50 protein-coding genes, 4 tRNA genes and 1 other RNA gene (2 of these 55 running past the window's edge) are annotated in these 57,347 nt (G+C 75.8%); 34 read left to right on the top strand and 21 right to left on the bottom strand.

The genetic code is table 11. From position 1 onward, the window contains the following. From BM158_RS10935 to BM158_RS10910, 6 genes are all read left to right on the top strand, one after another. Positions 1 to 259 carry the 3' portion of a DUF1972 domain-containing protein gene (locus BM158_RS10935; RefSeq protein WP_207506392.1) on the top strand. 944 nt of this gene lie to the left of the window's left edge, so 259 of the gene's 1,203 nt are visible here — the last part of the coding sequence; the start codon falls outside the window, past its left edge; its stop codon occupies positions 257 to 259. Next, positions 256 to 1,041: a CDP-alcohol phosphatidyltransferase family protein gene (locus BM158_RS10930; protein WP_091557866.1), complete on the top strand. Its 786-nt coding sequence runs from the start codon at positions 256 to 258 to the stop codon at positions 1,039 to 1,041. Before BM158_RS10935 ends, BM158_RS10930 begins: the two co-directional genes overlap by 4 nt. Next, positions 1,038 to 1,679, top strand: coding sequence for a DUF4352 domain-containing protein (locus tag BM158_RS10925; protein WP_091557863.1), 642 nt, complete (start codon positions 1,038 to 1,040; stop codon positions 1,677 to 1,679). Before BM158_RS10930 ends, BM158_RS10925 begins: the two co-directional genes overlap by 4 nt. A gap of 221 nt (positions 1,680 to 1,900) precedes the next feature. Continuing rightward, on the top strand, positions 1,901 to 7,621 hold the full coding sequence (locus BM158_RS10920; protein ID WP_091557860.1) for a PKD domain-containing protein: 5,721 nt from the start codon (positions 1,901 to 1,903) through the stop codon (positions 7,619 to 7,621). Between the two features lie 226 nt (positions 7,622 to 7,847). Next, complete coding sequence (locus tag BM158_RS10915; protein WP_091557858.1) at positions 7,848 to 11,117, top strand: PKD domain-containing protein; 3,270 nt, start codon at positions 7,848 to 7,850, stop codon at positions 11,115 to 11,117. A 61-nt stretch (positions 11,118 to 11,178) separates the two neighbouring features. Further along, positions 11,179 to 12,426: an MATE family efflux transporter gene (locus BM158_RS10910; protein WP_229827691.1), complete on the top strand. Its 1,248-nt coding sequence runs from the start codon at positions 11,179 to 11,181 to the stop codon at positions 12,424 to 12,426. Positions 12,427 to 12,430: 4 nt separating this feature from the next. On the opposite strand, the gene BM158_RS10905 is transcribed toward BM158_RS10910, so the two are convergent. Genes BM158_RS10905 through BM158_RS10895 form a run of 3 tightly spaced genes read right to left on the bottom strand, consistent with a single transcriptional unit; the run spans position 12,431 to position 16,255 of the window. Continuing rightward, complete coding sequence (locus tag BM158_RS10905; RefSeq protein ID WP_091558819.1) at positions 12,431 to 13,573, bottom strand: glycosyltransferase; 1,143 nt, start codon at positions 13,571 to 13,573, stop codon at positions 12,431 to 12,433. Beyond that, positions 13,566 to 14,810, bottom strand: a complete 1,245-nt coding sequence (locus BM158_RS10900; RefSeq protein ID WP_091557856.1) for a hypothetical protein — start codon at positions 14,808 to 14,810, stop codon at positions 13,566 to 13,568. The genes BM158_RS10905 and BM158_RS10900 overlap by 8 nt, the downstream gene beginning before the upstream one ends. Continuing rightward, positions 14,807 to 16,255, bottom strand: a complete 1,449-nt coding sequence (locus BM158_RS10895; RefSeq protein ID WP_165628890.1) for a YveK family protein — start codon at positions 16,253 to 16,255, stop codon at positions 14,807 to 14,809. Before BM158_RS10895 ends, BM158_RS10900 begins: the two co-directional genes overlap by 4 nt. 310 nt (positions 16,256 to 16,565) lie before the next feature. Here BM158_RS10895 and BM158_RS10890 point away from each other — a divergent pair, with 310 nt between their 5' ends. From BM158_RS10890 to BM158_RS10875, 4 genes are all read left to right on the top strand, one after another. Then, entirely contained in the window at positions 16,566 to 17,027 is a 462-nt protein-coding gene (locus BM158_RS10890) for an FAD synthase family protein (protein ID WP_091557847.1), read from the top strand. Positions 17,028 to 17,114: 87 nt separating this feature from the next. Beyond that, positions 17,115 to 17,858 carry a hypothetical protein gene (locus tag BM158_RS22695; protein WP_091557838.1) on the top strand — a complete coding sequence of 248 codons (744 nt, stop codon included), beginning with the start codon at positions 17,115 to 17,117 and terminating at the stop codon, positions 17,856 to 17,858. Between the two features lie 14 nt (positions 17,859 to 17,872). Then, complete coding sequence (locus BM158_RS10880) at positions 17,873 to 19,192, top strand: UDP-glucose dehydrogenase family protein (RefSeq protein WP_091557834.1); 1,320 nt, start codon at positions 17,873 to 17,875, stop codon at positions 19,190 to 19,192. A gap of 84 nt (positions 19,193 to 19,276) precedes the next feature. Next, positions 19,277 to 19,972, top strand: a complete 696-nt coding sequence (locus BM158_RS10875; protein WP_091557830.1) for a hypothetical protein — start codon at positions 19,277 to 19,279, stop codon at positions 19,970 to 19,972. Here BM158_RS10875 and BM158_RS10870 read toward each other — a convergent pair. Both BM158_RS10870 and BM158_RS10865 read right to left on the bottom strand, forming a co-directional pair. Beyond that, on the bottom strand, positions 19,969 to 20,997 hold the full coding sequence (locus BM158_RS10870) for a PHP domain-containing protein (protein WP_091557826.1): 1,029 nt from the start codon (positions 20,995 to 20,997) through the stop codon (positions 19,969 to 19,971). The genes BM158_RS10875 and BM158_RS10870 overlap by 4 nt on opposite strands. After that, entirely contained in the window at positions 20,994 to 21,584 is a 591-nt protein-coding gene (locus tag BM158_RS10865; RefSeq protein ID WP_191328687.1) for a DoxX family protein, read from the bottom strand. Before BM158_RS10865 ends, BM158_RS10870 begins: the two co-directional genes overlap by 4 nt. Positions 21,585 to 21,732: 148 nt before the next feature. Here BM158_RS10865 and BM158_RS10860 point away from each other — a divergent pair, with 148 nt between their 5' ends. After that, positions 21,733 to 22,362 (top strand): hypothetical protein, encoded by a 630-nt coding sequence (locus tag BM158_RS10860; RefSeq protein WP_131802020.1) that lies wholly within the window; start codon positions 21,733 to 21,735, stop codon positions 22,360 to 22,362. Here the strand turns inward: BM158_RS10860 and BM158_RS10855 are convergent. After that, positions 22,344 to 23,789: a bifunctional phosphatase PAP2/diacylglycerol kinase family protein gene (locus BM158_RS10855; protein ID WP_207506389.1), complete on the bottom strand. Its 1,446-nt coding sequence runs from the start codon at positions 23,787 to 23,789 to the stop codon at positions 22,344 to 22,346. The two genes, BM158_RS10860 and BM158_RS10855, sit on opposite strands and share 19 nt — an antisense overlap. A gap of 129 nt (positions 23,790 to 23,918) precedes the next feature. Between BM158_RS10855 and BM158_RS10850 the strand changes: the two genes are divergently transcribed. Beyond that, positions 23,919 to 24,974: a hypothetical protein gene (locus tag BM158_RS10850; protein ID WP_131802019.1), complete on the top strand. Its 1,056-nt coding sequence runs from the start codon at positions 23,919 to 23,921 to the stop codon at positions 24,972 to 24,974. Here BM158_RS10850 and BM158_RS10845 read toward each other — a convergent pair. Continuing rightward, positions 24,971 to 25,501 (bottom strand): CGNR zinc finger domain-containing protein, encoded by a 531-nt coding sequence (locus tag BM158_RS10845; protein WP_091557817.1) that lies wholly within the window; start codon positions 25,499 to 25,501, stop codon positions 24,971 to 24,973. The genes BM158_RS10850 and BM158_RS10845 overlap by 4 nt on opposite strands. Positions 25,502 to 25,642: 141 nt before the next feature. Here BM158_RS10845 and BM158_RS10840 point away from each other — a divergent pair, with 141 nt between their 5' ends. From BM158_RS10840 to BM158_RS10825, 4 genes are all read left to right on the top strand, one after another. Then, positions 25,643 to 26,836 carry an MFS transporter gene (locus BM158_RS10840; RefSeq protein WP_091557813.1) on the top strand — a complete coding sequence of 398 codons (1,194 nt, stop codon included), beginning with the start codon at positions 25,643 to 25,645 and terminating at the stop codon, positions 26,834 to 26,836. Between the two features lie 74 nt (positions 26,837 to 26,910). Next, positions 26,911 to 27,000 (top strand) — tRNA-Ser (locus BM158_RS10835). A 21-nt stretch (positions 27,001 to 27,021) separates the two neighbouring features. Beyond that, positions 27,022 to 27,094, top strand: a tRNA-Arg gene (locus BM158_RS10830). A gap of 156 nt (positions 27,095 to 27,250) precedes the next feature. Continuing rightward, on the top strand, positions 27,251 to 28,390 hold the full coding sequence (locus BM158_RS10825; protein ID WP_457920187.1) for an ABC transporter ATP-binding protein: 1,140 nt from the start codon (positions 27,251 to 27,253) through the stop codon (positions 28,388 to 28,390). On the opposite strand, the gene BM158_RS10820 is transcribed toward BM158_RS10825, so the two are convergent. From BM158_RS10820 to BM158_RS10795, 6 genes are all read right to left on the bottom strand, one after another. Next, complete coding sequence (locus tag BM158_RS10820) at positions 28,380 to 29,534, bottom strand: ROK family protein (RefSeq protein ID WP_091557807.1); 1,155 nt, start codon at positions 29,532 to 29,534, stop codon at positions 28,380 to 28,382. The genes BM158_RS10825 and BM158_RS10820 overlap by 11 nt on opposite strands. A gap of 22 nt (positions 29,535 to 29,556) precedes the next feature. Further along, complete coding sequence (locus BM158_RS10815) at positions 29,557 to 31,023, bottom strand: NAD-dependent succinate-semialdehyde dehydrogenase (RefSeq protein WP_229827694.1); 1,467 nt, start codon at positions 31,021 to 31,023, stop codon at positions 29,557 to 29,559. A 165-nt stretch (positions 31,024 to 31,188) separates the two neighbouring features. After that, a complete protein-coding gene (locus tag BM158_RS10810) occupies positions 31,189 to 32,580 on the bottom strand; it encodes an amino acid permease (protein ID WP_229827695.1) in 1,392 nt (463 codons plus the stop codon). A gap of 14 nt (positions 32,581 to 32,594) precedes the next feature. Beyond that, complete coding sequence (locus tag BM158_RS10805) at positions 32,595 to 33,875, bottom strand: alpha-hydroxy-acid oxidizing protein (RefSeq protein ID WP_091557801.1); 1,281 nt, start codon at positions 33,873 to 33,875, stop codon at positions 32,595 to 32,597. A 9-nt stretch (positions 33,876 to 33,884) separates the two neighbouring features. After that, a complete protein-coding gene (locus tag BM158_RS10800) occupies positions 33,885 to 34,541 on the bottom strand; it encodes a LuxR C-terminal-related transcriptional regulator (protein WP_091557798.1) in 657 nt (218 codons plus the stop codon). 3 nt (positions 34,542 to 34,544) lie between these two features. After that, complete coding sequence (locus tag BM158_RS10795; RefSeq protein ID WP_091557796.1) at positions 34,545 to 36,494, bottom strand: sensor histidine kinase; 1,950 nt, start codon at positions 36,492 to 36,494, stop codon at positions 34,545 to 34,547. A gap of 110 nt (positions 36,495 to 36,604) precedes the next feature. On the opposite strand from BM158_RS10795, the gene BM158_RS10790 reads away from it, so the two are divergent. From BM158_RS10790 to BM158_RS10780, 3 genes are all read left to right on the top strand, one after another. After that, positions 36,605 to 36,928, top strand: a complete 324-nt coding sequence (locus BM158_RS10790; RefSeq protein WP_091557792.1) for a hypothetical protein — start codon at positions 36,605 to 36,607, stop codon at positions 36,926 to 36,928. 197 nt (positions 36,929 to 37,125) lie between these two features. Then, entirely contained in the window at positions 37,126 to 38,220 is a 1,095-nt protein-coding gene (locus BM158_RS10785) for a hypothetical protein (protein WP_131802018.1), read from the top strand. 3 nt (positions 38,221 to 38,223) lie between these two features. Beyond that, the gene (locus BM158_RS10780) at positions 38,224 to 38,772 is read left to right on the top strand and encodes a MarR family winged helix-turn-helix transcriptional regulator (protein ID WP_229827696.1); all 549 of its coding nucleotides are present in this window, start codon (positions 38,224 to 38,226) and stop codon (positions 38,770 to 38,772) included. A 1-nt stretch (position 38,773) separates the two neighbouring features. Here the strand turns inward: BM158_RS10780 and BM158_RS10775 are convergent, their stop codons facing one another. The 3 genes from BM158_RS10775 to BM158_RS10765 form a co-directional block, all read right to left on the bottom strand. Beyond that, the gene (locus BM158_RS10775; RefSeq protein WP_091557787.1) at positions 38,774 to 39,010 is read right to left on the bottom strand and encodes a DUF2630 family protein; all 237 of its coding nucleotides are present in this window, start codon (positions 39,008 to 39,010) and stop codon (positions 38,774 to 38,776) included. Positions 39,011 to 39,132: 122 nt separating this feature from the next. Next, on the bottom strand, positions 39,133 to 40,041 hold the full coding sequence (locus BM158_RS10770) for a prephenate dehydrogenase/arogenate dehydrogenase family protein (RefSeq protein ID WP_229827697.1): 909 nt from the start codon (positions 40,039 to 40,041) through the stop codon (positions 39,133 to 39,135). Further along, positions 40,038 to 40,622 (bottom strand): hotdog fold thioesterase, encoded by a 585-nt coding sequence (locus tag BM158_RS10765; protein ID WP_242657465.1) that lies wholly within the window; start codon positions 40,620 to 40,622, stop codon positions 40,038 to 40,040. The genes BM158_RS10770 and BM158_RS10765 overlap by 4 nt, the downstream gene beginning before the upstream one ends. Between BM158_RS10765 and BM158_RS10760 the strand changes: the two genes are divergently transcribed. From BM158_RS10760 to BM158_RS10740, 5 genes are all read left to right on the top strand, one after another. Further along, positions 40,621 to 41,283: an O-methyltransferase gene (locus BM158_RS10760; protein ID WP_091557781.1), complete on the top strand. Its 663-nt coding sequence runs from the start codon at positions 40,621 to 40,623 to the stop codon at positions 41,281 to 41,283. The two genes, BM158_RS10765 and BM158_RS10760, sit on opposite strands and share 2 nt — an antisense overlap. Further along, positions 41,283 to 41,744, top strand: coding sequence for a tRNA adenosine deaminase-associated protein (locus tag BM158_RS10755; protein WP_091557776.1), 462 nt, complete (start codon positions 41,283 to 41,285; stop codon positions 41,742 to 41,744). Before BM158_RS10760 ends, BM158_RS10755 begins: the two co-directional genes overlap by 1 nt. Next, positions 41,741 to 42,376, top strand: a complete 636-nt coding sequence (locus BM158_RS10750) for an HAD-IA family hydrolase (protein WP_091557772.1) — start codon at positions 41,741 to 41,743, stop codon at positions 42,374 to 42,376. The genes BM158_RS10755 and BM158_RS10750 overlap by 4 nt, the downstream gene beginning before the upstream one ends. Beyond that, positions 42,373 to 42,831 (top strand): nucleoside deaminase, encoded by a 459-nt coding sequence (locus BM158_RS10745; RefSeq protein WP_091557769.1) that lies wholly within the window; start codon positions 42,373 to 42,375, stop codon positions 42,829 to 42,831. Before BM158_RS10750 ends, BM158_RS10745 begins: the two co-directional genes overlap by 4 nt. Before the next feature lie 10 nt (positions 42,832 to 42,841). Further along, positions 42,842 to 42,931 (top strand) — tRNA-Ser (locus tag BM158_RS10740). A 48-nt stretch (positions 42,932 to 42,979) separates the two neighbouring features. Here BM158_RS10740 and BM158_RS22040 read toward each other — a convergent pair. Continuing rightward, entirely contained in the window at positions 42,980 to 44,545 is a 1,566-nt protein-coding gene (locus tag BM158_RS22040; RefSeq protein ID WP_207506381.1) for a serine/threonine-protein kinase, read from the bottom strand. 10 nt (positions 44,546 to 44,555) lie between these two features. Then, positions 44,556 to 44,957, bottom strand: coding sequence for a hypothetical protein (locus BM158_RS10730; RefSeq protein ID WP_091557766.1), 402 nt, complete (start codon positions 44,955 to 44,957; stop codon positions 44,556 to 44,558). Positions 44,958 to 45,060: 103 nt separating this feature from the next. Between BM158_RS10730 and BM158_RS10725 the strand changes: the two genes are divergently transcribed. The 4 genes from BM158_RS10725 to BM158_RS10710 all read left to right on the top strand — a co-directional run bounded on the left by BM158_RS10725 (position 45,061) and on the right by BM158_RS10710 (position 48,589). After that, positions 45,061 to 45,145, top strand: a tRNA-Ser gene (locus BM158_RS10725). 50 nt (positions 45,146 to 45,195) lie between these two features. Further along, positions 45,196 to 45,291, top strand: an RNA gene (gene ffs, locus BM158_RS10720) — signal recognition particle sRNA small type. Positions 45,292 to 45,389: 98 nt separating this feature from the next. Continuing rightward, a complete protein-coding gene (locus BM158_RS10715) occupies positions 45,390 to 46,058 on the top strand; it encodes a YceI family protein (RefSeq protein WP_091557763.1) in 669 nt (222 codons plus the stop codon). A 38-nt stretch (positions 46,059 to 46,096) separates the two neighbouring features. Continuing rightward, positions 46,097 to 48,589: a DNA polymerase III subunit gamma and tau gene (locus tag BM158_RS10710; RefSeq protein WP_091557759.1), complete on the top strand. Its 2,493-nt coding sequence runs from the start codon at positions 46,097 to 46,099 to the stop codon at positions 48,587 to 48,589. 18 nt (positions 48,590 to 48,607) lie between these two features. Here BM158_RS10710 and BM158_RS10705 read toward each other — a convergent pair whose 3' ends face one another. Further along, positions 48,608 to 50,107, bottom strand: coding sequence for an MFS transporter (locus BM158_RS10705; protein WP_091557756.1), 1,500 nt, complete (start codon positions 50,105 to 50,107; stop codon positions 48,608 to 48,610). Positions 50,108 to 50,203: 96 nt separating this feature from the next. Between BM158_RS10705 and BM158_RS10700 the strand changes: the two genes are divergently transcribed. Then, positions 50,204 to 50,875: a TetR/AcrR family transcriptional regulator gene (locus tag BM158_RS10700; protein WP_091557753.1), complete on the top strand. Its 672-nt coding sequence runs from the start codon at positions 50,204 to 50,206 to the stop codon at positions 50,873 to 50,875. A gap of 98 nt (positions 50,876 to 50,973) precedes the next feature. On the opposite strand, the gene BM158_RS10695 is transcribed toward BM158_RS10700, so the two are convergent. Continuing rightward, on the bottom strand, positions 50,974 to 51,804 hold the full coding sequence (locus BM158_RS10695; protein WP_207506379.1) for an N-acetylmuramoyl-L-alanine amidase: 831 nt from the start codon (positions 51,802 to 51,804) through the stop codon (positions 50,974 to 50,976). Between the two features lie 50 nt (positions 51,805 to 51,854). Between BM158_RS10695 and BM158_RS10690 the strand changes: the two genes are divergently transcribed. After that, a complete protein-coding gene (locus BM158_RS10690) occupies positions 51,855 to 52,187 on the top strand; it encodes a YbaB/EbfC family nucleoid-associated protein (RefSeq protein WP_091557749.1) in 333 nt (110 codons plus the stop codon). After that, positions 52,187 to 52,780, top strand: a complete 594-nt coding sequence (gene recR, locus BM158_RS10685) for a recombination mediator RecR (RefSeq protein WP_091557746.1) — start codon at positions 52,187 to 52,189, stop codon at positions 52,778 to 52,780. Before BM158_RS10690 ends, recR begins: the two co-directional genes overlap by 1 nt. On the opposite strand, the gene BM158_RS10680 is transcribed toward recR, so the two are convergent. Further along, positions 52,777 to 53,685, bottom strand: a complete 909-nt coding sequence (locus BM158_RS10680) for an aldo/keto reductase (protein WP_091557744.1) — start codon at positions 53,683 to 53,685, stop codon at positions 52,777 to 52,779. The genes recR and BM158_RS10680 overlap by 4 nt on opposite strands. A 185-nt stretch (positions 53,686 to 53,870) precedes the next feature. On the opposite strand from BM158_RS10680, the gene BM158_RS10675 reads away from it, so the two are divergent. From BM158_RS10675 to BM158_RS10665, 3 genes are all read left to right on the top strand, one after another. After that, a complete protein-coding gene (locus BM158_RS10675; RefSeq protein ID WP_091557741.1) occupies positions 53,871 to 55,502 on the top strand; it encodes an ABC transporter substrate-binding protein in 1,632 nt (543 codons plus the stop codon). 109 nt (positions 55,503 to 55,611) lie between these two features. After that, positions 55,612 to 56,706, top strand: a complete 1,095-nt coding sequence (locus BM158_RS10670) for an ABC transporter permease (protein WP_091557738.1) — start codon at positions 55,612 to 55,614, stop codon at positions 56,704 to 56,706. An 83-nt stretch (positions 56,707 to 56,789) separates the two neighbouring features. After that, positions 56,790 to 57,347, top strand: partial view of an ABC transporter permease gene (locus BM158_RS10665; RefSeq protein WP_229827698.1) — the 5' portion only. Its footprint extends 366 nt past the window's final position; only the first 558 of its 924 coding nucleotides appear in the window; it begins with the start codon at positions 56,790 to 56,792; its stop codon lies beyond the right edge, outside the window.

The raw sequence follows: 57,347 nt of genomic DNA, 5'->3' as shown, positions 1-57,347 counted from the left end.
CATCCCGGCGCTGCTGGCCCGCGCCGAGGACGACCCGGCGAACGCCCGCAAGCGCGGTGCGCAGGCCCGCGAGCGCGCCGCCGCGTACGACTGGGACGACGTCGCCGCCCGCTACGCCGACCTCGCCCGCCGGCTCGCCGCCCGGGAGTTCCCGCGCCGCCGTCCCGCCGGCCGCCGGGCCACCCGCCCGGAGACCACCGCGCCGGTCCCCGAGCCGGCCCGCGGCGGCAGCGGCACGCGTCTGCGGCCGGTCGCGTGACCGCCGTGCTGACCCCTGCCCGCCGCCCCGAACCCGGGGAGACCGTCGGCGCCACCGTGCGCCGGCTGGCCGGTGCGCAGAAGGGCGCGAAGGGCGCCCCCGCCTACTCGCGCTTCGTCAACCGGCCCATCGGCCGGGTGCTGGCCGCGCTGGCCTTCCACCGCGGGCTGACCCCGGACGCGGTCACCGGGCTCAGCGCGGTGTGCACGTTCACCGGCCTGGGCGTCGTCGCCCTCGCCCCGCACACCTGGCTGACCGGCGTGCTGGTCACCGCGCTGCTGGTGCTCGGGTACGCGCTCGACTCCGCCGACGGCCAGCTGGCCCGGCTGCGCGGCGGCGGGTCGCCGGCGGGGGAGTGGCTGGACCACGCCGTCGACTCCGCGAAGGTCGTGGCCGTCCACCTGTGCGTGCTGGTCGGCCTCTACCGCACCGGTGAGCTTGCGCCCGGCTGGCTGCTGGTCCCGCTCGGCTTCGCCGTCGTCGCGGTCACCCACTTCTCGCTGACCCTGCTCAACGAGGCCCTCCGCGCCCAGCACGGCGCCCGCACCCGGGCGGCCCGCGCCGTCCCCGGGGAGCGGCCCAGCGTGCTGCGCTCCCTGCTCGTCGCGCCGACCGACTACGGCGTGCTGTGCCTGGTGTTCGTGCTGCTCGGCGCGACGCCCGTGTTCCTCGCCGCCTACGGCCTCCTCGCCGTCGGCACCACCGGTTACCTCCTGCTCGCGCTCCCGCGCTGGCGGAACGAGATGGCGGCCCTGGGTCGCCAGGACGGGACGACGTCATGAGCTCGCCCACCACCTCCCGGCGGCCCTCCCGCCGGCTGCTGGCCCTGGTCGGGGCGGGGGTGGTCGTCGTCCTGGCGGCCGTGGCCCTGTTCCTCACCACCCGGGACGGCGGACGGGACGACGCCGCCGCGACCTCGACGGCCACCGTCCCCGGTGACCCCGTGAGCTCCGAGCCGGCGCCGACCAACCCGCCCACCCCGGAACCCTCCGGCCCCACCGCCGACGCGACCGACCTGCCGCCGACCCTCTCCGCGGTCGGCCTCACCGACCCGGCTGCCGTCGGCGACGGCGTCACCGGCCGGCTGGTCTCGATCGAGGCCGTGCAGGGCAGCGGGGAGGGCATCGGCAACATCGACGGCCCGTCCCTGCTGGTGACCGTCGAGCTGACCAACGGCACCGACGCACCGGTCTCCTTCGACGCGGTCGCGGCCGAGGCCTACACCGGCGCGGACCTGACGCCGGCGACGCTGCTCGACGACCCGCAGGCCAACCCGCTGCGCGGGACCGTCGACCCGGGTGACTCGGTCACGGGGAGTTACGTCTTCTACGTCCCCGAGTCCGACCGCGGCGACGTGACGATCCAGGTCGGCTACCAGGCCGGTGCGCCGTACCTCGTGTGGAGGGGCGCGGTGTCGTGACCCGCCGGGTCTGAGACACGCCTGGTCGACCTGCACGAACCCGGTACCACCGGTACCCGGGGTCACGCAGCGCGACCGGGCGGGCGCGCAACCGCTCCGACACGAGCGAATTCACCCGAACGGGCGCGGATTCCCTCTGGTGCCGGATTCAAACACCACGCAGAGTGAACAACCGATGCCGGGCGCCTGGGGGCATGCCGGCCAGCGAGATCGAGAGACCCATGCGCACGACTGCACTCCCCGGCGCGTTCCGCGTCGCCGCTGCCGGCCTGCTGGCCGCGGCCCTGTCGATCGGCGTCCTGGCCGGGGCACCGACCCCGGCGCGCGCCGACACGGCACCGGTCGCCGACGCCGCCGGCTACACCCCGCCGCAGACCGTCACCGCCGACGCCCTGCCCACGACCCAGGTCAACGGTGTCGTGTGGGACCAGGTGGTGGTCGGCAACACCGTCTACGTCGCCGGCCGGTTCAGCACCGCGCGCCCGGCCGGGGCGGCCGCCGGCACCAACGAGGTGTCGCGGAACAACCTGCTGGCCTACAACCTGCAGACCGGCGTCCTGGTCCCGTCCTTCAACCCGAACCTGAACGCACAGGCCTACAGCCTGGCGGCCAGCCCCGACGGCAGGACCCTGTACGTCGGCGGTGAGTTCACCCGCGTCGGCTCGACCACCCGCAACCGCATCGCGGCCTTCGACACCGCGACCGGTGCGCTGACCTCCTTCGCGCCCAGCGTCTCCGGCGTCGTGAAGGCCATCGGTGCCACCAGCTCGGCCGTGTACTTCGGCGGCACGGTCAGCGCGGTCGGCGGCGTGAGCCGCTCCCGCCTGGCCGCGGTCACCCCGGCCGGCGCGCTGCTGCCCTGGGCCCCGGTGCCCGGCGTCGGCCCGACCAACGGCAACCGGCTGCCCGACAACCCGACCCGCAACGCGCAGACCTCCAACGAGGTGAAGTCGCTGGTCATCACCAACGGCGGCAGCCAGGTCGTCGTGTCGGGCCACTTCTACACGCTCAACGGCCAGGCGGCCTCCGGCGTCGGCGCCCTCGACGCGGCCACCGGTGCGACCAACCCGTTCGAGATGGGCACCCTGATCACCAACCAGGGCATCAACTCCGCGATCTACAGCCTGTCCACCGACGGCACCACCGTCTACGGCACCGGCTACGACTACTACGGACCCGGCAACCTCGAGGGCTCCTTCGCGGCCACCGCGGCCGGCGGCACCCTGCAGTGGATCAACGGCTGCCTCGGCGACACCTACGCCAGCGTCCCGTTCAACGGCGCGCTGTACATGGCCGGCCACCCGCACAACTGCGACTTCATCGGCGGCTTCCCGGAGCAGGACCCGCGGGTCAGCAAGTACGCGACCGCCGTCTCCCTGACCCCGCAGGGCACCAACCGCTACAACTCGTGGGGCGGCCGCCCGGCCCCCCAGGAGCTGCACTGGTTCCCCGACGTGAACGTCGGCTCGATCACCGGCGCCTACCAGGCCGGCTGGGACGTCACCGCGGCCGGCGACTACCTGCTCTACGGCGGTGAGTTCACCCGGGCCAGCGGCACCGGCCAGCAGGGCCTGGTGCGCTACGCCATGCCGTCGGTCGCCCCGAAGAAGGTCGGCCCGGTCTCCGACGCCGGCATCACCCCGACCGCCCTCTCGGTCGCCGCGGGCTCGGTCCGCGTCACCTGGACCTCGGCCTACGACAACGACAACGCCAACCTGACCTACCGCGTCTTCCGGTCGGACAAGCCGAGCACCCCCGTCTTCGAGACGACGGCGTCCTCGGTCTGGTGGAGCCGGCCCACGCTGGGCTTCGTCGACCGCAACGTCACCGCGGGCACCAGCTACACCTACCGCGTCACCGTGGTCGACCCCGACGGCAACAGCGTCACCCGGGGCAGCGCCACCGTGCGGGCCTCGTCGGCGACCCTGCCGGCCTACTCGCAGCGCGTGCTCGCCGACGGCGCCACCGGCTACTGGCCGCTGGAGTCGGTCACCGGCACCACCAGCTACGACTACGTGGGCCTGAACGACGTCGTCACCGCCGGTGGCCTCACCCAGTCCGACGGCTCGCCGACCGCCACCACCTCGCTGACCGCGGACGGCACCTCCGGTGCACGCGGCACCGTGGGCGGGTCCGGCGCGGCCCAGCAGGCGCCGAACACCTTCAGCCTCGAGCTGTGGTTCAGCACCACCTCGCCGACCGGCCGGCTGGCCGGGTTCGGTGACTCGGCGACCGGCCAGAACAGCAACTACGACCGCCAGCTCTTCCTCGACGGCAGCGGTCGCCTGGTGTTCGGCGTCTACCCGGGCCGGGTCGAGACGCTGCGCACCAACCAGGCCGTCAACGACGGCCAGTGGCACCACGTCGTCGCCGAGCTGTCCCCCGAGGGCCAGACCCTCTACGTGGACGGCGTCAAGGTGGGCACCGACCGGCGGGTGACCACCGGTCAGGACTACCGGGGCTGGTGGCAGCTGGGGTGGAACAACCTCGGTGGATGGGCCGACGTCTGGGAGTACCGGGGCCAGCTGGCGCAGGCAGCGGTCTACCCGACGGCCCTGACCACCGCCCAGGTGCGTGACCACTACACGGCCACCGGCCGCACGCTGACCACGGCGCCGGCCCCGGCCGACGCCTACGGCGCGGCGGTCGTCGCCGACGAGCCCAGCCTGTTCTGGCGGCTCGGCGAGTCCGGCGGGCAGGACGGCGCCGCCGACCTCTCCGGCAACGGCAACAACGGCTCCTACCGCGGCGACGTGGTCCGCGGCCAGGCCGGCGTCCCGCTGGTCGGGGTCACCGGCAACACCGCCGCCGACCTCGACAACCGCTTCGGCTACGTCGTGGCCGCCAACAGGTCGGAGAACCCGTCCACCTTCTCGGTCGAGTCGTGGTTCAGCACCACCTCCACCCAGGGCGGCCGGATCGTCGGGTTCGGCAGCACCCAGGACCAGTGGAGCAACAACTACGACCGGTTCGTCTACATGTTCAGCGACGGCCGCCTGCGCTTCGGCGTCTGGGGCCCCGGTGAGCAGGTCATCGACACCCCGCGCGCCTACAACGACGGCGACTGGCACCAGGTCGTGGCCACATTCGGCGCGAGCGGCATGGCGCTCTACGTCGACGGCCAGCTCGTCGGCTCCGGCCCGGGCAGCAACGTCGACGCCTACGACGGCTACTGGCGCGTGGGTGCCGACAACATCTGGGGCGGCGCCGGGACCGCGTCCCTCGACGGCCTCGTCGACGAGTTCTCCGTCTTCGACAAGGTGCTGACCCCGCAGCAGGTCGCTGCCCACTGGGCCGCCGCGGGCCAGTCCTCGCCGATCCCGACGAAGCCGGCCGACGCCTACGGCGCCGCCGTCTTCGACTCGAACCCGACGCTGTTCTGGCGGATGGACGACGCCGCCGGCTCGAGCGCGGCCGCCGCCGGTGCGCCGGCCGGGGGCCGGGGCACCTACACCGGCAACCAGACCCTCGCGGTCGCCGGCCCGCCGCTGACCGGCACCTCGGCCAACACCGCGGTGTCCTTCGACGGCGTGGACGACGGGCTGTACTCCCGCACGCAGGTGAACAACCCGCTCACCTTCACCACCGAGCTGTGGTTCCAGACGACCACGACCCGGGGCGGGAAGCTCATCGGCTTCGGCACCAACCAGTCCGGGGGCAGCGGCGGCTACGACCGCCACGTCTACCTCGAGCCGTCGGGTCAGCTGACCTTCGGCGCGTGGACCGGCCAGGCGAACACCGTCACCAGCCCCGCCGCCTACAACGACGGCAAGTGGCACCAGGTGACCGCCACCATGGGCGCCGACGGCATGAAGCTCTACGTCGACGGCAACCTGGTCGGCACCAACCCCAACACCGGTGCGCAGGACTACGCCGGCTACTGGCGGGTGGGTGGCGACAACAGCTGGTCCGGTGACCCCTACGTCAAGGCGACCATCGACGAGGTCGCGGTCTACGACCGGGTCCTCCCGGCCACCGAGGTGGCTGCGCACTTCTCCGCCTCCGGCCTCGGCCCCGACGCCACCCCGGTGGCCCGGTACACCGCGACCGTGGACGGGATGGACGTCACCTTCGACGCCGCCACCTCCTCCGACGTCGAGGGCCCGATCGCCAGCTACACGTGGGACTTCGGCGACGGCAGCAGCTCGACGGGCACGCCGGTCACGCACCGGTACGAGACCGCCGGCGACCACGAGGTCACGCTGACCGTGTCCGACTCGAAGGGCCAGACCTCGACGTCGACCCAGACCGTCACCACGGTGGCCCCGCCGCCGAACCGCGCCCCCACGGCCGCCTTCACGGCGACCACGGACGGGCTCGGGGTGGCGGTGGACGCCTCCGGCTCCACCGACGGCGACGGCACCATCGCGTCCTGGACGTGGGAGTTCGGCGACGGCACGCAGCAGTCGGGCAGGACCGCCACGCACACCTACGCCTCCGACGGCAGCTACGCCGTCCGGCTGACGGTGACCGACGACGACGGCGCCACGGCGTCGTCGACGCAGACGGTGGTCGTGGCGGCGCCGAACCAGGCGCCCACCGCGGTGATCACGAAGGCGACGGCCGACCTGGTCGTCACCCTCGACGGCCGGGGCTCGACGGACGCCGACGGCACCGTCGCCGGCTACGCCTGGGACTTCGGTGACGGCTCCACCGGCACGGGTGCGCAGACGCAGCACACCTACGCCGCCGGCGGCACCTACACGGTGCGGCTGACCGTCACCGACGACGACGGCGCGACCGGCACCACGACCACCGAGGTCGTCGTGGCACCGGCCCCGCCGGCCAACGTCGCGCCCACCGCGGGCCTCGCGGCCACGACGAGCGACCGCACGGTCAGCGTGGACGGCTCGAGCTCCACCGACCCCGACGGCCGGGTCGTCACCTGGTCGTGGGCCTTCGGCGACGGGGCCACCGCCACCGGGTCGACGGCGACGCACGCCTACGCCACGGCGGGCACCTACACGGTGACCCTGACGGTGACCGACGACCAGGGTGCGACGGCGACGGCCACCCGCGACGTCGTCGCCACCGACCCGCCGAACCGGGCACCGTCGGCCGGCATCGCCGTCTCGGGCAGCGCCCTGACGGTGGCCGTCGACGGCCGGTCGTCCTCCGACCCCGACGGCACCGTCGCCTCCTGGGCGTGGACCTTCGGCGACGGCGGCACGGCGACCGGGGCCCAGGCGTCGCACACCTACGCGACACCGGGCACCTACACCGTGACGCTGACGGTGACCGACGACCGCGGGGCCACCGGTTCCACCACCCGCGAGGTCACCGTGGCCCCGGCCTCGCCGACCGTGCGGGCGTCGGACGCCTTCGGCCGGACGGTCAACGGGGGCCTGGGCACCGCCGACCTCGGCGGCACCTGGGTGGCCACCTACGGAGCTGCGCGCCTGTCGGTCACGCCGGGCACCGCGCAGCTGGCGATGACCAGCCCGACGAACCAGACCGGTGCCTACCTGCAGGGCGTCTCGGCCACCTCGGTGGACGTGCGGACCTCGGTCTCCCTGTCCGGCGCCGTCACCGGCGGCGGGACGACGGTCTACGTCGCCGGCCGCCGGGTGGGCCTGAACCAGGAGTACCGCCTGCGGCTGCGCTACCAGGCCAACGGCGCCGTCGGCCTGGCGGTCACCCGCCTGGCGGGCTCGGCCACGGAGACCGTGCTGGGCAGCGAGGTCACCCTGCCCGGCCGCTACACCGCCGGCCAGGTCCTCCAGGTGTCCCTCCGGGTCACCGGCACGGGCACGACCACGATCAGCGGTTCGGTCTGGGCCGACGGCGACGCCGCCCCGACCTCCCCGATGATCAGCCGGACCGACACCACCGCCTCGCTGCAGGCGGCCGGCTCGGTGGGCCTCACGGCCTACCTGTCCGGGTCGGCGACCAGCGGCACCGTGGCCCGCTTCGGTGCCCTGACGGTCACCGACGTGCCGTGACCTGAGCACGACAGCAGGACGGAGGGGCCGCACCGCCACCGGCGGTGCGGCCCGTCCGGCCGTCCGGCCCCGTCACGGCGGGTGACCGGTCGGCGGATCCACCCGCGACGGTGTCACCCGGTCGGGACCCTTCACCCCGATGGGCAGTACCGAGAGTGACCGTCGCGGCGCACGCTCGTCCTGGGCCGCACCCGGCCCGGCACTCCTCGTGAACGGTTGGACCCCGATGCGCACAGCCTCCCGCCCCGGCCGCACGGCCCGGGTCCTGGTCGCCGCCCTGGCCGGCCTGCTCGCCGCCACCGTGGCCGGCACCCCGGCGCAGGCCGAGGGCACCACCCCGACCGGGTCCACCGCCCCGGCCACCACCGTCTCCGCCGACGCCCTGCCCACCGTGCAGGTGGACGGCGTCGTGTGGTCGCAGGTGGTCGTCGGGGACACCGTCTACGTGGCCGGCCGCTTCGCCAACGCACGTCCGGCGGGCGCGGCCGCGGGCACCGCCCTCGTGCCCCGGGGCAACCTGCTCGCCTACGACATCCGCACCGGCGTGCTGCTGCCCGGCTGGGCGCCGACCCTCAACGCCCAGGCGCTGACCATCACCGCCTCGCCCGACGGTTCCCGCATCTACGTCGGCGGCGACTTCACCTCCGTCAACGGCGAGACCCGCCGCCGCATCGCCGCGCTCGACCCGGCCACCGGCGCGCTGGTCCCCGGGTTCGCCCCGGCCGTGACCGCCTCGGTGCGGGCCATCGCGGTCTCCGCGGACACCGTCTACGTCGGCGGCGACTTCAACGCCGTCGGCAGCGCCGAGCGCCTGCGGCTGGCCGCGTTCTCCACCGCCGGCCAGCTGCTGCCCTGGGCGCCGTCGACCGGCGTGGGCCGCAACCGCGACGGCAGCACCGCCGCCAGCGCCGCCGTCAGCTCGCTGGCGCTGACCGCCGGCCAGGTCGTGGTCGGCGGCCGGTTCGGCTCGATCAACGGCACCGCCACCAGCGGCGTGGGCGCGGTCGACGCCGCCACCGGCGCCGTCCGGCCCTTCGCGATCGGGCAGCGCATCACCAACCAGGGCGACGACAGCGGCGTCACCAGCCTGACCACCGACGGCACCACCGTGTGGCTCTCGGCCTACGACTTCTCCGGTCCCGGCAACGCCGAGGGCGTCATCGCCGTGCAGGCCAACGGCGGCGCGCTGGTCTGGGACGCCGACTGCCGGGGCGACACGTACTCCACCTTCCCGATGGGCGGCGCGGTCTACCTGGCCAGCCACGCCCACGTGTGCAGCAACATCGGTGGCTTCCCCGAGGTCACCCCGCGGGTCAGCCGCTTCGGCACCGCCCTGTCGCAGGCGGTCGCGGGCACCGTCGGCACCGGCACCTGGGGGAACAGCAACTTCCGCGGCGCCCCGGCGCCCGCGGTCATGGACTGGTACCCGCAGCTGACCCCCGGCACGGTCACCGGCCAGGGCCAGGCCGGCTGGAGCGTCACCGGCACCTCGCAGTACGTCGTCTACGGCGGTGAGTTCCCGCGGGTGAACGGCACCGGCCAGCAGGGTCTGGTCCGGTTCGCCGTCCGGTCGCTGGCCCCGAACAAGGTCGGCCCGGCCGCCGACAGCCTGGCCGCGCCCACCGTCACCGCCACGGGAGCCGGCACGATGTCGGTCGCGCTGACCACCACGTCCGACCGCGACGACCGGTTCCTCACCTACGAGCTCTACCGCGACGGCGGCGCCACCCCGGTCGCCAGCCAGTCGGTGGACTCGCTGTTCTTCAAGCCGCAGACGGTCACCCTGGTCGACCGCCGGCAGGCGCCGTCCTCCACCCACTCCTACGTGGTGCGCGCCGTCGACGCGACCGGCAACGCGGTGACCAGCCCCGCCACCTCGGGGACGGTCAGCGCCGAGCCGCTGCCCTCGCCCTACACCGAGCGCGTGGTCGCCGACGGCGCCACCTCGGCCTGGCCGCTGGGCACCGTCACCGGCGGCACCAGCCCCGACGCGACCGGCCGCGCGCCGCTGACCGTGCCCTCGGCGGTCCGGTCGCAGACCACCGGTGCCGTCGCCGACGACGCCAGCGGCTCCTTCCGGCTGGACGGCACCTCGTCCTCGCGGATGGTCGCCGGGGCCTCCGCCGGCGCCAAGGCCGCGCCCTCGACGTTCTCCCTCGAGCTGTGGTTCTCCACCACCTCCACCACCGGTGGCCGGCTGGCCGGCTTCGGCAACTCCTCGAGCGGGTCGAACCTGACCTACGACCGGCAGGTCTACCTCGACGGCTCGGGCCGGCTGTACTTCGGCGTGACGTCGGGGTCCCGCCGCACCGTGTCCAGCGCGGCCGGCCTGAACGACGGCGCCTGGCACCACGTGGTGGCCACCCTCGGCTCCGGCGGGATGGTGCTGTGGGTCGACGGCACCCAGGTCGCGGCCAACGCCGCGATCACCACGGCCGGCAGCTACAACGGGTACTGGCAGGTCGGCGGCGGGCCGCTCACCTTCTGGCCCGGCGCGGGCCGGACCGACCTGGTCGGCTCCGTGGACGCCGTCGCGGTCTACCCGACCGCGCTGACCGGTGACCAGGTCGCCGCGCACCGCCGCGCCGCGCTGCCCAACCAGGCGCCCACCGCCGCGTTCACCGCGACCACCACGGACCTCTCCGCCGCCCTCGACGCCGGTGCCTCCGCCGACGCCGACGGCCGGGTCGTCTCGTGGAGCTGGGACCTCGGCGACGGCAGCACCGTCACCGGCGCGCAGGTCAGCCACGCCTACGCCGCCCCCGGCACCTACCGGGTCGCGCTGACCGTCACCGACGACCGGGGCGCCGTCGGCACCACGTCGCGGGACGTCACGGTCACCCGGCCAGCGGTGTGGGTCCTCGCCGCCGACGCCTTCGCCCGCACCACCACCGGTGGCCTGGGGACGGCGGACACCGGCGGCGCCTGGACGGCGGCCAACGGCACCTCCCGGCTGTCGGTGGACGGCGGCTCCGCGGTCTTCGGCCTCACCGCGCCGGGCAACCTGACCGCGGCCTACCTGGGTGAGGTCTCGGCGCCCTCGGCCGACCTCTCCACCACGGTCACGCTGACCTCCGCGCCCACCGGCGGTGGCACCTCGGTGTACGTCACCCCGCGCCGGGTGGGGGCGAACCTGGAGTACCGGGTGCGCCTGCGTTTCCTCACCGACGGAACCGTGCGCGCCGCGGTGACCCGTCTGTCGGGGACGGCCAGCGAGGCCCTCGTGGGCAGCGAGGTCGTCGTGGCGACCGGCTACGTGCCCGGCCAGGCCCTCGCCCTGGACGTCTCCTCCGCCGGGTCGGGCACCACCACGGTGACCGGGACGGTCTGGGCGGCGGGGACCACCCGGCCCGACGTCCCGTCGCTGAGCCGCACCGACGACACCGCGGCCCTGCAGGCCCCGGGCGGGGTGGGTCTCGCGGCCTACCTGACCGGGTCCTCCACCGCCGGGACCGTCGTCCGGTTCGGCCCGCTCACGGTCACCGCCGGCGCGTGACCTGCGACCACCCGGGCGCGCCGGTGCCCCCCGCGGGCACCGGCGTGCTGGGGTGGGTGGCGTGAGCACGTCCGCGCCCCCGACCGCAGCGCCCCGGGCCCGCAGGGGGCGCGGCCGGCTGGTCGGCGCGCTGGTCGGCCAGGGCACCCTGGCGCTGGCCGGGCTGGTCCTCCAGGTCGCCGCGGCGCGCGAGCTCGGCGCGGCGGGGCTGGCCGCCTTCTCCGTCGTCTACGGGGCGATCGTGCTGGCCACCGCGGTCACCAGCGGCCTGGTCGGCGACTCGCTCACCGTGCTGGACCGGCACGACCCCGGCGTCCGGGCCGCACTGCACCGGCTGGCGCTCGGCACCGCCGCCGGGACCGCCCTGGCCGGCGGCCTGCTCGCCGTCCTCACCGGCTGGGGGTCGGCGTGGGACGGCGTCTGGGTCGGTGTCGCGACGCTGTCCTTCGTGCTGGAGGACCTGCTGCGCCGGCTGCTGCAGGCCACCGGCCGGTACTGGCGGCTGCCCGCCGTCGACCTGTCCGGCGCGGTGGCCGCGCTCGCGGTGCTCGTCGCGCTGCGGGCCGGCCGGCCGCTGGAGGTCACCGACCTGTTCCTCGCGCTCGCCGTCGGCCAGCTCGTCTCCTGCGCGGTCGCCCTCGTGCTGGTGCCCCGCGGGGAGCGGCCCACCGGCCCGTGGCGCGGCGCCGCCGTCGGCACCGTGCTGTCCTTCGGGGCGTGGCGCGCGGCCGGGCAGACCGTCCGCCCGGCCACCCTGACCCTGCTCCGCCTGGTGGTCATCGGTGCCGCCGGCGCGGCCGCCTACGGCCCGGTCGAGGCCGCCCGGGTGCTCACCTCGCCCACCCTGGTGCTGGTCGCCGGCCTGGGCTCGTTCCTGCTGCCGTGGTTCGCCGGCGCCCGGCACCGGCCGGCCGCCGAGCTGCTCCGCCGGGCCGACCGGGCGGCACTGGCCGCCGCGGCCGGCATCGCGGTCGTGGTGCTGGCCACCGTCGCGCTGCTCCCGTGGCTGGGCCCGCTGCTGTCGGCCGGCGACTACGCCGTGCCCGCCGCCGCGGTCGCCGGCTGGGGCGCCTACGCGGTGACCGGCGCACTGCTGCTGCCCTACGCCGGCCTGGCGTCGGTGCACGGTGCGCAGCGGGCGGTGCTGGGCTGGCGGGCGGTCGAGATGGCGGCGCTGGTCGGCGTCCTGCTGCTCGTCGTGCTCCGCCCAGGGGCGGCCGACTGGGCGCCCGCGGTGCTGGCCGCCGGCCCGGTGGCCGCGGCGGCCGCCGTCCGGTGGCTGGTGCTGGTGCCGCGCAGCCGGGCCTGAGGGCTCAGCGGGCGAGCTCGTCGACCTGCTCGACGAGGGCCCGCCGGTAGCGCTCGACGCCGAAGCGCTCCACCGCCCGGTCCCGGGCCGCCGCGGCCAGCGCCGCGGCGGCGGTGCGGTCGTCGAGCAGCTGCTGCACCGCGTCGGCCAGGGCGACCGGGTCGCCGGGGGGCACCGACCGGCCGGTCTCGCCGTCCAGCACGATCTCCTTCAGGCCCTGCACGGCGCTGGCGACGACCGGGCGCTGGGCGAGCTGGCCCTCCACCGCGACGTTGCCGAACGGCTCGGCGCGCGAGGGCACCAGCACGACGTCGGCCCGGGCCAGCACCGGCCAGGTGGGGTTCGTGTAGCCGGCCAGCTCCACGTGCCCGGCGAGGTCGGGCCGGGACGCCCGCTCGCGCAGCTCGTCCTCGAACCACTCGTAGCCGGGGAACACGCTGCCGTGCAGCTCCAGCCGCACGTCCACCCCGCGCTCCCGGAGGAGCGCGGCGGCCTCGACGGCGACGTCGCTGCCCTTGCGCGGGGACAGCCGGCCGACCAGCACCAGGGTCGCGGGCCCGTCGGAGCCGGTGGCGGGCTCGGGGTCGGTGGGCGGGCCGGCGATGCCGTTGTGCACCACGCGGGTGCGCGCGGTGAGGCCGCGGACGGCGTCCAGCAGGGTGTCCCGGGCCGCGTTGCTGTTGACCACCACCCGCCGGGCGAGCAGCAGCGGGGCGTTGAGCACGAAGCGCTGCCACCGGGGCAGGTCGGACTCCGCCTCGTGCACGTGCACCAGGGCGGGGACCCGCAGCGCCGCGGCCAGGGCCAGCCAGCTGGGCACCGTCACGGTGTTGACGTAGACGACGTCCGGCCGCACGGTGCGCAGCAGCCGCCGCGCGGGGCCCAGCCAGCGCGCGGTGTCGCGCACCAGGGTCAGCGCGCCGCGGGGCCGCAGCAGCGACTTGCGCAGCACGGGGACCGGCAGCCAGGCGACCTCGGCCCCGGCCCCGCGCAGCGGCGCGGTGAGCGGGCCGTCGGCGGGCAGCGTCACGGTGACCTGCCAGCCCGCGGCGACCAGGCCGTGGATGCTCTCCACGAGCTGGAGGTCCGAGCCGTACACGTCGGAGGAGGGGTGGGCGACGAGCACCCGGCGAGGTCGATCAGCCACGGAGGTGCACCGGTCCACGGTCGAGGGCGCCGGGCGCGAGGGTGCGGCCCAGCTGCGGGGGAGGGGAGTCGGCGGTGCCGCGCTCCCCGGCGAGGGAGACGGTCAGCAGCACGAGCAGCGCCGGGGTGGCGTCGAACAACCCGCTCTCGAGCACGCTGCGCAGCACGACGAAGAACAGCAGCCCGGCGGCGACCGGCCACAGGGCGGCAGGGATCCGGCGCAGCCCGCGGGCCGCGCCGACGACCCAGCCCAGCGCGACCAGGCCGCCGACGACGCCCGCCTGCACGAACACCGAGACCCAGCTGCTGTCGAGCAGCTGCTCGTTCCACCACTGGCCGGCGACCGGGATGAGCTTCACCGAGAGGCCGGCGCCGAAGGCCCACTGCCAGGCCGACGACGCGAAGCCCAGGGCCGCGCCCCAGGCGACGAACCGGGAGTCCAGGGTGCTGTTGCCCGAGGCGTCGGTGCGGTCGGCGAAGGAGCTGACCGCGCTCGTGGAGGCGATGACCAGGGCACCCAGGGTGACCGCGACGCCCAGCCCGACGACCAGGCCGACCTGGGGCCGCCTCAGCCGGACGGCGGCGACGGCGAGGGCGAGCAGCAGCACCGCGAGCGAGGTGCGCGAGCCGGTCAGCCACAGCACGGCCAGCGCGCCCAGCGCGACGACCGCCTGCCGGGGGGTGCCGCGGCCGAGCATGGTGGGCCAGGCCGCGCCGAGGACGACGACGCCGGCGAGCAGCGCGATCTCGTTCGGGTTCAGCGGCGGGACGCCGCCGAAGAGCCGTCCCCCGGCCAGCACGGACGGGGCACCGCTCACCGCGGCGACCCCGCCCACGATGCCGCAGGCCCAGATGACCGCCGACAGCATCGTGGCCGGCCCGAGGGCGCGGACCAGCAGCCGCACGGTCACCGCCAGGATCGCGACCCGGACCGCGACCACGGCCGAGGGCACGAGCGTGCCGTGGCCGAGGGCGCCGAGCACGGAGGCGACCAGGACGACGGCGAGGACCCACATGCTGCCGGTGCCGACCCGGCGACCGGCGGTGGAGCGGTGGTCCAGCCGGAAGGCCAGCGCGAGCGCGACCAGGCTGACCAGCGCCTTGGCCGCCACCACCGGGTCCACGCCGCCGGAGAACACGTCCCCGCGGCGCCACGCCACGCTGCCGACCACCACGAGGAGGACGGGCAGCAGCGCAGCCGCCCGGGGCCGGGCGAGCAGCGCGGGGGTCGCGGTCACCAGTTCTGCGAGGGCGGGATGCGGACGGTGACGCGGTTGCTGCTCCTCCGCGACAGCGCCGGCACCCGGCGCGAGGACCCGGCCACCCGGTTGCTGCGGATCGGCGTGGGCTCGGTCCGGCCCGACGGACGGGCAGGCCGGGCCTCGGCCACCGGCTCGTCCTCACCGGTCGTGGCGGCGGGAGCCGGGGCGGGTGAGGTGAGCCGGGCCCAGCCCGCGCCCTCGGTGCCCTGGCGCCGGGCGATCGCCGGCCGGGCCGGGGCCGTCGGGGTCGCGGCCGGTGCGGCGGCGGGCGCCTCGACGGCGCGGCGGCGGGCACGGCGGGCCGGCGCGGCGAAGACGACGCCGACGGTGACGGCCTCGACGCCGTCCAGCAACTGGCCGAGCTCGAACACGTCGACCCGGTCCGCCGAGCCGGGAGGGCACACGACGACGACGCCGTCGCTGCCGGCGACCTCGGCGCGCCAGGTGCTCAGGGCCGCGTCCGAGGGGACGGTGGTGAACACGACGTCGGGTCGCCGCGCCGCCGGGGTGGGGTCGGCCGTCGCCTCGGTGTCCTTCCCGACGGGTTCCGCCGTCGCGGTGGGCTCGGTCGAGGGCGCCGGCTTGTCGGCGCCCTCGACGGCCAGGCCCCGGCGGGTCAGCACGTCGGTCAGGTCGGTGGTCAGCTCGGCCACGGCCGCGGCACCGCGGTCGGTGGGGGCGGCGATGAGGACCCGGACGGGGCCGTCCTGCGCGCGGCGCTCGATGCGGCGGGCCAGCACCTGGGCGGCGCGGTCGGTCGGCTCGCGCCGGCCGCGGGTGGACAGCACGTCCGGCACGGTGGCCCCCCAGGCGGCGCGGACGTCGTCCGGCGTCCACACCCGGGTGTCCCAGCGGTCGCGGACGACGGCCGCGGCGACGCCGAGACCGAGCCCGCACACCAGGCCCAGGGCCAGCAGCAGGGGGATCTGCGGGCTGGTCGGCGCGGACGGCACCGTCGCCGGGTTCGTGACGGTGAGGGTGACCGGGCTGCTGCCCGAGCCGGTGGTCTCCAGCCGCTCCACGGCCGAGCTGAACTCCTCGGCCACGGCGTCGGCGACGTCGGCGGCCTGCTGCGGGTCCCGCAGGGTGACGGCGATGTTGATCTGCGAGGTGTCGACCGGGTTCTCGGCGCCGACGGCGGCGCGCAGCTGCGCCAGGGACATGTCCAGGCCCAGGGTGTCGCGGACCGGGTCGAGCACCTCGGCGCTGCTGGCGATGTCGGGGTAGCTCTTCACCCGCTGCTGCAGGAACTGGGGGCTGGTGCTCTCGGTGGTGCTGGAGACGAAGACCTGCGTCTGCGCCGTCCACGTCCTCGGGGTCAGCAACGCAGCGGCCAGGGCGACCAGCAGGCAGGCCAGCAGGCACGCCGCCAACCAGCGCCAGCGCCGTCCCACCACCGCGGCGTACTCGCGCAGCTCCACCCTCGGTCCTCCGTGACGATCGACTCCCCGTGACCCATCGGCCACGTCCGGTTCTGGAAACTACGGCGGGAAGCCGTCCGTGGACCCCCTGGAGCAGGAGTCGGCCACCCGTTCGGGGGAGAGGACTCCCCGCGCCCGCGTCGATGGTGCCAGACTCCGGCTCACTCTCGGTGGTCGTCTCGTGACGGCGCCCGTCTTCTGAGCAGGCAACTCTTCCGGGTGACCTCTCGAGCGCCACCGCCGAGCACTACGCAGAGTGGTCGTCGTCGCCTACGCTGTCCACGCTCCACCTGAAGCCCTGGAGGATCCCTTGCCCGTCATCGGGTACGCGCCCGGCGCCTACGACCTGTTCCACATCGGCCACCTCAACGTGCTGCGCCACGCGGCCGAGCACTGCGACCACCTCATCGCCGGGGTCGTCGCCGACGAGGTGCTGGAGCAGACCAAGGGCCGGCTGCCGGTGATCCCGCTCGCCGAGCGCATGGAGATCGTCGGGGCCCTGCGCTTCGTGGACCAGGTGCACGCCGAGGTCGTCCCGGACAAGGTCGAGACCTGGCGGCAGGTCGGCGGCTTCGACGTCATCTTCAAGGGCGACGACTGGCGCGGCACCGAGAAGGGCGACCGGCTCGAGGCCGACTTCGCCGCGGTCGGCGTCCGGGTGCACTACTTCCCCTACACGATGCACACCTCGAGCACGATCCTGCGGCGGGCGCTGGACGCCATCGACGCCCCGGAGCCGATCGGCCGGGTCGCCCGCGCGCTGACCTCCTGAGGCGGGTGGGACGGACCGGTCACCCACACGGGTGCACGCACGGTGAGCCTGCGTGCACAGCGGGTCCCTGACCGGTAGGCAGACCGGGTGACCGGGAGCCTGCTGCACACCTCGCGGCCCCCGGCGTCCCCGGGGCGCTGGCGGGTGCCGGTGCCCCCGTGGGCCCGGGTGGCGGCGGTGCTGCTGGTCGGCGCCGAGCTGCTCGGCTACGGGCTGCGCGTGCTCGGCGCCCCGCGCACCATCAGCCACCCGCTGTCGATGGAGCTGCCCTTCTCCCTGCCCCGGCTGCTCATCGCCGCGGTGTTCGTGCTGGCCGCGGTCGCCGCGGCCGCCGGCGCCGTCCGGCTGCCCCGGCGCCGGTCGTGGTGGACCGCGGTGGCGCTGTTGTGCACCCTCGCCGCGCTGGTCAAGGCCGGGAGCACGGTGCACAAGGCGGTGCTCGAGGCCGTCGACGGCTACGCCCACCCGGTCCGCACGCTGGTCGGCTCGGCGGTGGTGGGCGGCGTCGTGCTGGCCGGCCTGTTCTGGCTGAGCCGGGAGGAGCGGCGCGACCGGCGCCGGGTGCTGCGCTGGCTGGCCGCCTACGGGTTCGCCGCCGGCGGGCTGACCATCCCCTCGGCGATGGCCGAGGCCGTCTGGGGCCACGGCAGCGCGCTGACCGCCACCTTCGTCCTGGTGGAGGAGAGCGCCGAGGCGCTCGCCGCGCTGGGTGTGCTGGTCGCCGTCCTGGTCGGCTGCGCACCGCGCCTGGTCTTCCCGGCCGGGCGTGACCTGCGCCGCGCGGACGACGTCGGGAGCCCCGCTCCTGCACCACGACCCCCGGCGGCCTGACAGGATCGAGCACCATGAGGATCTCGGTGATCGGCTGCGGCTACCTGGGCGCGGTGCACGCGGCCTCCATGGCGCAGCTGGGCCACGACGTCGTGGGGATCGAGGTCGACGTCCCCAAGGCCGAGCTGCTGGCCTCGGGGAAGGCGCCGTTCCACGAGCCGGGGTTCGACGAGCTGCTGAGCTCCTCGCTGGCCTCGGGCCGGCTGCGGTTCTCCTCGGCGATGGCCGACGCGGCCGGGTCGCAGGTGCACTTCGTCTGCGTGGGGACGCCGCAGAAGCGCGGGGAGTACGCCGCGGACCTGCGCTACGTGGAGTCCGCGACCGAGTCGCTGCTGGAGGTGCTGGCCCCCGGTGAGCTGGTGGTGGGCAAGTCCACCGTCCCGGTGGGGACGGCGGCGCGGCTGGCCGACCTGGTGACCGGCAAGGTGCCCGGGGCGCTGCTGGCGTGGAACCCGGAGTTCCTGCGCGAGGGCTTCGCCGTGCAGGACACCCTGCACCCGGACCGGCTGGTCTACGGCCTGCCCGCGGGCGCCGACGGCGAGACCGCCCGGGCGCTGCTGGACGAGGTGTACGCCGCGATCGTCGCCGACGGCACGCCGCAGGTGGTCACCGACTACGCGACCGCGGAGATGGTGAAGACCGCGGCGAACTCGTTCCTGGCCACCAAGATCTCGTTCATCAACGCGATGGCCGAGCTGTGCGAGGCCACCGGCGCCGACGTCAAGCAGCTGGCCGACGCGATCGGCTACGACGACCGGATCGGCCGGAAGTTCCTCAACGCCGGCCTCGGCTTCGGCGGGGGCTGCCTGCCCAAGGACATCCGCGCGTTCATGGCCCGGGCCGGCGAGCTGGGCGCCGACCAGGCGCTGACGTTCCTGCGCGAGGTCGACAACATCAACATGCGCCGCCGGATCCGGATGGTGGAGCTGGCCCGCGAGGTCTGCGACGGGTCGCTGCTGGGCAAGCGGATCGCGGTGCTGGGGGCGGCGTTCAAGCCCGACTCCGACGACATCCGCGACTCCCCGGCGCTCAACGTCGCCGCCCAGCTGCAGCTGCAGGGCGCCACCGTGCGGGTCACCGACCCCGCGGCCGGCGACAACATCCGCCGGTCCTGGCCGCAGCTGGACGTCGTGGACACCGCCGAGGAGGCCGCCGCCCGCGCCGACGCCGTCCTGGTGCTCACCGAGTGGAAGCAGTTCCGCGAGCTCGACCCGGTCGCGTTCGGGCAGGTCGTGGCCCGCAAGGCCGTGCTCGACGGTCGGCAGGCACTCGACCGCGACACCTGGGTGGCGGCCGGCTGGTCCTACCGCGCGCTGGGCCGCCGGGCCGGCTGACCCGGCTCACCCGGCTCACCCGGCCGGGGCAACCCGGCGTCCCGGACCCTCCCGCCGGGTCGCCCGCGTGCCGACCACCGGGAGGTGGCCACCACCGAGGACGTCCGCCCGCAGCTGACCGGCCGCGAGGCACCGCTGCCGGACCTGGTCCGCGCCGCCCTCGCGCTGCCGCTGCGCCGCGGGACGGCCACCACGGTGGTGCTCGCCGCCCTGGTCGTGCTCGCCGAGACCGTCGGCCTGGCCACCCGGCTCGCCTGCCGGGCCGCCGCCTGCGCACCGTGGACCGCCCGGTTCGACCTCGACGCCCTGGGCTCGGTGCCCCGCCTGCTCGTCACCTCGGTGCTCGCCGTCGCCGCGGTCTGCTGCTGGTGGGCGGTGCTGCGGGCCGGCCGGCACGGCGCCGGCATCTGGTGGGCCACCCTCGCGCTGGGGGCCGCCGTGCTGGCCGCGGCCAAGGCGACCTCGCTGCACTCGGTGCTGGAGGCCCGGCTGCCCGACGCGCAGCTGCTCTTCCTCGGCGTCAGCCTGCTCGGGCTGACCGTGGCCGTGGTCAGCGGCCGCTGGGTCCGCCGCGGCACCCGGGTCGCCGTGGTCACCTGGCTGGCGCTCTACGCGCTCGCCTCCGTCGGCCTCGCCGCGGTGTCGGTCGTGCTCGCGGGCACCGGCACGCTGGCCGGTGACCTGGCCAGCTACGTCGAGGAGACCGCCGAGGGCCTGTCCGCCGTCGGCCTGCTCGCCGCCGTCGCCGCGCAGGCCCGCGAGGTCTCCCGCCGCACCTAGCGCGCCAGCAGCTCCTCGGCCGTGCGGGTGTTGACGACCCGGTCGGCGGTGATGCCGGCCGCGGCGGCCCGCTCGCAGCCGGCGCCCTGCCAGTCCAGCTGACCCGGTGCATGCGCGTCGGTGTCGATGGAGAACTCGCAGCCCAGCTCCGCGGCCAGCGCCAACAGCCGGGACGGCGGGTCCAGCCGCTCGGGCCGGGAGTTGATCTCCACCGCGGTGCCGTGCTCGACGCAGGCGGCGAACACCGCCTCGGCGTCGAAGGTGCTCTCCGGCCGTGGCTTCTGCTGCTTGCCGCCGCGCTGCGTCCGCTCGACCAGCAGCCGGCCGGTGCAGTGCCCGAGGACGTCGGTGTGCGGGTTGGCCACCGCCTCGAGCATCCGCGGCGTCATCTGGGACGCCGGGGCGCGCAGGTCGGAGTGCACGCTGGCCACCACGACGTCGACCCGGGCCAGCAGCTCGTCGGTCTGGTCCAGCGACCCGTCGGCGTTGATGTCGCACTCGATGCCGGTGAGGATCCGGAACGGGGCCAGCTCCTCGTTCAGCTGCGCCACGACGTCCAGCTGCCGCTCCAGCCGCTCCGCGGACAGGCCGTTGGCCACCGTCAGGCGGGGGGAGTGGTCGGTCAGCGCCAGGTACTCGTGCCCGATGCCCATCGCGGCCAGCGCCATCTCCCGGATCGGGCTGCCGCCGTCGGACCACTCCGAGTGCGTGTGCAGGTCACCGCGCAGCGCCCGGCGCAGCTCCCCGGCCGCGCCCTCCAGCTCCACCGGCGGGTGCTGCGCCTTGAGGTCGGCCAGGTACTCGGGCTCCTCGCCGGCGTGGGCCTGCAGCACCACCGCCGCGGTCTTGGTCCCGATCCCCTTGAGGTCGGTCAGCGTCCGGGTCCGGATCCGCCGGTCCAGCTCGGCGTCGGACAGGCCGTCGACCACGCCGGCCGCGGTGCGGAAGGCCGACACCCGGTACGTGGGCTCGCGGGCGCGCTCCAGGAGGAAGGCGATCCTCCGGAGCGCGTCCGCCGGCGTCACGAGAGCCCGATCTCCTTGCCGACCTTCTTGGCCTGCTTCTTGAGCTTGCGCTGGGTGCGGCCCCGGCTGGCCTTCTTCTGCGCCTTCTCGGCCTTCTTCTGGGCCTTCTCGAACTTGGCCTCGGCCTTGGCGATCGCGGTGTCCGACGCGCGGCGCACCCGCCACCCGGCCGACGGCTTGCCCTCGGTGTCCACGGCGGCGATGAGCAGCCCACCCAGCAGACCGGCGTTCTTCAGGAAGTGCGCCTGGTTGCTGAACTTCTTCTCGTCGTCGCTGTCCTCCCAGAACCGGTGACCGGCCAGCGTCGTCGGCACGATCGAGCCGGCCAGCGCCAGCGCGGACAGGCGGGGGAACTTGCCGAGCGCGAACAGGATGCCGGCGCCGACCTTGACCCCGGCGTCGATCTTCACCCACTGCTCGACGTCGCGGGGCACCTCGACGGGCAGCTGCTCGTCGGCGGTCTTGGCGATCTGCTCCACGATCGGCTTGGCTCCCGGCACCCTGGTCTGGGGGTTGCGCAGGGTGTCGATGCCTCCGTACACGAACGAGGAGGCGAGCAACGGGCGGGCGATCCGGCGGACCAGCATGGGGACCTCTTCCTTCGACGGCGTCGGTGCGGTGCCTGCCCGGTCCGACCGGTCGGCAACCCTCCCCGGGACCGTAGTGACGACCGTCCCGGCCCGCCTCCGGAGAACCGACAGCTGATCGCAACATCCGGCGACCACACTGGGGCCGGTGACGACCCGGGTGCGCGACGACACCTGGGTGTGGGCGCTCGCCGGCCTGGCGCTGGGCCTCTTCGGCCTGGGTTTCGTGGTCCGCTGGCAGTGCACCCGCGGTGCCTGCGCGCTCGGGCGGCACGAGTGGCTGTTCGACCTGGACGCGGTCGGCAGCCTGCCGCGGCTGTTCACCACGTCGCTGTTCCTCGCCGCGACCGTGGTCGCCGTGCGGGTGGCCGCGCGGTCGGCCGGACGGCGCCGGCTGTGGTGGGCGGCGATCGCGGTGGTCGGGGTCGGCCTGGTGTTCGCCAAGCTGGTCAGCGCGCACTCGGTCGTGGAGGGCCTGGACGGCCGGGGCCTGACCCTGCTGGTCGGCACCGTGGCCACCGTCGTCGGGCTGCCGGTCCTGGCACGCCTGGGCCGCGCGTGGGGTGTGCCGGGCGCCCGGGCCGTGGTGCTGTCGCTGGCCGTCTACGCCGTGGCCGCCCTCGGGCTGGACCAGGTCACCGGCCTCGCGGCGGGGCTGGACCCCTCACCGCTGCCGGACGCCGCCGCCACCTTCGTCGAGGAGCTGGGGGAGGCGCTGGCCGCCCTCGGCGTGCTCGCCGTCGTCGTCCGGCGGCTGCCTCACCCCGCCGAGCGGTAGACCACCAGCCGCTGCCGCTTGGTGAACACGAACTCCGTCGCCGCCTCGCCGGTCTCGCCGTCGTAGGCCACCGGCTGCGGCCCGGACCGCGACACCACGCGCAGCCGCCGCACCTGGAACTGCGCGTAGGAGCGGGAGTGCTCGCTGGCGCCCAGCAGGGTGGCCAGCACCGCCCGGGTGCGGCCGAACCGCAGGTCGGCGCGCAGGTACTGCACGTCGAGCAGGCCGTCCTCCAGCGAGGGCCGCCAGGCCGGGGACAGCCCGCGCGGGGTGTAGACGCCGTTGCCGACGAACAGGATCCAGGCGCTCACCCGCCGGCCGTCCAGGTCCAGATCCACCGGCCGGCCGTCCCGCAGCACCTGCCCGGTGGCCACCGCCAGCGCCAGCCACTTGCCCAGCCGGCCCGACAGACGGTCCCGCCGGCGCACCATCTCCGGGTAGCTGCCGATGCTCGCGGTGTTCAGGAACGGCGTGCCGTTGACCGCGGCGACGTCGACCAGCACGCCGTCGCCGGCCTCCACCGCCGCGGCCGCCTCGCCGGGGGTGGCCACGCCGACGTCGCGGGCGAAGTGGTTCAGCGTGCCGGCCGGCAGCACCGCCAGCGGCAGCCCGTGCTCCAGCGCCACCGCCGCGGCGGCGGCCACCGACCCGTCGCCCCCGGCCACGCCGAGCGCCTTCGCGCCGCCCCGCACGGCCTCGGTGAGCAGGTCGGTCACGGAGTGCCCCTCGTCGACCTCCAGCACCTGCGCGCCGGGCAGCAGGTCGGCGATGTCGGCCGAGGGGTCGTAGTCGGCCCGGCCCGACCGCGGGTTGACCGCCACCACCAGGCCCTCGCCACGGGGCAGCGCGGGCGCCCGCTCGGTGTCGCGCACCTGCGCCGGGGTGCTCGGCCGCACCGGCCACCAGTGCCGGCTGGCCACCGCGACCGCACCGCCCACCGCCATGCCGGCCAGCACGTCACCGGGGTAGTGCACACCCACGTGCACCCGCGAGTAGCCCACGCCCAGCGCGACCGGGGCGACCAGCGCACCGGCCCACGGGCTCTCCAGCGCCACCCCGGTGGCGAACGCCGCCGCCGACGCCGAGTGCCCGCTGGGGAAGGACAGCGTGTCCAGCGACCGGTCCAGGCCCCGGCCGGGGGTCAGCCCGCCGGGGTCGGGACGCACCCGGCCGAACACCGGCTTGAGGACGACGTTGACCAGCGCGCTGGACACCAGCAGCGACCCGACGCCGCGCACCGCCGCCCGCCGCGGGGCGCCCTTCTTCGCGCCGAGCGCCAGGCCCACCCCCAGCCAGAGCTTGCCGTGGTCGGCGGCCTCGGACAGGCGGCGCAGCGCGCCGTCGGCCCGGGTCGCGGGCAGCCGGCCCACCCTCGCGTGCAGGCGGGCGTCCAGACGGCGGGCGGACAGGCGGGGGAACCGGGGCACCCGCGCACGCTAGCCGCGGGACCTGCACCCCACCCCTCGGGGTGAGATCGCACCCCGAGGGGGTGGGCCGGGGGCCGGACGGCGTCGATGCAGGGGGAGCCGAACCGCCACCTGATCGAGGGAAACCCCGTGCGCACCCGCCTCCGCCTGCTGCCCCTGCTCGCCGCCGTCGCCGTGGGCGCCGTCGTCACCGCCGGCCCGGCCGCGGCCGCCCCGGACCCCGCCTCGACCACCACGGCCCCCGTCACCGCGGCCCCCGTCACCGCGGACCCCACCCCGACCCCGGCGGACCCCACCTCTGTCCCGGACCCGACGACGGCCGCCCCCACCTCCGACCCGGCCCCGCCGGTCACCGCGGCGCCCCCCTCGACCGCGGCCCCCACCACCGTGGAGGCCCCGCCGGTCGTCGCCGAGCCGACCCAGGGCCCGGTCGTCGCGCAGCCGACCGCGGCCGCCCCCTCGACCCGCGCCCCCCGCACCCCGGTCGCGGCTCCGACCCGTCCGCGGGTCGCCGCCGCCGACCTGCCCGAGCAGCCCACCACCGGTGGCTCGGCGGAGGCCGGCACCGCCACCGCGCTCGCCGCCGGCGCCGCCACCGCCGCCCGCGCGGGTGCGCAGTCGGCCGCCGAGGCCGAGGCCGGCGAGCTGCTGGTCACCGGGTACGCCGCCCGCGCCAACCGGGCCGCCGCCATCGAGCTCGGCGCCCCCGCCGCCGACGTCGCCGCCGCGCTCGCCGAGGCCCGCACCGTGCAGCAGCTGGTCGCCGACCAGGTCGCCGCCGTCGAGGCCTCGCTGACCGCCGCGCAGGAGGCCCGCGCCGCCGCCGAGAACGCCCACGCCCAGGTGCTCGCGCTGCCGCAGACCGCCGCCGGCGTCGCCGCGCAGGCCGACTACGCCGCCCAGGTCGTCGCCGCGGCCGCCATCTCCGTGGACCGGGCCGCCGACGCCCTCGCCGTCGTCGAGCAGGCCGTCGCGCCGGTCGACGACGCCGTCGGGACCCTCGTCCGCCGGGTGGACCGGCTGGACCCGGCGTCCTCGGCCACCGCGCTGCCCGACGCCGCCGCTGCCTACGCGCTGGGCGGGGTCGTCGTCCTCGGGTTCGGGGTGGCCGGCTCGACCGCGGTCAGCCGCCGCCGCACCACCGTCCGCCGCCGGGTCGCCGCCGTCCGCGCCGGCCTGGTCTAGCTCTTCTTGCGGGCCCGGTAGGCCGCGACGGTCGAGCGGGAGGAGCAGGTGCTCGAGCAGTAGCGGCGGCTGGCGTTGCGCGAGGTGTCCAGGTAGACGTTGCCGCAGCCCTCCGCGGCGCACACGCCCAGCCGTTCCCAGCCGTGCTGCACGACGACCTGCGAGAGCCCCATGGCCACCGTGGTGGTCAGCTGCTCCAGCGCGCCGGCCTCGGGGGCGGCGTAGTGCAGGTGCAGGGTGCCGTCGTGGTCGGTGGCGTAGGGCCGGGGGCTGGCCAGCGCCAGCAGCGCGTTCAGCCGCTCGACGACCTCGACCCGGGACGACGCCAGGGCCACCTCGCGGACCAGGTCGGCGGTGGTGCCGGCCGCCTTCGCGTGCTTGCGGGACAGCTCCAGCCCGGTGCCCTCGGTGAACCACTCGTGGTGCGCGGCGCAGAAGGCCGACGCCCAGCCGTCGTCGGCGCGGTCGGCGTTGGCCAGGTCCACCGCGAGCTCCACGGCGTCGGACCCGTAGTCGTCGTAGTCCATCTCACACCCCTGTCGGTGTGTAGGAGGTCATATGGCTTTGACTCCCTACGCGGCGTCTCGTAGCGTCGGGAACACGTAGTGACCCAACGGGTGTTCGGTCCCTACGATTCCCTCCTCGTACGTCCTGAATCGAGCTCTCCCGTGCGTTCCTACCTCACCGTGTGGCGGCTGCCCTCCGCGCCGGTGCTGCTCGTCGCCGGCTTCGCCGGCCGGTTGCCGTCCGCCATGGTCCCCCTGGCGCTGCTGCTCCTGGTGCAGCAGCAGACCGGGTCCTACGCCGTCGCCGGCCTGGCGTCGGCCACCTACGGCATCGCGATGGCCGTGATGGCCCCGGTGCTGGGCCGGGTGGCCGACCGCCGCGGGCCCCGGCTGGTGCTGCTCACCCAGGCGATCAGCTACCCGCTGCTGCTGGTGCTGCTGGCCGGCGTCGTGCTCTCCACCTCCTGGGCGCCGGCGATCATCGCCGCCTCGGCCGCGGCCGGCCTGTCGACCCCGCTGGTCAGCGGCACGGTCCGGGCGCTGTGGTCGCGGGTCGACCCGCGGGTGCGCCCGACCGCCTTCGCCCTCGACGCCACCACCACCGAGCTGGTCTTCGTCGCCGGCCCCACCACGGTCGCCGCGGTGACCCTGCTGGCCAGCCCCGTGGCGGCGATCGCGCTGGCCGGGGTGCTCACCGTCGTCGGCACCCTGGGCCTGTCCTTCTCCGGCGCCATGCGCGCCTGGCGGCCGGCACCCCAGGTGCACAGGAGCCTGTTCGCCACCGTCACCGTCCCCGGCATGCCCCGGGTGCTGGTCTCGGGCACCGCGCTGATGCTCGGCTTCGGGGCCGTCGAGGTCGCCGTCCCGGCGTTCGCCGACGCCGCCGGCTCGCCCGGCCTGTCCGGCGTCCTGCTGGCCGTGTGGTCGCTGGGCTCGGTCGCCGGGGGGCTGTGGTTCGGCGCGCGGGTCGTCTCGGCGTCGCTGCCGCGGCTCTACCGCTGGGGTCTGCTGGGGACGACGATCGGCATGCTCCCGCTGGCCGCCGTCTCCTCGCCGCTGCTGCTGGGTGCGCTGCTGTTCCTGGGCGGCACCGCGATCGCCCCGACGCTGACCGTGCAGAGCTCGCTGGTGGGCTCCATCGCCCCGGCCGACGCCACCACCGAGGCCTTCACCTGGCTGTCCACCGTCGCCTTCGGCGCCTCGGCCATCGGTGCGGCCATCGGCGGCGCGGTGGTGGAGACCGGCTACGGCGTGGACGGCGCCCTGCTGCTGGCCGCGGGCATGACCGCGCTGGCGGTCGTCGTCACGCTCGTGCCCGGACGGCGGGTGCCCGCCGCGGTCCCGGCCGCGGCCTGAGACCCCCCTGGCGCCACCGGGGAGGAGCGCTGGTAGCCTTCCTCCTCGGTGGTTCCGGGGGAACTCGGATCCCGGGAGGCTTCGCCTAGTCCGGTCTATGGCGCCGCACTGCTAATGCGGTTTGGGGTAATCCCCCATCCCGGGTTCAAATCCCGGAGCCTCCGCGCAACAACTGCACACAGCACGCACCCGTAGCTCAACGGATAGAGCATCTGACTACGGATCAGAAGGTTAGGGGTTCGAATCCCTTCGGGTGCACGTCAGGTTGAGACAGCCACCGGCCCCGCACTCCTCGCGAGTGCGGGGCCGGTGTCTTTCCCCGGCACGGTGGGACTTCCGCGGCGGAAGCTCCGCGGCCAGGCGGCCATCGGCAGGCCCCGGCGGGGGCCCCGGACCCCGGCTACCTTGCTCGGCGTGACCGGCGCCACGGTCACGCCGAGCTGCGAGGAAGGACCGCCGACGATGGCCTCCATCACCTACGACCACGCGACCCTGACCTACCCGGGTGCCGAGCGCCCCTCGGTCGACGGGCTGGACCTGGAGATCGCCGACGGCGAGTTCCTGGTGCTGGTCGGGCCCTCGGGCTGCGGCAAGTCGACCTCGCTGCGCATGCTCGCCGGCCTGGAGGACGTGACCGAGGGCAGCATCCGCATCGGGGACAAGGACGTCACCCACGTGCCGCCGAAGAACCGCGACATCGCCATGGTCTTCCAGAACTACGCGCTCTACCCGCACATGACGGTGGCCGACAACATGGGCTTCGCGCTCAAGATCGCCGGCATGGGCAAGTCCGACATCCGGGCCCGGGTCGAGGAGGCCGCCAAGGTCCTCGACCTGACGGAGTACCTGGACCGCAAGCCCAAGGCGCTGTCGGGCGGCCAGCGCCAGCGCGTGGCCATGGGCCGGGCGATCGTGCGCAACCCGCAGGCCTTCCTCATGGACGAGCCGCTGTCCAACCTCGACGCCAAGCTGCGCGTGCAGACCCGCACGGAGATCGCCGCGCTGCAGCGCCGGCTGGGCACCACCACCGTCTACGTCACCCACGACCAGGTCGAGGCCATGACCATGGGCGACCGGGTCGCCGTCCTCAAGGACGGGCTGCTGCAGCAGGTGGACACCCCGCGCAACCTCTACGACCGCCCCGACAACCTCTTCGTGGCCGGCTTCATCGGCTCACCGGCGATGAACCTGGTCGAGGTCCCCGTCTCCGGCGGCCAGGCCACCGTCGGGGGCAGGACGATCCCGCTGCCCCGCGCGGCGGCCGCGGCGGCGCAGGGTGCGACGGTCACCATCGGCTTCCGCCCCGAGGCCACCACGCTGACCGGTGCCGAGGACGGCATCCCCTTCGAGGTCACCGTGGTGGAGGAGCTGGGCAGCGACGCCTTCGCCTACGGCAGCTTCACCGGCGCCCAGGCCGAGGGCCGGGACAAGCTGGTCACCGTCCGCGTGCCGGCCCGCCAGGTGCCGATGAAGGGCGAGACCGTGCACCTGCGGATCGACCCGGAGGAGCTGCACGTCTTCGACACCGCCACCGGCGGGCGGCTCAGCGACTGACCCCCGCCAGCCAGCGGGGGCCGGTGGCGAACGCCTGCGCCGCCGCCCCCGCGGCCCCGCGCGCCCAGTCGTGCGGGTCGTGGTCGCGCACCGTCAGCTCGACCGGGCGCGCCCGCGGGTCCCGGTGGTCGTCCAGCGCCGCGCGCAGCGCGTCGTGGCCCACCACGGCGAGGTCGGCGCCCTCGCCGACCAGCAGCACCTGGTCCACCCCGGTCACCCCGGCGACCAGCGCGACCAGCCGGCCCAGGTGGGCGGCGGCGTCGTCGAGCACCTGCCGCGCCCGCCGGTCGCCGTCCACGGCGTCGGCGAGCAGCTCGGACCAGGTGGTGGGCAGCCCGGTGGCCACCTGTGCGGCGGCCAGCAGCGCCGGGGTGCCCAGCAGGGCGGTGACGCAGCCGCGGTGCCCGCGCGGGCACCGCGGGCCGGTCGCCTCCAGCGGCAGGTGACCCAGCGGCTGCAGCCCGGCGTCGGGGCTGTCGACCACCCGGTCGGCCACCACCAGGCCGTGCCCGACGCCGGCGCCCAGCGCCAGCACCGCGAAGCCGGTGTATTCGCGGCCCAGGCCCGTCCAGTGCTCGGTGCGGGTGGCGCAGGTCAGCTCGTCCCGGACGACGACCTCCGCCCCGGTCGCCTCCCGCAGCGGCCCGGCCAGGTCCACCGGCGGACGGCGGCCCAGCACGTCGGCCTGCACCCGGCCCGCGGCGTCCACCTGGCCGTCGACCGCCAGGCCCACCGCGTCCGGCCGCGGCACACCCAGCTCGCCGGCCAGCGCGGCGACGGCGTCCAGCACCGCCTCCGGCGTCGCCCCGGTCAGCGACACGCAGGCCCGGCCCCGCACCCCGGCCCGCAGGTCGGTGACCACGCCCCACGCCGACCCGGCGGCCAGTGCAACGCCCAGGACGCGGTGCGCGTCCAGGGCGACGTCCAGCGGCCGGGTGGGACGGCGGGTGACCGGGTCGGTGACCGGGTCGGTCTCCACCAGCACCCCGGCGTCCAGCAGCGCCGAGCCCAGCCGGGTGAGGCTGCCGGCGGACAGGCCCAGCGCGCGGGCGACGGCGCCGCGCGGCACCGGGCCGAAGCGCAGCACGTGCCGGGCCACCTGGCCGGCGCTGTCCGCCTCGGCCAGTTGTGTGATCCCGGTCACACGTGGGCCTTCCGCCGTGGAATCACAGCGGGAAGCTGACGTACTTCGTCGTCAGGTACTCCCCGATGCCCTCGTGCCCGCCCTCGCGGCCCAGCCCCGACTGCTTGACCCCGCCGAAGGGGGCCGCCGGGTCGGAGACCACGCCGCGGTTGAGGCCGACCATGCCCGACTCCAGGGCCTCGGCCAGGCGCAGGCCGCGGGCCAGGTCGCCGGTGTAGACGTAGGCGACCAGGCCGAACGGGGTGGCGTTGGCCAGTGCGAGGGCCTGCTCGTCGGTGTCGAAGGTGGTGATGGGGGCGACCGGGCCGAAGGTCTCCTCGGTCAGCGCCGGGGCGCCCTCGGGGACGTCGACGAGGACGGTGGGCGGGTAGAAGAAGCCCGGGCCCTGCGGCCGGGTGCCGCCGGTGAGCACGCGCGCGCCCGCGTCGACGGTGCCGGTGACGATGCGGTCGACCTTGGCGACGGTCTCCTCGTTGACCAGCGGGCCGAGGGTGACGCCCTCGTCGGTGCCGCGGCCGCTGGTCATCGCCGCCATCCGCTCCGCCAGCTTGCCGGCGAAGGCCTCGGCGACCGGGGCCTGCACGTAGAACCGGTTGGCCGCGGTGCACGCCTCGCCGCCGTTGCGCATCTTGGCCAGCATCGCGCCGTCGACCGCGGCGTCGAGGTCGGCGTCGTCGCACACCACGAACGGGGCGTTGCCGCCGAGCTCCATCGAGGAGACCAGCACCTGGTCGGCGGCCTGCTTGAGCAGGATCTTCCCGACCTCGGTGGACCCGGTGAAGCTGATCTTGCGCAGCCGCGGGTCGGCCATCGCGGTGGCCACGACCTCCTCGGCGTCCATCGTGGGGACGACGTTGACCACGCCGTCGGGCACCCCGGCCTCGGCGAGGACCTGGGCGAGCAGCAGGGCGGTGAGCGGGGTGTCCTCGGCGGGCTTGACCACGCTGGTGCAGCCGGCGGCGATGGCCGGGCCGAGCTTGCGGGTGAGCATCGCGGCGGGGAAGTTCCACGGGGTCACCAGCAGGCAGACCCCGACCGGCTGGTGGGTGACCACGGTGCGGGTGCCGCCGGCCGGGGCGACCCGGTAGTCGCCGTCGATGCGCACGGCCTCCTCGGCGAACCAGCGGAAGAACTCCGCGGCGTAGGTCAGCTCGGCCTTGGCGTCGGGCAGTGCCTTGCCGTTCTCCAGGCTCATCAGCCGGGCGAACTCCTCGGCCCGGTCGGTGAGGATCTGGAACGCCCGGCGCAGCATCTCCGAGCGCTGCCGGGGCGGGGTGGCGGCGAACCCGGGCAGCGCGGCCGAGGCGGCGTCCACGGCGGCGGTGACGTCGTCGGTCGTGCCGTCGGCGACCTGGGCGAGCAGCGAGCCGTCGGCCGGGTCCAGCACGTCGAAGGTCGCCCCCGAGGACGCCGCCCGCCACTGCCCACCGATGAACAGGCCGGTGGGGACGGGGGACTCGATGCCGGTCAGGCGCACGCTGGAGGTCACGCGGGCCACCCTAGGCCGGGCTGCGGCCGGGTGGTGGGCTGTGGGGCGGGGCGCCGGTCCTGGCGGTCTGGCCGCGTTGGTCGGTCTCCGTCGGTGGTGCTGAGGAGCCATCTCTTCGCCGGCTGCCCCGCCCACGACCACTGTGACCCAGGCCACTCGCGGGCGTCAACCCCCGCTCGGCGTGTCCCGGAGGGTCGAGTGCCGGCGGGCGTAGCCGACGTAGACCAGCCCGGCCAGCGCGAGCCAGCCGGCGAAGAGCAGGAAGGTCGTGGCCGACAGCCCGGCGACCAGGTAGAGGCAGAACAGCACCGACAGCACCGGAACCACCGGGTAGCCCGGCACCCGGAACCCCCGCGGCAGGTCGGGGTCGGTGCGGCGCAGCACGAGCACGCCGACCGACACGACGGCGAAGGCGACGAGGGTGCCCATCGAGGTCAGGTCGACCAGGAAGTCCAGCGGCAGGAACCCGGCCAGCGCGCCCACGAACAGCGCCACCAGCAGCGTGCCGCGCACCGGCACCCGGGTGCGCGGGTGCAGCCGGGAGAACACCCGCGGCACCATGCCGTCGCGGCTCATCGCGTAGAGGATCCGGGTCTGGCCGTACATCGTCACCAGCGTCACCGAGAAGATGGAGACGACGGCGCCGGCGGCCAGCACCACGGCCGGCCAGGTCGCGCCGGTGACCCGCTCGAGGATGACCGCCAGGCCCGCCGTCTGGCCCTCGAAGTCACCGGCCGGCTGCGCGCCGACCGCCGCGAAGGCGACCAGCAGGTAGACCACGGTGACCACGGCCAGGGCGCCCAGCACCGCCCGGGGCAGCGTGCGCCGCGGATCGCGGACCTCCTCCCCGGCGGTGGACACGGCGTCCAGGCCGATGAAGGAGAAGAAGATCGACGACGCCGCAGCGCTGATCCCGGCCACGCCCAGCGGGGCGAACGGCGTCAGGTTGCCGCTGTCGAAGCCGGTCAGGGCGAGGACGACGAACAGCAGCAGCACGCCGACCTTGACCACGACCATCACCGCGTTCACGGTCGTGGACTCGCTGGCGCCCCGGACCAGCAGCAGCGCGCACAGCGCCACCAGCACCAGCGCGGGCAGGTTGACCACGCCGCCGGCGCCGGGGGCGGCGGCCAGCGCGTCGGGGATCGTGACGCCGAGGGTGTCGCGCAGCAGCTGGTCCAGGTACTCCGACCAGCCCACGCTCACCGCCGCCGAGCTGACCGCGTACTCCAGCACCAGGCACCAGCCGACGACGTAGGCGACCAGCTCGCCCAGGGTCGCGTAGGCGTAGGAGTACGACGAGCCCGACGCCGGGATCGCCGAGGCCAGCTCGGCGTAGCAGAGCGCGGTGAACCCGGCGGTGACCGCGGCGAGCACGAACCCGACCGTGACCGCGGGCCCCGCCTCGGGCACCGCGGTGCTGAGCACGAAGAAGATGCCGGTGCCGATGGTGGCGCCGATGCCCAGCGCCATCAGGCCGAAGGTGCCGATGCTGCGGGCCAGGCCCGACTCGGGCTCGGCCGAGACCGGTTTGCGGCGGAGCAGCTGGGACGTCACCGTCGCACGGTAGGTCAGGCCCGGCGCAGCACGCCCGGGGAGAGCTGGTCCACCGCGGTGTGCCCGGTCAGCCCGAGGGTCAGGTCGAACTCGCCGACGACGTCCTCGACCACCTGGCGGACGCCGGCCTCCCCGGCCAGGCCCAGCCCGTAGACGTAGGAGCGGCCCAGCAGGCAGGCCCGCGCGCCCAGCGCGGTGGCCACGAGCACGTCGGCGCCGCTGCGGACGCCGGAGTCCAGCAGCACCGGCACCCGGTCGCCGACCGCCTCGACCACGTCGGGCAGCGCGTCCAGGGCGCCGACCGAGCGGTCCACCTGGCGGCCGCCGTGCGTGCTGACCACCAGCCCGTCCACGCCGGCGTCCAGGGCCTGGCGGGCGTCGTCGGGGTGCAGCACGCCCTTGAGCACCAGCGGCAGCGACGTCCGGGAGCGCAGCCAGGCCAGGTCGGCCCAGGTGATCGAGGGCCGGGAGTAGATGGCCAGGAACGTCTCGACGGCGGCGCGGGGGAGCGGGGAGCGCAGGTTGTCGGCCAGCGACCCGGGCCAGGCCTTCGCCATGCCGACCAGCGCCCGGACGGCGGCCAGGGTCGGCCGGGGCTGCGGCGGACGCGGCCCGGCCGCCGCGGCGCGCTCGGTGACCAGCCGGCGGAAGACCGGGTCGGAGGTGTACTGCGCGATGCCCTTGCCCAGGGCGAAGGGCAGGTGGCCGAGGTCCAGGTCGCGGGGCCGCCAGCCCAGCATCGTGGTGTCCAGGGTGACCACGACGGCCTCGCAGCCGCTGGCCTCGGCGCGGTGCAGCAGGCTCTCGACCAGCTCGTCGGAGGTCGACCAGTACAGCTGCACCCACCGGGGGGAGTCGCCCATCGCCGCGGCGGTGGTCTCCATCGGCACCGACGCCTGGTTGGAGAAGACCATCGGGATCCCGGTGGCCGCCGCGGCCCGGGCGACGGCCAGGTCGGCCTCGCGGTGCACCAGCTCCAGCGCGCCCACCGGGCCCAGCAGCAGCGGGGCGGGCAGCCGCCGGCCGAACAGCTCGACCGAGGTGTCCCGCGCGCTGACGTCGCGCAGCACCCGCGGCACCACCTGCCAGCGGTCGAACGCGGCCCGGTCGGCCCGCACCGTGGCCTCCCCGCCGGCGCCGCCGGCGACGTAGCCCAGCGCCCGCTCGGTCAGCCTCCGCCGGGCCGCCTCGGCCAGCGCGGTGTGCACCGTGGGCACCCGCGGACGGCGGCCGTACACGCCGGCCCGGTAGACCTCGTCCTGCCGCCGCCGACCGGTACCCGCCCCTGCGTCCATCCCGCGACGCTAACCACCGCCGCCGGTCCGCGTCAGGTGGGCCAGGACCGCGAGCACCCGCCGGTGCGATCCGGGGGACTCCACCAGGCCCAGCTTGTCGAAGATCGACCGCATGTGGGTCTCCACGGTCCGCTCGGCGAGGACCAGCGCCGAGGCCACCGCTGCGTTCGACCGGCCCTGGGCCACCAGCTCCAGCACGTCCCGCTCCCGCGGGCTGAGCCGGTGCAGCGGGTCGTCGTCCCGGCGCGGCCGGACCAGGGCGGCGACGACGAGCGGGTCGAGGGCGGACCCGCCCCGGGCCACCCGGCCGACCGCGTCGAGGAAGTCGTCCTCGTGCAGCACCCGGTCCTTGAGCAGGTAGCCGAACCCGGGTTCACCGACGAGGTCGGCGACGTGGCCGGTCTCCACGTGCTGGGACAGCAGCAGGACCGGCAGCCCGGGGTGCCGCGCGCGCAGCTCCCGGGCGGCCTGCATCCCGTCGTCGGTCATCGACGGAGGCATCCGGACATCGGCCACCACCAGGTCCACCGGCCGCGGCCCGGGCGGCAGCGCGGCCCGCAGGCGATCGGCGTCGGGGACGGCGGTGACCTCGTGGCCGGCGTCGGCGAGCAGCCGGACCAACCCCGCCCGGAACAGGGCGGAGTCCTCGGCGACGAGGACGCGCACGGTTCACAGCTCCGCGGTCACGGTCGTGCCCGCACCGGCGGGGCTGTCCACCGCGAGCCGTCCGCCGACCGCGAGCACCCGGTCGCGGACGGTCCGCAGCACGGCCCCGCCTCCCGTCCCGCCGTCCCCGGCGCCGCCGACGCCGTCGTCGTGCACCTGCACGCGCAGCCGGCCGCCGACGTGCTCGATGCACACCGCCGCCCGGTCGGCCCGCGCGTGCTTGTAGGTGTTCGCGAGGGCCTCGGCCACGACGAAGTAGGCCGTGGTGGTCCGGACCTCGTCGACGGCGCCGGCCGGGCCGGCCCCGTCCAGGCCCGCCGCGACCACCTCCACCGGCAGGGGGCCGGCGGCGGCCAGCTCGCGGACGGCGGCCACCAACCCGTCGTCGAGCCGGGCGGGCCGGACGCCGTGCGCCAGCCGCCGCAGCTCGGCGACCACCTGCTCGATGCCGTGCACCGCGGCGTCCAGCTCCACCGACTCGTCCGCTGGCAGGTCACCGGTCCGGGCGAGCCGGCGCAGCGCCATCCCGATGGCCAGCAGGTCCGTCTGCGCCCCGTCGTGCAGGTCGCGCTCCAGCCGGACCCGCTCGGCCGCGGCCGCCCCGACCAGCCGGGCGCGGCTGTCCCGCACCGCGGTCAGCGCGGCCCGCAGACCCACCTGCAGGCGCGCCAGCTCGATCGGCAGGCCCAGTTCGAGGACCGCCTCCCGGGCCACCCGCAGCCGCCGGGTCCCCACCCTGCCCAGGCGCAGCACGCCGACGTCGACCCCGTGGGAGCGCAACGGGACCAGACCCGGGTCGCCGCCCGGCGGCTCCCCGGCCGAGGCGCCGCCGGGGGTCACCAACCCGTCCCCGCCGGGCAGCCGCAGCAGCAGGTCGAGGTCCGGGTCGTCGAGCACTGCGCGCAGCACCGCGGTGACCCCGGCCGGGTCCGCCCGGCCGTCGCGCACGTCGTGCACCCAGGACCGCAGCCGGGCGTGCAGCACCGTCCGCTCCCGGTCCAGCACCCGTCCGGCCACGGCCAGCGCCCGGCGGTGCAGCGGCAGCAGACCGACGGCGGCCAGGAACGCACCGGCGGCCGCGCCGGCCGCGGTGTCCTGGCCGGGGACCAGCCGGACGGTGGCCCACACGCCGACCGCGAACACCGCGGCCGCGGTCACGGCCGTGGCCAGCCACGCGGCCGTCTGGCCGAGCAGCCGGTCGACGTCGAGCACGTCGTGGCGCAGCACGGCCACGGCCACCGATGCGGGCACCGCCAGCAGCAGCGCGGCCAGGACCGGCAGGTAGGCGGGCCCGGCCGGGACCCCGGCCAGCTGCGCCCCCCAGCCGGCGGCCAGCAGCACCGGCACCGAGCTCGCCCCGAGCGCCAGCCACCCCACCTGCCGCCGCACCCGTGGCGGGCCCCGCCGGTGGCGCACCACCAGCGGCGCGACCGAGGCCGCCAGGGCGAGGAGCAGGGCGAGGTACCCGGGGAGCAGGACCGCCGGGGGCACCCGGAGGACACCGGCGCCGACCAGCCCCAGCACGACCTGGAGGGAGACGGCGACGGCGAGGAAGGCCGCAGGCAGCAGGCGCCACCGGGCCCCGGGCAGCACCCCGTCCGGGAAGACCTGGCACAGCAGGCCGAACCCGGTGACGAGGTGCACCCACCCACCGGAGGACAGCGCGGCACCCAGGTCGCCGCCGACGACCGCGCCGGCGGCCTGCAGGGTGAAGGCCAGGGCCGGCAGCGCGGCCAGCGCGGTCAGGGCGGGCCCCACCGGGCTGTCCGGTCGGCGGACGGCGAGCAGGGCGCCCAGCAGGACGGTCGGCGCGAGCGCGACCAGCGTCAGCAGCGCATCGACGCCGTCCACCCGGTCCGGGGCGAGGGCCCGCAGGGCCAGCTGCACGCCGGCGCACCCGAGCCAGCCGACCACCAGCAGGACGGTCAGCGCGCGGGTGCGGGGCAGCGCCACCCGGCCATGCTGGCCCACCTGCGGGCCCCGCGGTACCCGTGCCAGCACGCAGCTGTTCCCCGGTGGGCGCCACGATGCGCCGGGGCGGCGGGACGCCGGAGGCTCCCGGCATGGAGATCATCGTGCTGCTGCTCGTGCCCCTGCCCCTCGGTCTGCTGGTGCGCCACCGCACCGCCGGCTTCGTCGCGTACACCGCCGTGCACGCCTTCGTGTTCACCTTCCAGTCGCTCGTCCTCGTGGTGGGGTGGGCCGGCGGGGTCGGGCGGAGCGCATTCGGCGCGTTCCCGGCCGCCGACATGGGTGAGGTGTGGGCCTACGGCGCGGTCAACCTGGTGGTGTACGCGGTGGGCCTGGGGCTGCTGGTGGCCGGTCAGCGGGTCGCCGGTCGGCGCCGGGCTGAGCAGTCCGCCGTGGACGTCACCCCCGTCGGCTGACCCCGGTGGAGCCGTCGCGCCCCACCGGCCCCACCCGCCCCGACACGCCGGTGACACGCCCGGGACCTGCAGGTACCCCTGGACGGCGGGGGGAGGGCCCGGGTCATCATGGGGTGCCCGGGGCCCGCGGCCGCGCCCCCGGACGACCAGCCACGGGGAGGTGCGGGGTGCGCAGCGCGACGACGGGACCGGTGCCCGTGCGCCTGCCGACCCTGCTGCAGAGCGGGGTGCTGGCCCTGGCGATGACGCTGGCCGGTGTGCTGCTGGCCGCACCGGCGCTGGCCGAGCCGACGGGGACCCCGACGCCCAGCACGACGGCGTCGGCGGTCGTGGACCCGGCCCGGCCCACCGCCCGGCTGCTGCACGGGCCCAACTGCTCCGACGGGTTCGTGCGCGTCGAGGTCACCAACGGGTCCGCCGAGCACACGGTCGCGCTCACCTACGACGGCGTCGACACCGGCACCCCGGCGACCCTGGCCGTCGGGGAGCGGACCGTCCTCGAGGGCGCCGAGCTGGACTGGGGCACCCGCGCCGAGGTCGGCGTCGCCGTCACCGGGGTCGACGGGCCCGAGGAGCCCCTGGACCTGGGTGACTGGACCCGTCCGACCGAGGAGGACTGCGACGCCGTCGCCGGGCCGACCGGGACCACGTCGCCCACCACCGCACCGACCTCCACCGCGCCGCCGTCCACCGCTGGGCCGACGACGTCGTCCGGCCCGTCCGGTGCCCCGACCACGCGCCCCACCCCGACGACCACCGCGACCCCGCGCCCCCCGACCGGCACCCCGTCCACCTCGCCCCGGCCGACGAGCGAGGTCCCGGCCACGCCGACCTCCTCCGGCGGCTCGACCTCCCCGTCCGGGGCGGGTGCCGCCCCCACGGTCGGCGGCTCCTCCTCCACCGGCCAGGTGTCCCCGGGCAGCGTGCTGACCATCCGCGGCACCGGGTTCGCCCCCGGCGAGGCGGTCACCGTCACGCTGGCCGGGAGCACCGCCCCGCTGGCCACGGTCACCGCCGACGACCAGGGCCGGGTGGAGGCCGTGGTGCAGATCCCGCAGGACGTCGTCCTCGGGCCGGCCGTCGTCCGGCTGGTCGGGGTGGACTCGTCCTCGGCCACCGAGGTGGCCCTCGAGGTCGCCGCCCGCGACACCCCCGGGGCCACCGGGCGCACCCCGTGGCCGCTGATGGCCGCGGGTCTGCTGCTGCTCGCCCTCGCGACCACCCTGGCGACCATCGCTGCCCGGCGTCCCCGGCGCGACGACTGGCAGCCGCCCGCCGGCGCCGAGGGCTGAGCCGTGGCCGCCGACCAGGGACCCCACGGCCGGTACGGCCGGCCCCGCCCCTCGCACGCCGGGCGCGCCCGCACCGCCGCCGTCCCCCCGCGGGACCTGCGCGGCATGGCCGGCGCCGCGCCCGGCGCGGCCGAGACGTGGCTGCGGATCGGGCAGGCGCACGAGCGGGTGTCCCGCCGGCTGGACGGCGCGCTGCGCGCCCAGCACGGGCTCTCCCTGGCCGACCTGCGGCTGCTGCGGCTGGTCGACGCGGTGCACGGCGAGCGGATGTCGGTGGGCCGGCTGGCCGACGAGGTCGGGTCCTCGCCCGCCGGCGTCGGCCAGGCGCTGGCCCGCCTCGCCGACGACGGCTGGGTCACCCGCGAGCGCGGCGCGACCGACCGGCGCACCACCTGCGCCCGGCTCACCGAGCGCGGCCGCGAGCGGATGGCGCAGGCCGGCGAGACCCACGACCGGCTCCTGGACCACCTGCTGGGCGCGCTGGGCGCCGCGGCCGGCCCGGTCACCGATGCGCTGACCCGGCTGGGCGCGGCGGCCCGCCCGCCCCGCTGACCTACTGCAGGTACCCCTCCACCTGCGACTCGGGCCGCTCCCCGGCCTCGCCCGGGTCCTCGCCGTACTGCCGCTTGGCCCGCCGCTGGCGGAGCAGGTCCCACGCCTGGTCCAGGTGCCGCTCCAGCTCGGCCACCCGGGCGCGCTCGGCGTCCCCGTGCTCGGCGGCGCTGTCGCGCAGCCGGTGCTCCTCCTCCACCAGCTCGTGGATCCGGCCCAGGATGTCCTTCTCGTCCACCACTGCCTCCTTCGTCGTCGTCGTCCCCCCACCGTCCCCCGCTCGCCGTCTTCTGACGCCTCGGAGCCGGAATCCGTCCGTTCCGGGTCCCTGCCGTCACCTGACGCCGGGCGGGCGGGCGGCTACGCGGGGACCCAGCCCTCCACGAAGGCGGCGAGGCGACGCTCCACCGCGCCGCCGGCGCGGCCGAGGGCGAGCAGCGCCGTCCGGTCCAGCGGCACGCGGACGGTGCGGCGGTCCTGCGGGCGGGTGACCACCGCGTGGCCGGCGGCGACCAGCTCGGGCCAGGGCCGGTCCAGCTGCGCCCGGACGCCGGCCAGCGCGGCCGCGGTCGGGCCGGCGTTGCCCTCGACCATCGCGGTGACGAACGCCGGGTCGCTGCCCACCACCCGGGTGCCGCTGCCGAAGCTGCCCGCGGCCAGCGCGAGCGCCAGCGGCCCGGCGTCGGCGGCCGCGGCGGCCAGCGCCGCGGCCAGCAGGTGCGGCACGTGGCTGATCGCGGCCACCGCGGCGTCGTGCTCGCCGGCGGTCACCGGCACCACCGAGGCGCCGGCGGCCAGGGCCACCTCGGCCACCCGCAGCCAGCGCGGCAGCTCGGTGCCCGGCTCCAGGCAGACCGCCCACCGGGCGCCCCGGAACAGCTGCGGGTCGGTGGCGGCGTGCCCGCTGCGCTCGGTGCCGCACATCGGGTGCCCGCCCACGAAGCGGCCGCCGAACCGCTCGCCCAGCGCCGCCAGCACCGGCACCTTGACCGAGCCGAGGTCGGTGACGGTGGCGGCGGGGTCGACGTCCAGGTCGTCCAGCGCGGTGGCCAGCGCCGGGATCGGGGTGGCCAGCACGACCACCCCGGACAGCTCGCGGCCGACCCGCACCCCGCGGGCCGCGGCGGCCTCGCGCGCGGCGGGGTCGGTGTCCCAGCCGGTGACGGTCCGCCCGGCGGCGACCAGCGCGGCGGCCAGCGACCCGCCCAGCTGGCCCAGCCCGACCACCCCGACCGGCGGCGCCTCCATCGTGGGGACCGGGAGGCTCACCGCAGCTCGTCCGGTGGCGGGACCGCGCCCGAGGGGTTGGTGCCCTCACCGGGCGTGGGCAGCGGCTGCTCCACCTGCGAGAGCTGCATCGTCGGCGGGACCGGCGGCGGAGCGGTCATCGCCACGACCTCGTCGTCCCCGGGCAGCTCCCACGGCGTGCCCAGCCGGAACACCCGGGCCAGCGCGGTGGCCACCAGCCGGTGGTCCGACGCGCGGGCCTCGATCCGGTAGACCGCCGTCCGGGCGCTGCGGTGCAGCTCGGTGCCCTCGGCGACCAGCACGTCGCCGGGCCGGCCGGGGGAGAGGAACTCGGTGTGCACGTCCTGGGCGACCGCCAGCGTGCCGTGGCTGTTGCTCACCGCGGCGTGCACCACGTCCAGCAGCGCCATCGTCGCCCCGCCGTGCGCGGTGCCCGCGGCGTTCAGGTGGGCCGGGCCGACGGTCATCGTGGCGCGGGCGTAGCCGGGGGAGACCTGCTCCAGCACGATGCCCAGCTGGGCGGCGAGCGGGTCCGCGGCGAGCGCGGCGAACAGCTCCGGGGAGATGTCGGGCTCGGGCACGTCGGCCATGATCGCACCCATGACGCCCCAGTCGTTCCTCCTGAGCGCCCAGCTGGCGGACTACGTCCGCGGCTGCGCCGACCCGCCGGACGACGTCGTCACCGACCTGGTCGCCGAGACCGCGGCGATGACCGCGGCGGGCGACGGCCGCCCCACCTACCAGGTCGCGCCCGAGCAGGCGGCGTTCCTGACGCTGCTGACCCGCATCTCCGGCGCCCGCTGGGCGGTCGAGGTGGGCACGTTCACCGGCCTGTCCGCGCTGGCCGTCGCCCGCGGCCTGCCCGAGGACGGCGGCCTGCTGTGCCTGGACCGCGACGCGCACTGGACCGACGTCGCCCGCCGGTACTGGGCCCGCGCCGGGGTGGCCGAGCGCATCGAGCTGCGGATCGGCGAGGCCGCCGACCTGGTCGCCGCGCTCCCGCTGCGGCCCACCTTCGACCTGGCCTTCGTCGACGCGGACAAGACCGGGTACGCCGGCTACGTCGACGCGCTGCACCCGCGCATGCACCCCGGCGGGCTGCTGGTGCTGGACAACACCCTGCGCGCCGGGCGGGTGCTCGACCCCGCCGACGCCGACGACCGGGCGATCGCCGAGCTCAACGCGGCGCTGGCCACCGACCCCCGCTTCGACACCGTGCTGCTGCCGGTGGCCGACGGGCTGACCCTGCTGCGGGTGCGCTGATGCTGAGCTCCTTCGCCGTCCACGTCGCCCGGTCGGGCACCGGCTGGCAGGCGCGGCTGCTGGCCGACGACGCCGCCACCGAGCTGCCTGCCCTCGAGGCCGAGCTGACCGGGGAGTGGCCCGGGCCCTTCGTCTTCGTGGTGGACAGCCGGCTGTACTTCGTCGCGCTGACGCACGGCCCCGGTGGCATGGTCCGCGCCATGATCAGCGACGGCGCGCTCCCGGAGTTCCTGCTGGCCGCGGAGGTGATGGAGCGCTACGGCATCGAGGGGACCGAGGTCGACGCCGACGACGAGTCCGAGCACCCGGCCGGCGACCTGGACCTGTTCGCCGACGCCGGCCTGCCGCGCGCCGACCTCGAGCAGATCCTGCTCGCCGACCTGTGGGCCGACGAGATGGTCGCCGAGATCGCCGGCCGGCTGGGCTTCGCCGACGAGCTGGCCGCGGCGGTGTCCGCGTGACCGCGGTGGTCCTCGACCTCGGCGGCGTGCTCACCACCAGCCCGCTGGCCGCGTTCATCGACTACGAGCGGTCCGCCGGGCTGCCCGAGGGCCTGGTGGCGCGGCTGAACACCACCAACCCGCACACCAACGCCTGGGCCCGGTTCGAGCGCAGCGAGCTCGACCGCGACGGGTTCGTCGAGGTGTTCGAGGCCGAGGCCCGCGCCGCCGGCCACGAGGTCGACGCGACCAAGGTGCTCGACGCGCTGCACGGCTCGGTGCGCCCGGCGATGGTGGCGGCGGTCCGCGCCCTGCGGGACGCCGGGGTGCCGCGGGCGCTGCTGAGCAACAACGCCGCGCCGATGGACCCGGCCAGCGAGCACGGCGCCCTCATGGAGCTCTTCGACGTCGTGGTGGAGAGCTCGGTCGAGGGCATCCGCAAGCCCGAGCCGGCCATCTACCCGCTCACCCTGCAGCGGCTGTCCGCCGCCGTCGGGCGCCGCGTGGCCGACGACGAGGTGGTCTACCTGGACGACCTCGGCCCCAACCTCAAGCCCGCCCGCGACCTGGGCTGGCACACCATCAAGGTGGTCGACCCGGCCGACGCGCTCGCCGAGCTGGCCCGCGCCACCGGTGTCGACCTGTCGACATGACCCCCGACGAGGCCATGGGGCGGGCCCTGGAGCTGGCCGCCGACGCCGCCGGCTGGGGCGACACCCCGATCGGCGCCGTCGTCCTCGGGCCCGACGGCGCGGTGCTGGCCGAGGCGGCCAACGAGCGCGAGAGGGACGGCGACCCCACCGCGCACGCCGAGGTGCTGGCGCTGCGCGCGGCCGCCCGGGTGCACGGCGACGGGTGGCGGCTGACCGGCTGCACCCTGGTGGTGACGCTGGAGCCCTGCACGATGTGCGCGGGGGCCGCCGTCCTGTCCCGGGTGGGCCGGGTGGTCTACGGCGCCGCCGACCCCAAGGCGGGGGCGGCCGGGTCGCTGTGGGACGTCGTCCGCGACCGCCGGCTCAACCACCGGCCGCAGGTGCAGGCCGGCGTCCGCGAGGAGGAGTGCGCCACGCTGCTACGTGCCTTCTTCCGCGCCAGGCGCGGCCTGTAGTCTGCTCGACGGTGGCGTGTCCGAGCGGCCGAAGGGTCCCGCCTCGAAAGCGGGTGAGGTGTAAAAGCCTCCGTGGGTTCAAATCCCACCGCCACCGCCAGTGCGACCGAGGGCGGCACCCGATGCGGGTGCCGCCCTGGCTGCGTCCCTAGACCGCGACGTCGCTGTCCATCAGCAGCTCGCCGCGCGGGCCCGCGACCAGCGTGAACCGGTGCTGCTCGACCAGCTCCTGCCCGTCCTCCACGAACGTGACCTGGGCGGTGGCCGTGAGCGAGCCCTCCTCGGCGGTGACCGCCCCGAGGCGGACCTCGGAGAACCGGTCCCAGAACGCGACGTAGTCCTGGCGGCTGATCACGCCCTGCAGGGTCGGTCCGGTCGACCGCCAGGCCTGCTGCGGCTTGCCGGGCAGGAGGGCGTAGTAGTCGGTGACCGCCTGCTCGACGTCGGCGGCGGTGACGGTGTCGCCCTCGGTGGTCGGGGCCGCCTCCGACGTCGTCTCCGCGGTGGTGGTCTCCGCCGTCGTGGTCTGCTCCTCCGTCGTCGGCGGGGCCGCGGCGGACGTCGGGGGCGGGGCGGCCTGCGTGGTGGTCGCGGCGGCGGTGCTGGTGGGGTCGGCGGCGCTGCTGCTGGAGTCGTCGCGCAGGTTCAGCCACAGCGCGCCGGCCGCCAGGGCGGCGACGACCACCCCGCCGACCGCACCGGCCGGCAGCCACGACTTCTTCGCCGCGGCGCGCGGCGTCACCGAGGTGCGCGGCGGGGCGGCGGCCTGCTGGGCGGGCAGCTCGGTGCGGGTGGGGTCGACCGGCGGGGGCGGGACCACCCGCAGCGGGGTGCGCGCGCCCAGGACGGCGGTGACGTCGCCGTCGTCCCCCGCGGCCACCCGGGCGAGGGCGTCCCGGACCTCGGCCATGCTCGGCCGCCCGGCCGGGTCGGTGGTGAGCATCCGCTCCAGCACCGGGGTGAGCGCGCCCGAGCGCACCGGGCGCTGCGGCTGGGTGCCGGCGACGCGGTACAGCAGCTCGAGCGAGTTGCCGCTGCTGCCGAAGGGCGGCTGGCCCTCCAGGGCGGTGAAGAGCGTGGCGCCGAGGGACCAGACGTCGCCGGCCGGGCCGGCGGTCTCGCCGCGGGCGACCTCGGGGGAGAGGAAGGCCGGGGTGCCGGTGACCATGCCGGTCTGGGTGAGCTTGACGTCGCCCTGGGCGTGCGAGATCCCGAAGTCGGTGATCTTCACCAGGCCCTCGAGCTCCACGCCGGCGCCGACCAGCACGTTGCCCGGCTTCACGTCGCGGTGCACGATGCCCGCCGCGTGGACGGCGACGAGCGCGTCGGCGAGCTGGGCGCCGATCTGGGCGACCTGCTGCACCGGCAGCACGCCGTCGTCGGAGAGCACCGCGGCCAGGCTGCGCGAGGGCAGGTGCTCCATGACCAGCCAGGGCGCGCCGGCGTCCTCGGCGACGTCGTAGACGGCGATGGCGTGCGGGTGGCTGATCCGGGCGGCGATGCGGCCCTCCCGCATCATGCGCTCGCGCTGCTCGCGGGCGGACTCGTCGGTGATGCCGACCGGCAGGACCAGCTGCTTGACCGCGACGCGGCGGCCCAGCCGCTCGTCGGTGCCCACCCACACCGCGCCCATCCCGCCGCCCCCGATGCGCTCGGCGAGCAGGTAGCGGCCGGCGACCCGGTAACCGGGGCCGACCTGGGCAGGGGTCGTCATCCCGTCGACGCTACCGGCGTCCGTGCAGGTCGGCCCGTCGTGCGCGACCCGGTAGCCCGCCCCCTGACGCCTGGTCCGGCGCCCCGAAGCGGCGGTCGTACTCGGCCTGCGCGCCGGCCGGCAGCGCGTCGTGCAGCTCGCCCAGCTCGGTGGCGCTGCCCGGGGGCAGGTCGTCGAACAGCTGCGCCCAGGTGGGCGGGTCGGCGTAGCTGCGGGTGAGCAGCAGTTCCCAGGCCCGCGACTGCCGGTCCCGCTGCGCCCGCTCGGCCGCCGTCCGGGTGAGGAACAGGTCGCGGGCGGCGTCCTTCTCGGCCCGGGTGGCGTCCTCGGGCAGCCCGGCGGGGTCGGTCGCGGTCAGCGCGGCCACGATGGCGTCGACCACCTCGGGGCGGACGCGGTCGGTCTCGGTCATGGCGGGCTCCCGGCGGCAGGTGGACGTCGGGCCGATCGTGCCGCCTGCACGGGGTGGCGACCACACGGCCGGACCGGGCCCGGTAGTCTGACCCGCGCACGTTGGAGGATTCGCCTAGTGGCCTATGGCGCTCGCTTGGAAAGCGGGTTGGGTGCAAGCCCTCGGGAGTTCGAATCTCCCATCCTCCGCCCCTTCGTCCCCGGGTCCGCCGCCCCGCGGGCGTCCTCTAGACTCTGCGGCAGACCCCTCGTGCGGCGTCATCCTGTGAACCTCCCCAGGGCCGGAAGGCAGCAAGGATAAGCGGGCTCTGGCGGGTGTGCGGGGGGTCCCTCGCATTCCCGGGAACCCTGGCGCGCCGGCCTCCGTTTCACAGCTCGCTCACGGGTTCGGCTGCTTTCCTGCGTGAACCTTCAAGCAGAGGAGCACTTCCCCATGCCGAGTCGCCGTACGTGGGTCGTCGCCGGGAGCGTCGCCGGGGTCGTCGTGGTGGGCGCCGTCGCCGGGCCGCTGGTCTACGCCGCCCTCCAGGAGGACGCCGCGCCGGCGCAGACCGTCCAGGTGCAGGAGTCCGACGCCCCGCTCACCGAGGTCACCGACGGCACCTGGACCGTCGGGGCCGGCTCCTCGGCCGGGTACCGGGTCGACGAGGTGCTCAACGGCGCCGACGTCACCGTCGCCGGCACGACCGACCAGGTCAGCGGCTCGGTCGTGGTGTCCGGCGGCGACCTGCAGTCGGCGCAGGTGGACGTCGACATGGCCTCGGTGGCCACCGACAGCGACCGCCGCGACGCCTACTTCCGGGAGGACGTGGTGGAGGTCGGGCAGTTCCCGACCGCCACCTTCGCCGTCGACCAGGCCGTCGACCTGCCCGAGCTGACCGGGACGCCGGTGACGGTGCCGGTGGCCGGGTCGCTCACCGTGCACGGGGTGACCCGGCAGGTGACCGTCGACCTGTCGGTCGTGCGCACCGCCGACGGCGTGCAGGCCTCCGGGTCGGTCCCCGTCACCTTCGCCGACTACGACGTCACGCCGCCCGACCTCGGCTTCGTCTCGGTCGAGGACAGCGGGTCGGTGGAGTTCTTCCTCTCGCTCACCCGGTGACGCCCGGGGATGTCGGTGGTGGCCAGTAGCCTCGGCCCGTGGCATTGGCGCTCTACCGCAAGTACCGCCCGGCGACCTTCGCCGAGGTGGTCGGGCAGGAGCACGTCACCGCCCCGCTGGTCAACGCGGTCGACGCCGGCCGGATCAACCACGCCTACCTGTTCAGCGGCCCTCGCGGCTGCGGCAAGACGTCGTCGGCGCGGATCCTGGCCCGCTCGCTGAACTGCGAGCAGGGGCCGACCTCCACCCCGTGCGGGGTGTGCACCTCGTGCGTGGCGCTGGCCCCCGACGGCCCGGGCTCGATCGACGTCATCGAGATCGACGCGGCCAGCCACGGCGGCGTCGACGACGCCCGCGACCTGCGTGAACGGGCCTTCTTCGCCCCGGTGCACAGCCGCTACAAGGTCTACATCGTCGACGAGGCCCACATGGTCACCACGCAGGGCTTCAACGCCCTGCTCAAGGTGGTCGAGGAGCCGCCGGAGTTCCTGGTCTTCGTCTTCGCCACCACGGAGCCGGAGAAGGTGCTGCCGACCATCCGGTCGCGCACCCACCACTACCCGTTCCGGCTGGTCCCGCCCGCGACGCTGCGCCAGCTGCTGGAGAGCACCTGCGAGCGCGAGGGCGTCGTCGTCGAGCAGACGGTGTTCCCGCTGGTGGTCCGGGCCGGCGGCGGGTCGGTGCGCGACTCGCTGTCCATCCTCGACCAGCTGCTGGCCGGCGCCGGGCCCGAGGGCGTCACCTACCGCACCGCGGTCGGCCTGCTCGGCGTCACCGACGACGCGCTGCTCGACGAGACCGTCGACGCCCTGGCCGCGCACGACGCGCCCGGGGTGTTCCAGGCCGTCGACCGGGTGGTGGAGGCCGGGCACGACCCGCGGCGGTTCGCGACCGACCTGCTCGACCGGCTGCGCGACCTCATCGTGCTGGACGCCGTGCCCGAGGCCGGCGGCAACGGCCTGCTCGACTGCCCGCCCGACCGGCTGGACCTGATGAGCCGGCAGGCGCAGGCGATGGGCGCGGCGACGCTGTCCCGGCTGGCCGACACCGTGCACGAGGGCCTGACCGAGATGCGCGGCACCACCGCGCCCCGGCTGCTGCTGGAGCTGGTCTGCGCGCGGATGCTGCTGCCCGGCGTCGACGGGTCGGCCGCGGCCACCCTGCAGCGCCTCGAGCGGCTGGAGCGGCGGCTGTCCATCGCCGGCGAGCACACCGGCGGGTCGGCCGAGCCCGCGCCGGCTGCTGCCCCGCCGCGTGCCGAGGCGCCCGCGGCTGCGGTCGCTCCGGCCCCGCGCGACCAGGGTGCGCGCCGGGAGTACGTGCGGCCGTCGCAGGCCCGGGCGGAGTCCGCCCCGCCCCGCCCCGCGGCCGAGCCCGCCCCGCGCCCGCCGGCGGCCGAGCCCGCGGCGTCTGCCCCTGCCGGCCCGCCCTCGGCGCCGGCGAGCCCGGCTCCTCCCGCGTCGGCCCCGGCGGCGACCGCCCGGACGGCTCCCGCGTCCACCGCCCCGGCGGCCGCCGACGCCGCGGCGGACGACGACTGGCCCGAGATCACCGCACCCGGGTCGGCGGCGCCGGCGTCCGCGCCCGCCCCGGCTCCCGAGGTCGACGGCTGGCCGGAGATCGCCGCACCCGGGTCCGCCCGGCCGGCGTCACCCGCACCCGCGAGCCGGGCGGCCGCCACCGAGGCGCCCGCCAGCGCGCCTTCGGAGCAGCGGCCGGCGGCCCCGTCCGGCCCCAGGGTGGCCACCGGCGAGCCGGACATCCCGCTGCCGCCGGAGCCCACCGACGACGAGGACTGGCCCGAGCCCGCCCGGCCCGCGGCCCGCCCGGCCCCGGTCGACCACGCGCGTCCTGCGGCGCAGTCGCGCCCGGCCGAGCAGCCCCGTCCAGCCGAGCAGCCCCGTCCAGCCGAGCAGCCCCGTCCGGCGGAGCAGTCGTCCCGGCCGGCTGCGGAGCCCCGGGCCGCGGCCGAGTCCGACCCGGCACCCCGCGGCGGGGAGCCGATGCCGCTGGTGTCGGCCAACCCGCCCGACCAGCAGTCCGGCGACGGCGAGCTGACCACCACCGACGTCCGGCGGATCTGGCCCGAGCTGATGGGCGTGGTGAAGCGGCACAAGCGCACCACCGAGGCGCTGCTGAAGAACGCCCAGGTCCACGACCTCAGCGGTGGCGTGCTCACGCTGTCCACCACGTCGCCGGCGCTGTCCCGCCGGCTGGGCGACGACCTGAACAAGGACGTCATCCGCGAGGCGCTCAACGAGCTGCTCGGCGTGCGCTGGCGGGTGGCCACCGTCGTCGACGGCGGGCCCGCGGCGCCGTCCGGCCCGGCCGGGCGCAGCGGGCCGCCGCCGTCCCCCCAGGAGACGCAGCAGGCCCAGCACGCCGCGCAGAGCGCCGAGGCCGACGAGCTGATGGCCGAGCGGTCCGCCGACCCGGCCGACGGCCGCGACGCCCCGCCGCCGGTCGACCCCGAGCAGGCCGCCCTGCAGCTGCTGCGCACCCAGCTCGGCGCGCACCCCATCGACAGCTGACGGGGCGCGCGCCCGGGGTCAGTGGCCGACGACCGGGGCGGCGTCGGGGTCCGAGGCGACCGCGCCGTGCGGGAGCAGCAGGCCGCAGACCACCGCGCCGGCGGCGAAGATGCCGGCCGACCAGGCGAAGACCGTCGTGTAGCTGGACACCGAGGCCTGCAGCAATGCGGCGGGGTCACCCGGGTCCACCCCGACCAGCGCGTCGGTCGCCGCTGCCGCGGCCAGGGCGGACAGCACCGCGGTGGCGATCGAGCCGCCGATCTGCTGGAAGGTGTTCACCGCGGCGGAGGCCACCCCGGCGTCCTCCCGCTGCACCCCGAGCGTGGAGGCGGCGAAGGCGGGGGCGATGACCAACCCGATGCCCAGCCCGACCACGACGAGGCCGGGCAGGACGCCGGTCAGGTAGTCGCTGTCGACGTCGAGCAGGGTCAGCAGCAGCATCCCCAGGGCGCCGACCACGAAGCCCGCGGTCACCGGCACCTTGACCCCGACCCGGTTGACGATCGCCGGTGACGTCTGCGCGGTGAGGGTCAGCGCCACGATCATCGGCAGGAAGGCCACCCCGGTGGGCAGCGGCTGGTACCCGAGCACCTGGGTGAGGAAGTAGGTGAGGAACAGGAAGACGCCGAACATGCCGGCCCCCACGAGACCGACCGCCACGTAGGCGCCGCCCCGGGCCCGGTCGGTGAGCACCCGCATCGGCAGCAGCGGGTGCGCGACGCGGGTCTCCACCAGCACGAAGGCCGCGAGCAGCACGATCCCCGCGGCGATGAAGCCCAGGGTCGACCCGGCCGACCAGCCGTCGGTCTCGGCGCAGGCCAGGCCGTACACGAGCGACACCAGCCCGGCCACGCTCAGCGCGGCACCGGGCAGGTCCAGGCCCGGGGCGCCGGGCGCACGCGTGCTCCGCCGGGGCAGGAAGACCAGGGCGCCGACGACGGCGAGCACCGCGATGGGCACGTTGACGTACAGGCACCAGCGCCACGACAGGTACTCGGTGAGGGCCCCGCCGAGGATCAGGCCGATGGCGCCGCCGGCGCCCGACAGCGCGCCGAACACCGCGAAGGCCCGGCCGCGCTCCTTGCCCTCGGCGAAGGTGACGGTCAGCAGCGACAGCGCGGCGGGGGCCAGCAGGGCGCCGAACACGCCCTGCGCGCCGCGCGCCGCGACCAGCACGCCGAAGCCGTTGGCCGCGCCGCCGACCGCCGACGCCACGGCGAACCCGACCAGGCCGACCAGGAAGACCGGCTTGCGGCCGAGGAGGTCGGCGAGCCGGCCACCGACCAGCAGCAGCGAGCCGAAGGCGAGGGCGTAGGCGGTGACGATCCACTGCCGGCTGTCGTTGCCGAAGCCGAGGTCGGCCTGGGCGGTGGGCAGGGCGATGTTCACGATGGTGGCGTCGAGCACGACCATCAGCTGGGCGAGGGCGACCACGGCCAGCACGAGCCAGCGTCGCCGCCCGGCTCCGGGGGAGGCGCCCGTGCGGGCGTCCCGGTCGGCGTGGGTGGTGCTGGTCATGCGGTCCTCCGAGCTAAGTGGAGCAGGTCTTCCGTTTCCACCCGACGCTAGCAGTGGAAACGGAGAGCGGGTTCCGTTTCGGTTAACATCGGGTGCATGTCCTCCGTCACGCCGGCCGCCGACGGCGACCCGGCCGCCCGGCCGCTGCGCAAGGACGCCGAGCGCAACCGGGCGCGGATCCTGGCGGCGGCGCGCGAGGTGTTCGCCGCGCAGGGCCTCGACGCGGGGTTCGACGAGGTCGCCCGGGTGGCCGGCGTCGGGGTGGGCACGGTCTACCGGCGCTTCCCCGAGCGCCGGGACCTGGTGGAGGCGCTGTTCCAGGAGGAGGTCGACGCCGTCGTCGCCCGGGCCGAGGAGGCAGCCGCCGACCCCGACCCGTGGCGTGGGTTGGTGGGGTTCCTGCACTGGGGCGCGGAGGCCCAGGCGGCCGACCGCGGGCTCGCCCAGGTGCTCGCCGCCGCCGGTCGGGGGCACGAGCGGGTGGCCAGCGGACGGGACCGGCTGGCCCCGGCCGTCGACGCGCTGGTCCGGCACGCCCAGCGGGCCGGCGTGCTGCGCCCGGACGTCAGCGGGCTGGACATCGGCATCGCGGTGGCGATGGTCGGGCGGGTCGGTGGCCCCGACCGCGCCCGGCTGCGGGAGCGGTACGTGACGCTGGTGCTCGACGGGCTGTGCCTGCGCCGGGACGCCCCGACCCCGCTGCCGCAGGTCGCGGTCGGCGAGGACGACCTGGCCTGCGTCGTCGAGCCGGTGCGCCGCCCGCGCTGACCGCCGTCCCCCTGCGCGGGAGTCCGTCCTCCTGCACCAGGTCCGGCGAGGGGGACGGACCTCGATCAACGTCCCTGGTCGACGCCTGGTCCCGGCAGTCAGCGGGCGAGGAAGGCGAGGACCCCCGCGGCCAGTTGGGCGGCCAGCGCCTGCCGGCCGGGTTCCGAGCTCATCAGCGCGGCGTCGGCGGCGTTGCGCATGTTGCCGCACTCCACGTACACCGCGGGGACGGTGTTGAGGTTCAGCCCGGCCAGGTCGCCGCGGCTGTCCAGCCCGTCGGTGCCCAGGTAGTCGCTGACCGGCTCCACCGCGGTGAGCGCGTCCCGCAGGTCGGTGGCCAGCGCCGCCGTGCCGGCCGCGACCTGTGGCCCGCCGGGGTCCAGCGAGGACGTGATGACGTGGAACCCGCGGGACCCGGCCGCCGCGCCGTCGCCGTGGATGCCGACGAATGCCGCCGCCCCGACCTGCGCGCCCAGCTGCCCGCGGACGTCGACGCACGGCCCGACACCGGTGTCGTCCTGCCGGGTCAGCACCACCTGGACGCCGGCCGCCGTCAGCAGGTCCCGCACCCGCAGCGCGGTGTCCCAGGTGAAGGCGTGCTCCGGGTACCCGGCGTCGGTGGCGGTGCCGGTGGTGTTGCAGGGCTTGGTGCCACCCGTGCCGTCGGGCACCGGGGTGCCGATCGCCCCGGGGTCGGCCGCGTTGCCGCCGTTGTGGCCCGGGTCCAGCACGACGACCGGCGCCGGGGTGGTGGGGGCCGGGGTCGTCGTGGGCGGCGCGCTGGTCGCCGTCGGGGTGGTCGGCGCGGGCGTCGTCCGGTCGGCGGTGGTGGCCGCCGGGGCGCTCGTCGGCGCGGCCTGCGGGGCGGGGCCGGCGCCGCACCCGGCGAGCACCAGCGCCGCCGCGCAGAGGACCGCCGCTGCCCGCACGCCCCGCAGCGTGCCACGGGCTGTCGGACCCACGGCATACCCTCGACCGCATGCGACCCGGTGGACAGCCCGACATGGCCCAGCTGATGAAGCAGGCGCAGAAGATGCAGCAGCAGCTGGCCGCGGCCCAGGAGCAGCTGGCCGCAGCCGAGGTCACCGGCACGGCCGGCGGCGGCATGGTCACCGCCACGATGACCGGCAGCGGCGAGCTCACCGCCATCGAGATCTCGCCCCAGGCCGTCGACCCCGACGACGTGGAGACCCTGCAGGACCTCGTGGTCGCCGCCGTCCGCGACGCCAACCGCGCCGCCGGTGAGCTGACCCAGCAGACGATGGGCCCGCTGGCCGGTGCCGCGGGCGGGTTGGGCCTGCCCGGCTTCTGATGTACGAGGGTGCCGTCCAGGACCTGATCGACGAGCTCGGCCGGCTGCCCGGCGTCGGTCCCAAGAGCGCGCAGCGCATCGCCTTCCACCTGCTGGCCGCCGACGCCGCCGACGTCGGCCGGCTGGTGGCCTCGCTGCAGCGGGTGCAGGCCGAGGTCCGCTTCTGCAGCATCTGCTTCAACGTCGCCGAGGCCGACCAGTGCCGCATCTGCCGCGACCCCCGCCGCTCGCTCGACACCATCTGCGTCGTCGAGGAACCCAAGGACGTCGTGGCCATCGAGCGCACCCGGGAGTTCAGGGGCCGCTACCACGTGCTGGGCGGCGCGATCAGCCCGATCGAGGGCATCGGCCCCGACGACCTCAAGGTCAAGGAGCTGATGAGCCGGCTGATGGACGGCTCGGTCACCGAGCTGATCATCGCCACCGACCCCAACCTCGAGGGCGAGGCCACCGCGGCCTACCTGGCGCGGCTGGTCTCCCCGATGGGGCTGGCGGTGTCCCGGCTGGCCAGCGGGCTGCCCGTGGGCGGTGACCTGGAGTACGCCGACGAGGTCACCCTCGGCCGCGCGTTCGAGGGCCGCCGCCGGATCTAGGCCCAGGGCAGGGCTGCGCGGGTCGCCCAGTACGCCCCGGGCTCCTCGGCCAGGTCGGGGAGATCGGGCAGGACGACGTCGCGGGCGGCGGCGTTGGCGCGCAGCTGGTCGGGCGTCACCGCGCCCGACAGCACCACCGAGGCCCACGGCTGGGCCAGTGCGGCGGCCAGCGCGACGGCGTCCGGGCCCACCCCGGCGGCCTCGGCGGCCGCGCGCACCGGGGAGCCGGCCGGCAGGCCGCGGTCGGTCAGCCGTCCGTTGGCCACGCCCTCCTTCACCAGCACCCGCCACCCCGCCGCGGCGGCCTCGGCCAGCGCCGGGCCGACCGAGGGCTCCAGCAGGTTCCAGGTGCTCTGCACGGCGGAGAACAGCGGCCGGCCGTCGACCTGCAGCTCCAGACCCCGGCGGACGGCGTCGGCCTGCCGCGGCCCCGACGTCGAGAAGCCCAGCGGGGTGCCGGCGTCGCGGACCTCGCCGAGCCGGTGCAGCAGCGCGTCGTCCTCCCACAGCGGGCTCTCGACGGTCAGCGAGTGCACCGCGTACAGCGCCACCCGGTCCCCGAGCAGCGCCCGGGTCTCCGCCCACTGCCGGTCGAAGGTGGCCAGGTCGTGCGTCTTGACCTCGTCGGCGTCCACCGTGGGGTCCTCGGCGGTGTAGGTGTAGCCCCACTTGCTCGAGACCGTGCCCGGCCCGGACCAGGTCGAGAGGAACTGCTCGGCGCGGCCGTAGGAGCGGGCGGCGTCGAACCAGCCGATGCCGAGGTCGACCGCGGTGTCCAGCAGCTCGTGCGCCCGTGCCTGCAGCGCGGCGGGGGAGCGGTCGCCGGGCAGGTCGGCGTCGCGGCCGAGGGTGATGTAGGCCGGGCGGCCGACGGCGGCCAGGCCGAGTCCCAGGTCAGCGCTCACGGGGACCCATCCTGCCCGGTGGCCGTCGAGGTCTCGATCCGGTGACGATCGCCGCCCCGCCGCACAGGTCCCGCTCCGCAACGACCTAGTGTTCGGCCAGCCGTCGCCGGGAGTTCGTCCCGCCACGGCCCGCCCAGCACACAGCTCGTCCGGCCCGAACCAGCCGAGGAAGCAGGTCCTCCAGCATGCAGCGCCGAACCACCCGGGTGCTCGCGGCCTCCGCCGCCACCCTCACCGCCCTGTCCGTGGCCGCCTGCGGCGGCGGTGACTCCGGCGGGGGCGGCAGCTCCGGCGGCGACGGCGACTCGCTGCTCATCGGCACCAGCGACAAGATCACCACGATCGACCCGGCCGGCTCGTACGACAACGGCTCGTTCGCGGTGATGAACCAGGTCTACCCGTTCCTGATGAACACCCCGCTGGGCAGCCCCGACGTCGAGCCCGACATCGCCGAGTCGGCGGAGTTCACCTCGCCGACCGAGTACACCGTCACCCTCAAGCCGGGCCTGACCTTCGCCAACGGCAACGAGCTGACCAGCTCCGACGTCGTCTTCACCTTCGAGCGCATGGTGGCCATCAACGACCCCAACGGGCCGGCCTCGCTGCTCTACAACCTCGACTCGGTCGAGGCCACCGACGACACCACCGTCGTGTTCACCCTCAAGACCGCCGACGACCAGATCTTCCCGCAGATCCTGTCGAGCCCGGCCGGCCCGATCGTGGACGAGGACGTCTTCTCCGCCGACTCGCTGACCCCGGACGACGAGATCGTGTCCGGCAACGCCTTCGCCGGCCCCTACGTCATCACCGACTACGAGATCAACAGCCTGGTCTCCTACCAGGCCAACCCCGACTACCAGGGTCTGCTCGGCGCGCCGAAGACCGAGAACGTCGACGTCACCTACTACGCCGACGCCTCGAACCTGAAGCTGGACATCGAGCAGGGCAACATCGACGTGGCCTTCCGCAGCCTGTCGGCCACCGACATCGACGACCTGCGCGGCAACGACGACGTCGAGGTCGTGGACGGCCCCGGCGGCGAGATCCGCTACATCGTCTTCAACTTCGACACCCAGCCCTACGGCGCGACGACGTCCGAGGCCGACCCGGCCAAGGCCCTCGCCGTCCGGCAGGCCGTCGCGGACCTGATCGACCGCGAGGAGATCGCCGACCAGGTCTACCGCGGTACCTACACCCCGCTGTACTCCTACGTGCCCGACGGCCTGACCGGTGCGGCCACCCCGCTGGAGAGCCTGTACGGCGACGGCGAGGGCGGCCCGGACGCGGACAAGGCCGCGCAGACCCTCCAGGCCGCCGGCGTGCAGACCCCGGTCCAGCTGTCCCTGCAGTACTCCAACGACCACTACGGGCCCAGCTCGGGTGACGAGTACGCGCTGATCAAGGACCAGCTGGAGGCCACCGGCCTGTTCCAGGTCGACCTGCAGACCACGGAGTGGACGCAGTACTCCGAGGACCGCACCGCCGACGTCTACCCGGCCTACCAGCTCGGCTGGTTCCCGGACTACTCCGACGCCGACAACTACCTGACGCCGTTCTTCCTGACCGAGAACTTCCTCGGCAACCACTACGAGGACCAGCAGGTCAACGACCTGATCCTGCAGCAGGCCAGCACCCCGGACGCCGACGAGCGGACGGCGCTGATCGAGCAGATCCAGCAGCTGGTCGCCGAGGACCTGTCCACGGTGCCCTACCTGCAGGGTGCCCAGGTGGCCGTCGTCCGGTCCGGTGTCGAGGGTGCGTCGGACACCCTGGACGCCTCCTTCAAGTTCCGGTACGGCGCGCTGTCCGTCGGCTGACCCACCCAGCACACCCGGCCCCGGGTCGCCCCTTCCAGGGCGGCCCGGGGCCGGACGTGCGTCACCCCGCCGCACACCCCCGATGGAGCGAGCACCCCGTGAGGACCCGATGACCACCGCGACCCAGGACCCGGCCCCGCCGGCGCCCGCGGACGCACCCGCCGGACGCCGACGTCGCAGCAGCGGGCTGGGCAGCTACCTGCTGGTCCGCGCCCTGCTGATCATCCCGACCGTGTTCATCCTGGTGACCACGGTGTTCTTCCTGATGCGCACCACCGGTGACCCGATCACCGCGGCGCTGGGCGGGCGGCTGCCGGCCGACCAGCTGGCCGAGCGGGTGCGGGAGGCCGGCTACGACCGACCGCTGCTGGTCCAGTACCTCGACTACCTCGGCGGCCTGCTGCGCGGCGACTTCGGGACGACGCTGAGCGACCGCCGCCCGGTCACCGAGGTGCTGACCACCTACGGCGCGGCGACGCTGGAGCTGGCCGTCTACGCCCTGGCCGTGGCGCTCGTCGTCGGCATCCCGCTGGGCATGGTGGCCGCGCGGCTGCGCGACCGGTACCCCGACGCCGTCCTGCGCTTCTTCGCGATCTTCTGCTACGCCACCCCGGTCTTCTTCGCGGGGCTGCTGCTCAAGCTGGTCTTCTCCGTGTGGCTGGGCTGGCTGCCGGTCGCCGGGCGCATCTCCACCCGCGGGCAGATCCAGCTCAACCGCAGCGGCTCGGGCACCGGGATCTACCTGATCGACGCGATCAGCTCCGGCAACGGCGACCTGGTGGTCGAGGTGCTGCGCTACGCCGTCCTGCCCTCGCTGGCCCTGGGCCTGCTCACCGCCGGGGTCTTCCTGCGGCTGGTCCGGACCAACATGATCGGCACGCTCGGCTCGGGCTACGTCGAGGCCGCGCGCTCCCGCGGGGTCAGCGAGTCCCGGCTGGTGCGCAAGCACGCCTACCGCCCGGCGCTGGTCCCGATCATCACCGTCATCGGCCTGCAGGTCGCGCTGGTGCTCTCGGGCGCGGTGCTCACCGAGACCACCTTCGAGTGGCGCGGGCTGGGCTTCCAGCTCTCCCAGTACCTGCAGGCCCGCGACTTCGTGGCCGTGCAGGGCATCGTGGCGCTGCTGGCGGTCATCGTCGCGCTCACCAACTTCGTGGTCGACGTCGTCGCCGCGCTCATCGACCCCCGGGTGAGGTACTCGTGAGCCGCCGGCGGACATCTCGGCGAACCTGGCGGTCCCTCCCGGTCGTCCACCAGCTGCGGCAGAGCGTCGGCCTGCAGCGCGGCATGCTCGTCACCGGCCTCGTGCTCACCGGCGTCCTCGTGCTCGCCGCGGTGTTCGCCCCGCTGCTGGCGCCCTACGGCTACGGCCAGCTGCGCGACGCCGACGGCGCGTTCGGTGCCCAGCAGCCGCCCTCGGGCGACCACCTGCTCGGGACGACGGTCGGCGGCTACGACGTGCTGTCCCGGGTCATCTACGGCTCCCGGACGGCGGTGTTCGTCATCGTCGTGGCGATCGTGCTGTCGATCGTGGCCGGCGTCCTGCTCGGCCTGGTCTCGGGCTACCTCGGTGGCTGGCTGGACCGCGTGCTGGTGGTCATCGCCGACGCCGTCTACGCCTTCCCGTCGCTGCTGCTGGCCATCGTCGCGGCCATCGTGATCAGCGGTGGGCAGTCCAGCCTGGTCGGCGGTGTGCTCGCCGCGGCCATCTCGATCACCGTGGTGTTCATCCCGCAGTACTTCCGGGTGGTGCGCGCGGAGACGGTGCGGATCAAGAGCGAGGCGTTCGTGGAGTCCGCACGGGTCGTGGGCACCGGGACCTGGCGGATCATGACCCGGCACGTG

This window comes from Klenkia taihuensis (assembly GCF_900112525.1).
GTDB classification, from domain to species: Bacteria; Actinomycetota; Actinomycetes; order Mycobacteriales; family Geodermatophilaceae; genus Klenkia; species Klenkia taihuensis.
Note: the sequence above shows the minus strand (reverse complement) of the source record. Positions and strands in the feature narration are given on the sequence as shown.

What these genes read in the sequence shown, in the direction of transcription:
- BM158_RS10730 (WP_091557766.1), bottom strand. Translation starts at nt 44,957, where the DNA reads ATGACCGAGACCGACCGCGTCCGCCCCGAGGTGGTCGACGCCATCGTG.
- BM158_RS10745 (WP_091557769.1), top strand. Translation starts at nt 42,373, where the DNA reads ATGACCCCCGACGAGGCCATGGGGCGGGCCCTGGAGCTGGCCGCCGAC.
- BM158_RS10790 (WP_091557792.1), top strand. Translation starts at nt 36,605, where the DNA reads ATGGAGATCATCGTGCTGCTGCTCGTGCCCCTGCCCCTCGGTCTGCTG.
- BM158_RS10760 (WP_091557781.1), top strand. Translation starts at nt 40,621, where the DNA reads ATGACGCCCCAGTCGTTCCTCCTGAGCGCCCAGCTGGCGGACTACGTC.
- BM158_RS10865 (WP_191328687.1), bottom strand. Translation starts at nt 21,584, where the DNA reads ATGCTGGTCCGCCGGATCGCCCGCCCGTTGCTCGCCTCCTCGTTCGTG.
- BM158_RS10675 (WP_091557741.1), top strand. Translation starts at nt 53,871, where the DNA reads ATGCAGCGCCGAACCACCCGGGTGCTCGCGGCCTCCGCCGCCACCCTC.
- BM158_RS10715 (WP_091557763.1), top strand. Translation starts at nt 45,390, where the DNA reads ATGCCGAGTCGCCGTACGTGGGTCGTCGCCGGGAGCGTCGCCGGGGTC.
- BM158_RS10670 (WP_091557738.1), top strand. Translation starts at nt 55,612, where the DNA reads ATGACCACCGCGACCCAGGACCCGGCCCCGCCGGCGCCCGCGGACGCA.
- BM158_RS10690 (WP_091557749.1), top strand. Translation starts at nt 51,855, where the DNA reads ATGCGACCCGGTGGACAGCCCGACATGGCCCAGCTGATGAAGCAGGCG.
- BM158_RS10915 (WP_091557858.1), top strand. Translation starts at nt 7,848, where the DNA reads ATGCGCACAGCCTCCCGCCCCGGCCGCACGGCCCGGGTCCTGGTCGCC.
- BM158_RS10925 (WP_091557863.1), top strand. Translation starts at nt 1,038, where the DNA reads ATGAGCTCGCCCACCACCTCCCGGCGGCCCTCCCGCCGGCTGCTGGCC.
- BM158_RS10700 (WP_091557753.1), top strand. Translation starts at nt 50,204, where the DNA reads ATGTCCTCCGTCACGCCGGCCGCCGACGGCGACCCGGCCGCCCGGCCG.
- BM158_RS10880 (WP_091557834.1), top strand. Translation starts at nt 17,873, where the DNA reads ATGAGGATCTCGGTGATCGGCTGCGGCTACCTGGGCGCGGTGCACGCG.
- BM158_RS10920 (WP_091557860.1), top strand. Translation starts at nt 1,901, where the DNA reads ATGCGCACGACTGCACTCCCCGGCGCGTTCCGCGTCGCCGCTGCCGGC.
- BM158_RS10765 (WP_242657465.1), bottom strand. Translation starts at nt 40,622, where the DNA reads ATGGGTGCGATCATGGCCGACGTGCCCGAGCCCGACATCTCCCCGGAG.
- recR (WP_091557746.1), top strand. Translation starts at nt 52,187, where the DNA reads ATGTACGAGGGTGCCGTCCAGGACCTGATCGACGAGCTCGGCCGGCTG.
- BM158_RS10845 (WP_091557817.1), bottom strand. Translation starts at nt 25,501, where the DNA reads ATGGACTACGACGACTACGGGTCCGACGCCGTGGAGCTCGCGGTGGAC.
- BM158_RS22040 (WP_207506381.1), bottom strand. Translation starts at nt 44,545, where the DNA reads ATGACGACCCCTGCCCAGGTCGGCCCCGGTTACCGGGTCGCCGGCCGC.
- BM158_RS10755 (WP_091557776.1), top strand. Translation starts at nt 41,283, where the DNA reads ATGCTGAGCTCCTTCGCCGTCCACGTCGCCCGGTCGGGCACCGGCTGG.
- BM158_RS10705 (WP_091557756.1), bottom strand. Translation starts at nt 50,107, where the DNA reads ATGACCAGCACCACCCACGCCGACCGGGACGCCCGCACGGGCGCCTCC.
- BM158_RS10805 (WP_091557801.1), bottom strand. Translation starts at nt 33,875, where the DNA reads ATGGACGCAGGGGCGGGTACCGGTCGGCGGCGGCAGGACGAGGTCTAC.